Raw genomic sequence first — 48,644 nt, 5'->3', positions numbered from 1 at the left:
CACGCCGCTCTGACCGGCCGCGCCTACCAACCCGAACACCCCTCACCACGAGGGCAGTTCACCGCTCAAACCGGCCAACCCAACCACTATTTCAGGGGCAAGTAGCTATAGGGCGTGATAGTCGCAACGGTGCCGGGAGTTGGGAACCTGTGCGACCTCACCGCTGACCATCTCGATGGGTGGAACACGATTGCGGCAGATCCCGACGTTCATAGGTGGTTAAACCTCCAGCCGCGGACTAATGCTCAACCGGCGAAGTCGCTTGCCGACCTTCCCGCACAGGTTTGTGCTGGCGCTGATGGAGTTACGCGGCGGCTCGACGCTGTCCTGGTTGGCAAGGGTGACGAGGTCCTGGCTGCGGTCGAGCTAAAGGTCTACCCATGTTCCGGCAATCACTATGGTCTCATGGTCGACTACGCCGTCGCCCCCGGCCATCGGGGACATGGGTTGGCCGCTCAACTCACAAGCAAGGTTTCGGAGTGGATTACGACCGAGGTTCCGAGTGCCCACGTCTTCATCGAGGTGTGCTCAAAGAATGCAGCGTCGATCGCTACAGCTCGCATCCTGAGTATGGCTGAAGTCGACGTGGGTGAGCAGGTTGGCTGCAACATCCATAGCGGAGGACTCCATCAGTGCGATCGGCGCGCTATCCGTTACTGCCTTGGTGCCCATTGAGGAGGTGTTGAGCGCCACGTGAGGTGACCACGGGGCGGTGGGTTTGGGACAGCTTGGGTGGGGATGGGGTGGTCCTCAGTGGAGTTGTCGTTGGTGTGGGGGGTGGTTGAGGCTGGCCGGGTCCTGGACGCGCAAGGGCCCCCTCGTCGATCTCTTGGCCGAGCAAAACGAGGGGGCCTTTCACAATCGGTGCGGAGCACCAACGTTGTTGATGGTAGGGAACGATCGTGTTGCCGTCGAGGCGGCCTCCGCAATCCAGGTCGACAACGGCGTCGCAGTCAAACTCTGGCTCACGGACGATGCGGTGTCTGTTCAGCTCCCCCGCAGGCTCACTTGGCGAGAGCTACTGAGCAGCCGAGTCCAGGATGTGGTCCTCGTTGACGCTGAAACACTGGAAATTGACGGCTCGACCTTCCGCATTGATCCGCCAGACGACGCAGAGGACTTCTTTGCTGCGGTCAGATCTCAGGCTACTGAAATTGTTCATGCGCAAGAGGCAGCGGCGACGAGGTCAGCGGCGCTAAACGAGTTGACAGAACCGTTTGGCTCCGCCGGCGACCGGTGGCAGTACGCGGTGGTCAGCACTGGTGCGTTCAACACTTCGGCGCGCCTGACATACATCCTCTCGGCCACTGGCAGGGCAGGGTGGGAGCTGGTGACAGTTTATGACAAGGCATCCAACTGGCTTCCTGGCATCGAGAATGGCTTCATGCTGCTTCGCCGGCGGGTGCCCGCCGGGGTGGAGCCCGCAAGTTGGGCGATTCAGTACAACGGGTAGCGCCCTTTCCTCGCATACTGCAGGTGAAGCAGTCGAGGGCGTGCGCGTGAGATGGGGACTGTTGCAGCGTCTGGTGACATCTCATTGCGACGCTGTGACGTGAAGCGCCATCGGCGTCTTGTTCTTGCCCCTTCGCTGGGTTCATCACCGATCGGATTGCCACCAGCATCAAGGCCCTGCGTCAATCTCGGGGAGCAACGAGGAGCGAAGCCTTCAGCCGCTCAGCCACGTCCTGAAGTTCGAGGACCGCGGCTTCCCTCGACAGCTCAGCCCCATCCGACCCGACTGTCTGCGCTGGCCCCTGGGCCTCCAGAGCGGCAACCCGTCCTTCCAGCGCCTGCAGGTCGGACTGCGTGCGCTCAAGAACGGCGGCAAACGTAGTCAGCGCGTCAGCGACGATGGACGCGTCAAGACCGGTTGCGGGGTCGTCACTTGATGCTTCCAGCGCCTGGGTGATCTTCGCCTGGACCCGGGCCGTTACCTGGGGACGTTGACCCCGCTCAATATCGGAAACGGTTGTATAAGACACGCTCGCTCGCGCGGCCAGTTCCGACTGGCTCCAACCACGCTGCTCACGACGCGCTCGAACCCACGACCCATCGAACTCATCAGTCGCCTGATCGTGCGCGTCCACCGCCCCATTGTCCCACCTTCCTAGGGAACTTGCGGCGATGTCATGCAGGTGTCGTAGTCGTTGTGTACTATCGGATACTATCGTTTACGACCCTTCAGGAGACTCCGATGCCGTTCGCCGCAGACAACTCACGCCACTCACTCCCCGGCTCCCCGCCTGACGTGATCGTTTTGGATACCGGAAAGTTCCTCGGCGATGTTCGCGAAGTGATCCGGGAGGCTCTCGGAGACGGCAGCGATGCAGGGGGACGACGCGCTTCTCTCAGCCCATCCGACGCCGCCTATGAGCTGGGGCTCAGCGAATCAGTGGTGCGCAAGCTGGTCAACAGCGGCGAGCTGGGACACCGTCGCGTGGGGTCACGCATCCTCATCGGCCAGGAGCACATCGCGGCGTTTCTCTACGGGTCCGAACACCGCGGGGCGGCAGCGTCATGACCAACCCGCTGAAGCAGACCAGAAATGTGGCACTCACCCGGTCCGACGGTTCTTCGGCTATCGGCGTGGACGAGGTGACTGCCCGGCATCTCGAGCGGCTCACTCAAACCTCTCAAGGAAACCCGGCGGGGTGGAGCAAAGAAAAGAAGTGAGACCCGGTGCGTAGGAGCGCCCCGGGTCTCGGTGTTCAACGATCTGAAGGGATCAAAGATGAACGTTCTAGACCGTAGCAAACGGCGTCAAGCATGGCGCTCAAGCGCCGCTTGCGCGGACCCCGAGATATCCCCGGATCGGCGGGTGTTCTTCCCCCCGAACGAAACGCTGCCGGGTGCGTGTGAGCCCGCCAAATCCGTCTGTGCTCAGTGCCCGGTGGCGGGTGATTGCCTGTGGTTGGCGCTCGTGGAGCGAGCCGCCGACGGGGTGTTCGGCGGACTGGCATCACCAGAGCGTCGCCACCTACTGGAACGCACTCCCGGGCTGGCGATTGCCCTGCGGGTGATCTACGTGGCCGACCAGTTGCCCGAGTGGATCACCCACCAGGACCTGGCAACGATGTGTATTGGCGCCGGTTCGAAGCAGCTCCGACCGGTGTGGGCCATCCGCCACCCACCTAGTGGCGATCGGGTGCGAGGTGGCAGGTGGATCAAGGACGAGCTGATGGCGTGGGCGCTCAACCTGGTGGTCGGCTGGACCCAGGGCGACGACTGCCCTCCACCGTTAGCCGACCGGGTGCGCCATGAACTCGCACGGTTCCCGCAGATGGCGGTGTGCACATGACCCCGCCCGAGAAGCTTCTCGAAGAGCACGCTTTGTCGACCGGGTGTGAGTCCGGTGCTCCCCCAGCCTGGTAACCGTTGCCCCGGGTGCGGGGACATCGACGGTGCCAGCCACGAGCTGGGATCCGCTCAAGTGTGGGACGGCGGCGTGCGCCTGGTCTGCCAACACGTTCTGTGTGGAATGTGTAAACGCACGGACCCCCAATTCGCTGTAGTGGCAGTGATCGACCGCGTCCCGGTGTGCGAGCACTGCCTGCCGCTACGCCGCGCGGTGCTGGCACGCATGGCACGTGCCCGCCGCTCCGCCGGCATTCCATTGACCGTGGCCGACCGTCGGGCGCTCGCTGAGTACGATCGATGAGCAGCGACCCTCGTTCCGTGCCGCTCCCGGTGGTGTCTGCCGGCTCCAACGAGTCGCCATGATGGTCGAGGCACCATCGAGCGCACCGACGCAGCTAGCCGATGACCTGGCCCGGGCGCTCGTTCGGCGTGGCGTGGATCGCGCTGTGGGGCAGGCATCTGGTCGGCGCCGGGGCGGCTTCCGCGAAGGCGCCCATCAGCGTCCTGCCCGCGGGCCTTCCTATGAACACCGGACCACCCGCATCCCACTACCTGCCGATCGCGACGTGAAGTTCCGGGGTCACGTGCGCGGTGTGGTCGAGATGATGGTCGAGTTGGGCGTCTTGGATTCCACCGACGAGGTTGTGGCCCTGGCGATGCTCTCGCTGGCGAACGAGTTCGGACTCCTGGCTTGGGCGAACCAACGAAAGATCGGCCGTCGCTCCCGCGTGGCTGCCCGGACGGTGCGGAGGGTCCTGCCGAAGCTGCGGGCTTTGGGACTGGTCGATTGGTCTCACGAGTTCCGCAACGGACGCCCGTACCCGAACAGATACGTGTTCCTCTTGCCTGAGCGCTGGACCCGCAGCCGTGTACTTGCCGCCAAGAAGCGGGTCGGAGCTGAACCCGACGGTCGTGTGCAGTACGCAGAGTGGTGCGTGCGGGTCGCCGACGAGGTGATGGACCCAACTCGTGGCCCCCGTCGCCGGCCGCCCGCCTCCAAACAAGGACCAGGCCGGGTAAGCCGCCCAACAGCCTCGAGTCCCAGACCCATCAGCGAAGAGCCCGCTGTCGCAGACGACGAGCACGACCGAGCTGCCCGAATGTGGGCCGACAAAGCCTCGACCGGTGAATGGGCGGCAGTGCTGCCCATTGAAGACTCACACTGGCTTAAGACATCCGTGGCGCGCCGTGGCAGCGCTGCGCGAGCTGCTGTCGTAGGTGCTGTTGCGCCGCTGCTCAGGGCCGGCCTTGCAGTTCCTGGCCCATCTCCCTAGAGGCACTGGGGCGGTGACCACGAGTTCCGCGAGCTGACAGACCGGCCCAGCTCATCATCCCTAATTGACCGGCGTTGCCGCACCCTGCAGGGTGCGGCAATTGGCGCGTGCCGGCCGTCGAATCTGTGGACAACCATCGCCTACATCCGCCTTTCGACGGCGAGCATTGGCCGTCGAGGCCAAAGGAGGTCGGCATGGTTTGGCCGTCAATCAAGGGCTCCCTTCGGGAGCCTGATGTAAAGGGCACCGATGCCAGCAACCGAGCAAGGCAGTCCCACCGACATCAGGAAGGTCCCACATTCTCAAACGACCCCCCTCCGCCGACAGGTGCTGAGTCGGCCATAGGCGTCAGACGCTGAACTAATATATTCTCCGTGCCAACCAAGCTCACAGATAACCCATCGCTTCCCTCGCCCCAATGGGAGATGCGTGGCTCACCCACGGTGGCTGCCCGATTCGGCACGCTATTCATGATCCCTGATGATCAAATGGACCCCGAGAAGGTGTTTTGGCTCCTGAGAGACGCATTACTGGCTGATTCACGAGTCCAAAGCGTGACCGAACCGCATGTGGACCCTGGGTCCTGGCGACGGTCAGGTGTATTTCCGTTTCAAGATCCCAATATCAGTACTTTCTTGGATGGGGGAAGCACGCTGACGGGTCTTCGCCTGCCTCTGGCGGTTCCCCTAGTAATCGAAGTCAGCGTCCCCACCATGCACGCTGATACAGGTGAGCCATTAGAAAATGGAATAATTGAAGAATACTTCGTCTTTTGGAACGGTCTAGCGCTTTTAGTCGGATGGTATCATCTTTCGGATTCTCTTGGCTTCAGGGAAGGACAGGTTGTTTTTGACATCCTGACAAATGCGGCCAGCTCCTTGGGAGTTTACACTCTTAACCAAGGTTGCTCTCCAGATTGCGAACTTCTTTTCGGTCACAAACTTTCCCTATTGAGGGCCACTCCTGGTTCACCCATGACAGTCACGACGTCCGGCTCGCTATCGGCGGCTCTGGTGTACCTGAACTGCGCGGAAGATATCTCGTCACTAATGGGTGCTTTCGCCACCGAGATGCTTCTGCCCGTCGAATTGTTTTCGGAACTTAAGAACATTGGCTTCAGGTTCTCTTGGATTGAGGATGAGGCGCAGAAGGTCATCGAGAGTACCCTGAGGCTCGAACGCTCATACGCTGGACCGTTACTAGCCAGAAACTGTTTGAATCCAGCGTTTTGGCTAAGACGCTATCGATCCCGAGTCGAAGGCCTACGCAATATAAACCGCCTTTGGACACTCTTCGCTGTACTGCAACGTATAAAACGAGACTGGCTGGCCAAAAGGCGGGCCTTCGAGTTGAATGTGGACCCAGGTCTGGCTGCAGCCATATTCAGCATTGGCTACGAAGTGGATACCGCTCTTATGGAGGCGTTCGACAGCGCTCCCCTTCTCGCGAATATCGAACAGATCTCGATGCGGATCGAGTCCCGAACGCTCGCCATCGTAACTGGCTTGGGGGTCGTTGCGGCTGGCGTGTTAGGAGCCGTTGTAACAGCGATTTTACAGACCTAGAGAATGCGATTCGTCCGTGTTCACGACGGCCGACCTCCTGGGTGATGGCAGCACACCACCTCCGATGCGCCACCGCACAGACAAACCTCTGGTAGGAGAGAAGGTGCGTAGCCTTCCGGTGAGTCGGCGCCCTGCCGGGTGCGGTTCTGTATCACTGCACCCGGCAACTACATGGTGTGGGCTCTCGGATTGGGGTTGCGGTTGCTCCTTGTGCTGGCACGGCCGCCGCCTATTCGGACTTCGACACGATGTGTGTGCCGAACGGGTCACCGCTTTGCCGTCCGGTTCGAACAGGCTGAACGGGGTCGGCCAGGGCGGCGGGAGCGGGAGCGGGAGCGGGAGCGGGAGCGGGAGCGGGAGCGGGAGCGGGAGCGGGAGCGGGAGCGGGAGCGGGAGCGGGAGCGGGAGCGGGAGCGGGAGCGGGAGCGGGAGCACAGCGGAGCGAGCACCCGACCGGCTGCCCGGCCCGAGTCGATCGACCTGCTTGACCTGGTGGGCATGCTCGGGGTCCGCTTCCTGACGGACCAAGGCGGGTCCGTCTCCTACCGGGCACCCGGTCACCACATCACGGTCCGGCTCGGCCTCCACCAAGCGCAGAAGCTCCAGGTGGGCACACCTGGCCGAGAGCCGCCCGCTCCGCCCCCGTGGCTGCGTCTTGGCCCTACTAGAGCAGCGCATCCGGTGACGGTCGGAGGGAATTGAGAAGGGAGTCAGATTAACGACGAGCGGCCGACCCAGCGTCGCTCTGAGGATCACTTCACACAGGTGAGAAGCAATTCGCCACACCCTGTCATTGCCCCTGCTCTGCCATGATCGCTTGGGTTGTAGCTGAACGGTGAGGCAGCCCATCGCTCTGATCCGGACAAGCCTGCTTCACTTCAGAGTCGCCGCGTGCCGCCTCAGAGTCGAGCGGTGGGGCGTCGACGCTCACGCCTGCTCGGCGATCAGCCGGGCAAGGTGGCTACGGATCAGGTTGGCCACGGTGGTCCCCCGCTGGGCGGCGACGATCTTGGTGGCGATCCAGACCTCTTCGCTGACGTCGACGCCGATCCGTTTGGTCTTGACCGTGCCGGGCGCCAGGTCCGGGCCCGCGGGCGCTGACGGCGGCGCTGCAGGTGCACGGTCGCCGGTCGTTGCGTCGGCGCCAGCCGATGTAGTGCTGATGCCGAGGTCTGCGAGCAGATCGTTGTCGAGCGGATTGCGACGGGTAGTCATCGTGGTGCTCCTTGGCTGGTGAGCTGAGCGGCGAGTCGTGAGGCGATCTGGTCGTAGTCGTGCACGAGACCTGCGGCCGGCCCGGTGCGGATCCTGGTTAGCGGGAGTCCCGCTGATGCGGTGTCCTGGAGGACGGTCCTGCGCGGAACGGCGCCGAGGATCTGACGATCGAACACTTGCTGGAGCTGGTCAGCGTGATGTGCGTGTTCGCGGGTGTTCGCCTGCGCGTTGATGACGACTCCACGGAGCACGCATCCGGGCTGGTAGGCGGTCTGGACGGTGTCGATCAGCTGGATGATCGTCTTGAGCGGTTCAAGAGCGAGATAGTCGGGTGTGGTCGGGACGATCACTCCGCTGGCGGCTGCCGCCAGGGCAGTGGTGGTGAGCATTCCGAGGGAACCCGGGGCGTCGATGAGGACGTAGTCCCACCGCGCGGTTGCCTCTTCGAGCATCAGCCGGAGCTGCTGCTCGGTCCCTGGATCCGATGACCGCTCGATGCGAGCATGACGTTGGCCCGCTGGAAGCACGTCGAGCCCCCACTCATCAGACCGGACGACCTGTGCCTCGATGTCGTGGTCGTCAATTGCCGCTGCGTAGCCGACGTCGCCGGCGCCGGGTGTGAGCCCGACCAGCCGGGTGAGTGACGCCTGGGGGTCGAGGTCGATCAGCAACACCTTGGGTGCGCCCGGTCCGGCGGCGAGGGCGTGACCGAGGTGTGCGGTGGTCGTGGTCTTACCGACTCCCCCTTTGTGGTGGACAACAGCGAGCGTGTGCATGGTCTGGTTTCCCTTCGAGGTGGTGGTCACCGTCAACGTGGCACGCATTTGTGGGAATGGTCCGTTGCGGGTTCGTGAGCATGTGGAACCGAACGGATGTACATCGGCATCGATGGGTGACCGTGGTGGATCGGGCTCGGCGCGCAGCACGCGCTGCTGCCGGCTCTCGACGACCTGGAGCTACATAGGGATTCGACACCTGAACAAACGAGGATTTGTACATAGTGGGCGGTGAACAGACGAACAAAAGTGAATCTTGACAGTTGCACAAGTGGCAATTTGAGGGGTTGAGGGACTTCGACGGTGGTGGCGTCCGACCCCCACCCCAATCCCACTAATGACTTGTATTCCTTGTGGCCATGAGGTCATTGGGTGCCCGAGCAGTTCTGACGGTTGCGGTGTTGGCGGTGCTGACGTCGTGCGCGTGTCAGGTTGCTCCTCGGAACGTGCGGGTGTCGCCCGGCAAGGTGCTCGTTGTCGGTGATTCGCTCGTGGTGGAGGCGAGATCCGCCATCGAAAAGAGGGTTCCCGGCGCCCGGGTAGTAGCTCGAACCGGCGCTGCGCCCTGCTCGCTACTCGCCGACGCGGTCGCAGCGGCGGGGTCTGCCGATGTGGTGGTGCTGGCCTTCAGCGGCAACGACTCGTTCTTGGCGCCGTGCATGTCGGGTTCTGATCACCGGATAGGCGGCGCCTACCGGGACAGCTACGAGGCGTACGCAGCTCGCATCGGTACGCCGAAGCTTCGGATGGCGCTCACCCCTGTGTGGGACAACGAACGAGCATCGAACAGCGTGTCGGCGCGCGACACCGCCGAGGCGTGGGCGACCACCAGGGGTGTCCCGGTCGTTGATGCTGCCACCGGGCTGGGTGGTGACCGGTTCATCTCGGGTGGCCTGCGCCGGGAGGGTGAGCCCGGATCGGGTTCTGGGGCGTTCGTGTCGTTGCGTGCGCCGGATCGGGTCCACCTGTGCGTGGCGCCGGGCTATCGGCGTGGCTTTGACGGCCCTGCATGCCCATCAGGCAGTTCGGCGGGAGTGACTCGTTTCGCTGCCGGGATCGCGCGGGCGGCTCGCTCGTGATCGACAACTACATCAACCAGGAGGTTGGTATGAAAGTTCAGGCCAAGAGGGGGAGTGCCGCTGCTGCGGTTGTTGCGCTCCTTCTGACAACTTTGGGGACGCTGGTGTTCCCCGGCACGGCGGGTGCGGCGGTCGTGCGAGCGGGTGGTGTCACCGGTGTCCAGGTCAATGGCACCGGTGGCGGCGACGGGCTGTCGTACGTCGGCCTGTACGAGCTGACCGACCCGGTGACCGGCAAACGTCAGGCGACCTGCATCGAGTGGGATGGTCGCGCACCTGACGATCAGCCTGGCGCCTATTTGGATGGCGGGCTGACCGACGATCCGATCCTGTCAGCGCTGGCGTTCACGGTCGACAATCTGAGTGGTCCGTTCAAGGACGATGAGGTTGCCCAGGCCGCCTTGGCGGTAGTCGGCAAATACCGGTCTTCGCAGCTCGGTTTGCCTGGTGCCACGACCTACCCGGTCGGACTGCCCGACCCCACGAGCGGTGCCGACTTCCGACTGTCGGACGGCAGCGGTGGGGTGCGGACCTTCAACGGCAACCAGGCCAGCTCGGCGGGTGCGGTGGCTGCTACGGCGATGTTCGCCTGGACGGTGATGGAGAACACCGGCCGCGACTGGGCTTGGACCCTCGACTCGGCCACCCCTCATCCGGGCGTTGACGGCGGGGTCATCGACACCGAGTGGACCCTGCGCAATGCCGCCGGGAACCCGGTTGGCAACAGCCAACCCATTCTCGCTCCACCTGGGTTGCAGTCGAACGTGACCGTCGACGGCTTCTACGACGACGCATTCGACCAGAAGCTGACCGACTACGGCTTCCCAGCTCCGCTCACCAGCAGCGACGGCAAGGCGTACCTGCGGGTAAACGTCGTCGACGGCACCAAGCCGGTGAGCTACGGCGTTTCGATCGTCGGCCCATCCAGCGCTCGAGTGTTGCGTCCGGTGGATGAACGGCAACAGACCATGATCGTGGCTGGCACCCCGAAGGTTGCACAGGCTGATGGTCGCCAAGAGGCCCCGCTTGGAACCGTGCGGATCGGCAAGCTCGACGGCGTCACGGGCGACCCGGTTGCTGGGGCAACGCTTCGGCTGACCGGTCCAGGTGGTTACGACGAGACGTTCACCTCGCCGACGTCGCTGATCGAGATTCCCGACGTTCGGGTCGGGAACTACCGACTGACCGAGACCGCACCGCCTCCGGGCTACATCACCGAAACCCCGGAACCGACCGTGACCGGGTTGCTCGACCGTGACGCCGAACTGACGCTGACGGTCGACAACTACCGGGAGATCGACGGGCAGACCACAGCGTCGGAATCGGTGGTCACCTCCCAGGGCGACACCCAGGTGTTCGACGAGATCACCGTCACCGGTGTGGACGACGACCAGGAGGTTGAGGCGGTATGCCCGCAATGTGGCCCGACGCCGTTTTGAGCCACGGTGGCGACCCCTGCGAAAGGGCTGAAACCCCTGATATTGCAAGGATGTGAGTGGAGCCCGAGAGGAGAATCGAACTCCTGACCTGCTCATTACGAGTGAGCTGCTCTGCCGTCTGAGCTACCCGGGCGAAGACCACACCCTACCAGCGATGCCGATGCCTCCGGCCATCTACTTTCGGCAAGCTGCTCGCTGTCTGCCCCGGCGATTGAACGCGCTGAGCAGCAACCGGAATGCCTCACCAAGTCCGAGCACTGCGGGGCCTCGAAGTTGCACGCCCGGCCGTGGACTCTCAAAGCCCACGAACCGTGGAGACCCGCTTGGCATCGTGATGGCGGCCCGCGGCTTCGTCGTTCAGCCAAGCGTCGGGGGCTTTGGCGCGGTGGTGACCGGTGAGGCCACAACGGGGGCCTCGGTGGTTGCATTGCCACCATCCAACTCCGAGCCACAGAGCGAGATGAAGCGGGCGCCCTGAGCCTTGTAGCGGGCGATGATCTGCGGCAGCGCCGCGACCGTGGCATCGCGGTTGCCGCCGGCGTCGTGCATGAGGATGAGCTGACGGTGTCCTGGCATCGTGGCACGGGCCAAAATTCGAGCCGAGTCACGAACCTTCCAGTCTTCGGTGTCAACATCCCAACCGACCAACCCCAGCGACTGCTCCTTGGCCACGCCCAGCGTCTCGTCGTTAAAGCTGCCGTACGGCGCGCGCATGCACTGAACGGTTCCCTTGCCGACCACCTCGTTGATCGCACTGGTGGAGTCGCGAATCTCACGTTCGACCTCGTAAGGCGTCAGCGTGGCCAGATCCTTGTGATCCATGGTGTGCGATCCAATCGGAAACCCCGCCGCGGCCACCGCCCTGGCGTCCTCGGGTCGCTCCCGCACCTGGCTGCCCAACATGAAGAAGGTGGCGGTCACCTGCTCGCGTTGCAAAATATCCAGGATCGCAGCGGTCTGAGGGCCGGGTCCGTCGTCGAAGGTCAGCACCACCACCGGGGCCAGTTCCTTGGACAGTGCCGGAAGCGACGAAACGTCGTGTACCTCGGAGCCGGGAACCGGGGCCAGCTCATCCCATGCGCCCCGCTGAGGTAGGGCCGGGATGGTGGTTGCCGCTGCCGCTGCGGCAGCCTGGTCGGCCGCTGCCTTCTGCTTCAGAGCAGTTGAAACCGGGGTGACAACGAACGACTGGGGCCACGTCGCCGCAGATGAGGACCTGGGCGTCTGCAGCGTTGCGGCGCCGGCCTGCCCGGTTGAATCCGATCGTTCTGCCTGCCGCTCGATGCCCCGCCACCCACCAAAGACCAGTGCCGCCACGGCCACCAATGCCACCCCCACCTTCGCGACAGGAAACGAAGCTGACCCCTGACTCAGTGACTGACCGTCAGAGTGATTCGGTGATCGGTTCATCATGAAACAATTCTGCTGTCTGGGGTGGGCGATGCATGCACCGCCGACACCTTTCTGAGCCGTTGACCACAACGACACTAGCCCTGGCTAAAGAGAAATCCGTCTACCCCAGCCCGTTGCCGGTCAAGAGCATGAGGCACGGAAGGCCCGAGGAATCAACCTGTAGCACCCTCGCCCAGGGCCATCACGAGCGCCAAGAGGGCCAGATCCTCACGAGCATTGTGCACCAGCGCCAACTCCAAGGCTGCCAAGGAATCGCCGACGCGTTCGTAGTTGGCGATCGTGCTTGCCGTCGGTGTGCTCACCGCCGCTCGTGCCTCGTCGGCGAGTGCCGCCATACCGGCCCGGAGCGCGTCGTTACGCAGACGCCTGGCCTCTCGCTTGTGGCGGTCTTCCAGACGCTTGCGTCGCCCTGCCTGACCCCGCTGCCCTTCGTCCTCGGCTGCATCGAAGGCTTCAAGTTGTTGCGCATGGCCGGCAGCGAGCGCCTCGCCCGCTGCGTCAAGGTCGGCAATCAGCTCGGTCGACAGCCCGCTGGCGACGGCCGCTGTTCCGTCGACCCGATTGAGAAGTTGTGCCCAACGTTGCCAACGCGTGGATGCGGCATCGTCTGACAGCAGGGCCCGAACCCGCTCCAGGTCTCCGCCGGCCGCCCTGGCGGCAGCCGCCACCGCCTCGGGGGCGTAGCCCTCTGCCACCACCGTCCGCATCAGGTCGTCGGTTGGGATGGGCCGAAAATCAACCCGCAGACACCTTGATGCAATGGTCACCAACTCGGGGGTGACCTCCTCGGCCAAGACCACGAACGTGGTGCTCGAAGGCGGTTCCTCGATGGTCTTCAACAACGCAGGCGCCGCGCTGCGAACCAGGTGAAAGTCCACCAGAACCAGCACTTGATGTGTACCCTCCGGCGGTGCCAACTCGGCGCGTCGGGCAATGGACCGTGCCTCCTCGACGCTGATGGCGGCACCCGTGCGCTCCACCACTGCGATGGCAGGATGGTTCTCGGCTGCTGCAAGGCTGCGATGTCGTTTGACCCCATCCGGATCACGGCCCGCCAGCAACTCGCCGGCGAAAAGATCTGCGGCGCGTCGAGTCCCCCACCCGGTGTGTCCGACAAAGAGGTACGCGGGTACCGGGCGCTCGAGCGCTGCAGTCAGCTGGGCCACCGCCGGTGCCTGCCCCACCAGTTCATCGAAGGGAGCCGGCTTGCCGGCCACCGCAGGATCAACCACGGGCTCGGCTTGCGTCATTGAGCAACCCCAACCGATCCCGAACAGCCGTCACGATTGCCTGAGTTACTTCATCCACCGAACGACTCCCATCGACGACCACCCATCGTTGCGCATCGGCATCGGCCTGAGCCAGGAACCCCGTGCGAACACGGCGATGAAACTCTGGTCCGGCCGCCTCGATGCGGTCCTGCTGGCCTCCCACCCGATCGAGGGTGACCTCGACCGGCACGTCCACCACAATCACCAGGTCGGCCTCCAAACCGGCTGCGGCAAACTGCGAAATGCCCAATACCGCCATGGGATCGAGCCCCCGGCCGTACCCCTGGTAGGCCACCGACGATCCGATGAAACGATCGCTCACCACGTGTCGGCCCGCCGCCAACGCAGGCTCCACCACTTCCTCGATGTGTTGGGCCCTGTCGGCCGCCATCATCAACGCCTCCGCCCGAAGGCCCGGACGGGTGAGTTGATCGTCGTCCAACAACAGTCGGCGCAACTCCGCGCCCAACGGCGTATCACCCGGCTCACGCGTGGGCAGTGCGTCCAGCCGGGTGGCGAGGCGTGCCACCTGAGTGGACTTGCCGGCGCCGTCAGGGCCCTCCAACACCACGAAGGAGCCGCGAGGAGACGTCACCCAACCACCTCGGATCGTCGGCCTCGGGCAGCACGACGGCCGCGGAGTCCCGGTGCCGACGGAGGCGGTTGCGCCTCGGAGAGTTCGACCGTCGCCTCGGCGAAGTCGGTCAGGTGGATCTCAGCAGAGTACTCGGGCCGGACCTCGGAGGAACGGAGCTGGGCCCGAACATCGGCCACTCCCTCACGGAGGTGGAACCCCATCGACCGGGATGCCAACGTTGCGGCGCCCAGAATCACCAAACCACCGGTCCACAACGCCACCCGCACGCCCGGGACCGCCAGCGAGATCGAACCCAACTGCATCTGGGGGATGCCGGCCGCGTCGGGCTCGAACAACGACGACATCAGCCGCTCGAACAGCGCCGCCAGCAACGGGCCGAGCAGCAGTGACAACAGCACGCACAGACGCACCAAGGTGAGCAGCGTGGAGAAGATCCGGCCGCGCACTTCGTCCGTGGTGTACGTCTGCAACAGGGTGAAACCCAGGATGTAGACCGTTCCACCACAGATGCCCAGCAGCAACACACATGCGGCGGCAGGCCAGAACGACGACATGGAGGCGGCAAGGATCAGCGCGAACCCGCTGACAAACGAGGCCAACAGAAACGACGCCCGCTTCGGCAGCAGCTTCTGGACAAACGACAGTGCGCCAACACCCAGGGCAACACCCAAACCCAACGCTGTGATGAACAACGAGAAGGTGTCGCCCGAACCGATCACCTTTTCGGCAAACACCGGCCCAAGGGGAACCAGCATTGCCGCGCCGAACAGCCCGGTGGCCAGCCCCACGTTGACCCCCAGAACCACGGGGTTACCAATGATAAAACGCCAGCCCTCACGCATGTCGGAGAACGTTTGTCCGATGCCCGCCGCCCGCTCGTCGCCCACCACACTGCCGCCAAGCGCATGCTTGGGAATACGCACCAATTTCCAGATGATCAGCGCCCCGATCACGAACGATGCAGCGTTGAAGTAGAACGCCAGCGCCTGCGACTGGCTCAACGAACTCTGAAACTGGAGCGGCCCCAACCACGAAATGTTGGCCAATGAACCGTTGGCTGCGGTCAACAGGAAGATCAGACCACCGGCGACCGGCATCGTGCAGTAGGCGGCAACCAGGCTGAGCGAGTTGGCGTCGGTCAGCTTCTTGCGGGGCACCAGGCTGGGGACAACCGCCTCCTTGGCGGGCGACCACAACATGGTGAACACCTCCAACAGAAGCGAAGCGACAACCAGTCCGGGAACGGTGCGCACAAAGGGGAGGGCCATGAACACCGCCGCCCTGGCCAGGTCGGAGACGATCATCACCTTCTTGCGGTCGAAGCGATCCACCATCACCCCGGCCAGCGGGGCCAGGAACAGGCCAGGCGCCACCCGGGCGGTCAGCACGAGTGCGGTTGCGGCCTCGGGCTGCGAGGAAATCTGGGTGGCCAGCGCGGTGATGGCGAACAGCCCCACCCAATCGCCCAGCGCAGAGATCAGCTGCACCACCCACAGGTAGAAGAAGTCGCTGGTGCCAAAGATCCGTTGACGCCACCCAAGCCCCTCGGTGGAGGGGTCCAACTCATCGTCGACGAAGTCGCTTGAAGCGACCACCCCGTCCGGGGCGTCAACGGAGGTTCCGGCGATCGGCGGGTCGTCGATTGGCGACGCCAGGGCCTCGTCGGACCCCATCGGCTGTGAGCTGGTTCTCATCACGGTGTCGAGGGACGCCTCACCGGGTCGGCCGGGAGCGCAGCGCACATCGTAGGGCGGACAAGCTCCTGATTCGGCGATGCTGCGGCTACTCGGGCGCCTTCTTCTTGGCCGGAGCCTTCTTCTTGGCCGGAGCCTTCTTCTTTGCCGGCGCCTTCTTCTTTGCCGGCGCCTTCTTCTTCGCCGGAGCCTTCTTCTTGGCCGGCGCCTTCTTCTTCGCCGGCGCCTTCTTCTTCGCCGGAGCCTTCTTCTTCGCCGGACCCTTGGCCCGCCGGTCGGCGAGCAGCTCTTGCGCCCGCTCCATGGTCAGATCGTCGGGCGTGTCGCCCTTACGCAGGCTGGCGTTGGTCTCGCCGTCGGTCACGTACGGGCCGAAGCGGCCGTCCTTGACGAGGATCGATCGCTCCGCATTGTCGGGGTCGGGGCCCAGGTCCTTCAGCGGTGGCTTCGCACTTTGCCCCTTGCGACGCTTGGGCTCAGCCAACTTGGCGAGTGCCTGCTCGAGGGTCATGGTGAACAGCTGATCCTCCGAGTCGAGGCTGCGGCTGTCTTTGCCCTTCTTGATGTAAGGCCCATAGCGACCGTTGAGTGCCTCGATCTCCTCACCGTCGGCCGGATCGACGCCGATCACGCGAGGCAGCGTCAACAACTGCACCGCCTCGTCCAAGCCGACGGTGGCCACGTCCATGGTGGCGAACAGCGAGGCGGAACGAGGCTTGTCATCGGGCTGCTCGGGATCGGCCATCGACACGTACGGCCCATACCGGCCCGCTTTCACCTGCACCGGCCAACCGGTGTCCGGGTGGGTGCCCAACTCCCGGTCGCCCGACGGCGCATCCAGCAGTTCCGTGGCCTTCTCCAACGTCAGCTCATCGGGCGCCAGGTCTTCGGGCACCCCCGCCCGGTCATCGCCGCGTTGCAGATACGGGCCGTAGCGTCCAACCCGGGCCACCACCTCGCGTCCCTCGTCGTCGGTACCCAGCGGGATCGAGTTGACCTGCCGTGCGTCGATGTCCCCCAGGTTTTCCGAGACCATGCGGGCCAGCCCGGCATCATCCTCGTTGGCTCCGAAGTAGAAGCGGCTCAGCCATGGAATCGCCTCCTCCGACCCGCCGGCAATACCGTCGAGGTCGTCCTCCATGCGTGCGGTAAACGCGTAGTCGACCAGCTCCGGGAAGTGCCCCTCGAGCAAACCGATCACGGCGAAGGCCGTGAAGCTGGGGATCAAGGCCGATCCCTTCTTCCACACGTACCCCCGGTCGAGGATCGTGGAGATGATCGAGGCGTACGTGGACGGACGGCCCACACCCAGCTCCTCAAGGCGCTTCACCAACGACGCCTCGGTGAAACGTGACGGCGGCTGGGTCTCGTGGCCCTTCGCCTCGGCCTCGTCAACCACCATCGCCTGGCCCTCGCTCACATCGGGCAGCACCGACTCGGCGTCGTCGGCTTCGGCGCCGTCGTCCTCGCCCTCCACGTAGGCCGCGAGGAAGCCCGGGAACAGGATGGTGCGCCCCGAGGCCGACATCGTGACACTCTGTGCGGAGGCGCCGCCCGTAGGGTTGGTCTGAGCCGAGAGGCGCACCTGCACCGACTCGCCCCGTGCGTCATTCATCTGACTGGCCACGGTGCGACGCCAGATCAGTTCGTACAGGCGAAACTCGTCGCTTCGCAGCTGATCGCGCACCTCATCGGGCGCCCGAAAGCTGTCGCCTGCGGGGCGGATGGCCTCGTGCGCCTCTTGCGCGTTCTTGACCTTCTTCTTGTAGGTGCGCGGCTCCTTTGGCAGGTAGGGCGCCCCGTAGCGCTGCGAGATTTCGCTGCGTGCTGCCTTGAGCGCCGACTCCGACAACGTGGTCGAGTCGGTACGCATGTAGGTGATGAAACCGTTTTCGTACAGTCGCTGGGCCACCGACATGGTCTGCGCCGAACTGAAGCGCAGCTTGCGCCCCGCCTCCTGCTGCAGGGTGGAGGTCATGAAGGGCGGGTAGGGACGGCGGGTGTAGGGCTTGGCCTCCACCGAGGTGACCGTGGCCGCTGCGTCGGCCAACGCTGCCGCCAGCGCCGAGGCCTTGGGCTCGTCCAACACCAGCGCACCCTCACGGGTCAGTTGGCCATCGGCATTGAAATCGCGGCTGGTGGCCAGACGCACGCCGTCCAGTTCGATCACCTGGGCGCCGAACCGTGTCGCAGTCGACGCTGCACCATCCCCTGGAGTGGTTGCAACCTGGGCCTTGAGGTCCCAATAGGACGCAACCTGAAAGGCCATGCGGGCCCGCTCGCGTTCCACCACGATGCGGGTGGCCACCGACTGCACCCGACCCGCCGACAACCGAGGCATCACCTTCTTCCACAGAACCGGCGACACCTCGTAGCCGTAGAGGCGGTCGAGGATTCGACGGGCCTCCTGAGCATCGACCATGCGACGATCCAGCTCGCGCGGGTTGTCGATGGCCGCCTGGATGGCATCGGGCGTGATCTCGTGGAACACCATGCGGCGCACCGGAACCTTGGGGCTGAGCACCTCCAGCAGGTGCCACGCAATTGCCTCACCCTCGCGATCCTCATCCGTTGCGAGGAACAACTCGTCCGCCTCGGCCAGCAGCCCCTTCAGATGCTTCACCTGGGACTTCTTGTCGCCGGCCACCACGTACAGCGGCTTGAAGTCGTTGGCGGTGTCCACCCCCAAGCGGGCCCAGGGTTCCCCCTTGTAGACGGCCGGAACCTCGGCCGCGGAGCGCGGGAGGTCGCGGATGTGGCCGATGGAGGATTCCACCACATAGCCCGCACCAAGAAACTTGGAGATGGTGCGGGCCTTGGCGGGTGACTCGACGATGACGAGAGAGGACATTGCCGCCTAGCCAAGACCAGCCGGGCGCCGTGCGTCAAACACACCCGGTTGAGACAACCACTTGCCGGGGCTCTCAGAGGTACCGGATATCCAAACAGATCAGGGCCCGGAAAAGACCCCGCCGCGCTCGCCGGCAGGGGGCACCGCCGGGGAATGATCGTTCTCATAGCGGGTCAATTCGGCGCGACCCACTACATGCCAATGCACCTCATCCGGACCGTCAGCCAACCGCAACGTGCGCTGCGCGGCGTACATACCGGCCAGGGGGGTCCACTGTGAAATCCCCGCAGCTCCATGAACCTGGATGGCCTCGTCGATGATGGCGCAGACCCGCTCGGGCACCATCGCCTTGACCGCGCTGACCCAGATACGAGCCTCGGCGTTCCCCGTGAAGTCCATGGCACGGGCGGCTCGGAGCACCATCAGGCGCATCGACTCGATCTCGATTCGGGCCTTCGCAATGACCTCGGTGTTCTTGCCCAGGCGGGCCAGCGGCCTGCCGAAGGCCTCCCGGTTCAGCCCACGTCGCACCATCAGCTCCAGGGCCTTCTCCGCCGCCCCGATCGACCGCATGCAGTGGTGGATACGCCCGGGTCCAAGCCGAAGCTGGCTGATCTCGAAGCCACGCCCCTCACCCAGCAGCATGTTGGATGCCGGTACCCGCACGTCGGCGAAACGCAGGTGCATGTGGCCGTGGGGCGCATCGTCTTGCCCAAAGACCTGCATCGCCCCCACGATTTCCACGCCGGGGGTGTTCATGGGCACCAGGATCTGACTCTGTTGTTGGTGCGGCGGCCCGTCCGGGCTGGTGCGGACCATCACGATCATGATCTCGCAGCGGGGATCGCCCGCACCCGAGATGTAGAACTTTTCGCCGTTGATCAGCCATTCGTCTCCGTCGAGCACCGCGCTGGTGGCCACGTTGCGTGCGTCGCTGGAGGCCACGTCCGGCTCGGTCATGGCAAACGCCGACCGGATCCGACCGTCCAACAACGGCTTCAGCCACCGCTCCTTCTGCGCGGCGGTCCCAACCCGTTCCAGCACTTCCATGTTGCCGGTGTCGGGTGCGGAGCAGTTGAGGCATTCGGGCGCCAGCGGGCTCTTGCCCAACTCTGCGGCGATGTAGGCGTAGTCCAGGTTGGACAGGCCCTCACCGGTGTCAGCGTCGGGCAGAAAAAAGTTCCAGAGTCCCGCGGCGCGGGCCTTGGCCTTCACCCCGTCCAACAGTTCCAACTGTCCATCGGCAAAACTCCAGCGGTCACTGCGACCCTCCCCCAACGCGTAGAACTCCTCGGTGATCGGGTCCACTTCGTTGGCGATGAACTCGCACACCGCCTCGAACAGCGGCACGGCGGAGGCGGACATCGACAGGTTGAGGGCCTCGTCGGTGGCGACGCCGGAGTGCATTCCTGGTGCGGGCATGATCGGTCCTTTCGACACGCGGTGGGTGTGACGAGCGCGTGGTGGCGAACCTAGGCGACGCCGGCGGCGCCGCGTCCCGAACCGGGTTTGAAAGGCCGCGCCAAAGCTCGCTCTGCGCCGCCCCGCTGCGGCTTGAGGGATTGGCGCGACCGATCAGGAGAGTTCGTCGGGCGGCAACTGCTCGCCCAGTTCGTCGATGACCAGGTGCTCGGTGCGGTTGCGGTCGGGCCGAGCGGCCCGCACCCGGTAGGCGGCACGCCCCACCAGATGACCGGCCACCGGTGCGGTCAAAAACTGCAGGCCCAGCGCCAGCACCAGCTTGGTCACCCCCGACCAGGACGGGATGGCCAGCACCGCACCGGCAACCACCAGCGTCCAACCCAAGGTCGCCGGTTTGGTTGCGGCGTGCATGCGCACGAACAGGTCCTCGGAACGCAGCTGTCCCACCCCGGCGATCAGGGTGAGTATCGCTCCGGCGAGTATCAAAAGTGAAGCAGCTACATCCATGATGGAGAGACCTCTCAGCCCGACGTGGTTTCAATAAACCGGGCGTAAATCACCGTGCCCACGAAGGCCACCAGCGCGACCACCACCGCAACCACCAGATACTTGGTGGAGTCGGTGCGAGCGCTGTTGGCAATGATCGTCAGCGCCACGGTGGTGAGTACGCCGTCGAGCGCAACCACCCGATCGGCCAGGCGCGGGCCGCGCACCAACCGAACCAAAAACGCTGCAGCCGCCAGCGCCAGGACCGCCAACGCAACGTTGTAGATCATCGGCGCACCTCCCCCAGCGGCGGGATCGACCCATGAGCCCATGCGCTCCGGGCGCCGGCCGAACCGAACGCCTCCACCATGCGATGCTCCAGGTCCAACACCTGCTCACGAATGTCGTCGGGCGCCTGCGACTCGATGCAGTGCACATAGATCACCGAGGGCTCACGGGAGACCTCGACGGTCAACGTGCCGGGGGTGAGGGTGATGGCGTTGGCCACCATCGAAGTGATCTGGTCGGAGATGCCGCGGATCGGCGTGGCAACGATGCCCGGCTCCATCTCGTCGGGCCCCGATGGCTTCACGATCAGCCAGGCCACCCGCAGGCTGGACGACACCAATTGACCAAGAAACCACACAAGAAAGACCGCTGCATGAACTGGACGGAACGTCACCATCGCGTCCGCGTCATCACCGCGTGGAAACACCCACAGCACCACCGACGCCACCACCGCCCCACCCAGCAGGTTGGCCAGGGTCGGCACGCCCCACAAGGCGGTCCACATCACCACGAGCCAGGCGAACAACAGCATCGAGCCACCCCGGCCCGGGCGTTTGCCACCACTCCGCCCCATCACCCGAGCACCTCCACCACGTACCGGTCCGGGTGCAACAGTTCGTTGGCCGTCCGGTCGCTGAGGTTGTAGAGCGGGCCGGCCGCCAAGGCGACCGCCAACGACACCGCCACCAGAAACCCGACCGACAGGTACATCACCCGAAGGCCCTTGGGGGGCGCCTCCGGGTCGGCCGCATCCTCGGTGAACTGCGGCTCGCCCCAGAATGCACCTCCCCAGATCTTGGTCATCGAGAAGAGCGTGAGTAGCGACACCAGGATCGAAATCGCCACCACGACATACTGGCCGACACTCAGCCCCGCCTCCACCAGCGCAAACTTGGCGACGAAGCCAGAGAACGGTGGCAGGCCTGCCAGGCTGAGGGCAGGCAGCAGAAACAGCACTCCCAACACCGGGTACACGCGGGCCACCCCACCGATGGCGGCCAGACGCCCCGAACCGGCCCGAACCTCCGCCAGCCCGGCGACGAGAAACAGCGTGGTCTTCACGATGATGTGGTGAATGATGTACAGAATCGCCCCGGCCAGGCCCGCCACCGTGAACAAACCCAGGCCCATGATCATGTAGCCGATCTGGGACACGATGTGGAAGCTGAGAATGCGGGGGATGTCGTCCTGTGCGATCGCCCCCAGCACGCCGACCACCATGGTGATCGAGGCAACCACCAGGATCAACGTGCCCGGCCGGGAACTCGAATCGAGGAACAGCGTCTGGGTGCGGATGATGGCGTACACCCCCACCTTGGTGAGCAGCCCGGCGAACACCGCGGTGATCGGTGACGGAGCGGTGGGATAGCTGTCGGGAAGCCACGAAAACAACGGGAACAGCGCCGCTTTGATTCCAAAAACCACCAGCAACAGCAGCCCGAACGCCAACCGCACACCATCGGGAAGCTCGGCCATGCGCACCGCAAGCTGTGCCATGTTGACCGTGCCGGTCGCTGCATAAATCAGCGCCAGCGAGGTGAGGAACAGCGCGGATGCCACCAGGCTGATGACCACATAGGTCATGCCCGAACGGATCTGTTCGCGACCACCACCCAGCGTGAGCAACACATAACTGGCGGTCAGCATCATCTCGAATGCCACAAAAAGGTTGAACAGGTCACCGGTGAGAAACGCCGCCATGACCCCCGCCGACAGCACCAGGTACACCGGATGAAAGGCACCGTGGTTGCGCTCGGCGCCCGGCTGGCCAATTGCATAGACCAACACCGAAACCAACATCACCGACGCAACCGCCAACATGATGCCCGCCAGGCGGTCGGCGATCAGCGTGATACCGAACGGCGCCGGCCAGCCACCCATCTGTGCGACCACAGGGCCAAAGCGGTCGGCTTGAATCAGCAACACGACGCTGATCACGGTCGTGGCGGACAGCACCGCCAGGCTGATCAGACGCTGGGTTCGTCGCGACTTGAATGCCGTGATCGACAGTGCGGCGCCGAGCAGCGGCAAGACGACCGGCAGCGGAAGCACGGCGTTCATTGCCCACCTCCCCCGTCGTCGGGCTCGGTCGGCTCGGCGACCCACCGGCTGGAACCCTCCAGAAAGGCGTGGTCGGTGACGACCTCGGGATCGGTGCCCTGCTCGGCGGCTCGACGGGCCACCTCACCCAGTTCGGTATCGGCCACCTCCTCGTCCGACGCCGCTGCGGCCGCCCGATCCTCCCGGGCGATACGCCGGTCCTCGCGGTCGTCCTCCACCAGGTCGTCGCCGGTCAAGACGAAACTTCGCCAGGCCATCGCCAAAAGAAACGCTGTGACGCCGAAGCTGATGACGATGGCGGTGAGCAACATGGCCTGCGGCAGGGGGTCGATGTAGCGGTCGGGGTCGGAGGGTGCCCCGTTGACGAAGGCCGGAAGCCCACCCCGCCCGGAAACCACCAACAGCAGGTTGGCCCCGTGGCTGATCAGCCCGAGGCCGATGATGATGCGGCTCAGACGTCGCTGCAACAACAGCCAGGTGCCCATACCAAACAGCAGTGCGGCCCCCAACGCCAGTGTGAAGCTCACGACGCGCCCGCCCCGGAGTCGGTGGCCGTCGGTGCCGCTGCGGCTGGGTCGTCCTCGGAAACAGCCGCCTCACCAAAGGCGGAGAGCATCATCAACACGAGGCCGACAACCACCCCGAACACCCCGATGTCGAAGGCCAGCACCGAGTTCAACTTGATGTCGCCCAGCAACGGCGGATGCAGCTTGATCTTGCCGCTCTGCAGCAAGTCACCGCCGAACAGCAGCGGTGCCATCGACGTCACCACGGCCAGAAACAGCCCGGCACCGACGAAGTACCGGCCGGGTACGCGACCGACCCGGCGAACCTCGTCGAGACCCCCGGCCGCGTACCGGAGCGCAAATGCGGCACCCGCCACGAGGCCACCGACAAAGCCACCGCCAGGCTGGTTGTGGCCCGCGAAAAGGAGATACAGCGCCAGCACCATCGCCGAGGGAAACACCACCCGAACCAGCGACTCCAACACCATCGAGCGCCTCACGGCGAACCGCCGGCGTCAATCCCAGCGTGGGGTCCGCCAAGGTCGGGGTCGTCCTCAGAGGGATCAGGCTGCGCATCGGTGTCGGAGCCGGTGGGTGACCGCGTCGAAGACTCCCTGTTGCCCTGAGCACCGCCACCGGCCCGAGAGCGCCCACGATTTCGGGGCTCCAGGTAGGCCTTCAGGCCAGGAACCACCCGTGCGTCCTCTGCCGGGGTGCCGATGGTCAAGCCTCGAGCACCGGCACGCCCCAGCGCCACCAGACCAAGCGCCGCCACGGTGAGCACGGTGATCTCGCCCAACGTGTCGAAGCCACGGAAGTCCACCAGGATGACGTTGACCACGTTGGATCCGCCGCCCTCGGAAACCGACCGGGCCAGGAACTCATCAGAGACGGGGCGGGCGGTACGTGCGCCGGACGCCACCAATGCGAACACGAAGACGAACAGGCCAACGGCACCCGAGATTGCCAGCCGCACCATCCGCCCCAACGGCGTGGCCCGCTCGCGAAATTCATTCGGCAAGACTCGGAGCACCAACACGAACAGCACCGCACCCAGCGTCTCGATGCCCAACTGGGTGAGTGCCAGGTCTGGTGCGCCCCTCAGCACATACAGAAGCGACATGCCGTAGCCGACCGCACCCAGGCAAAGCACGGCCGACAGGCGGCGCCGGATCGTGGCGGCCGCCGCGGCCGCCACGATGATGAGCGCGGTCACCGCCACCTCGCCAGGGCTGTCGGCAAACCGCGGGAGGGCCTGGCCCTGGAGCTCCCCGATGAGCCCCACGCCTGGCACGGTCACCACCGTGACGAGCACCACGCCGACGTAGGTGGGCAGTGATCCCGACTGAACCACACCGGTGACCCGGTCTGCGGTCAGGTTCAACAGACGCAACAACCCGAGGTAGGCCGAGTCGCCGAGCGCCAGCGAGGGAACCGCCGCCTGGGCGGCGGCCACCCGGCGCGCCCCCAGCACCATGATGCAACCGAGCCCAACGGTGACGGCACTCAGCAGCAGCGGGGTGGAGAAGCCGTGCCACAGCGCGAGGTGGCCGGTGGCCTCGACCGAGGAGTCCAGGGACGCTGCCGCGCCATACACGAGACGTGACGCCAACGCCGGCACGACCCCCAACACCACTGTGAAGCCCGCAAGCACCCCAGCGGGCGCCCAAAAGGCGAAGGCAGGAGCCTTGGCCGACGTTGATGCCAACGCTGACGCCGATGACGATGCGTTGGCTGCGACGCCCGCTTCGCCCGCAGCCTGCTCGGGTGCCTCGCCCGTCAACTTCACCGGTGCCGAGGACCTGACGCACTCGGGCACCGAACGATCGGTGAAGGCACCAAGCAGGAACCGCCCAGTGTAGGCGAAGGTCAACACCGATCCTGCAACGATGCCGACGAGCACCAACCACTCGCCCGTGCCGGCGTGATGGGAGAACGCCTCGTACGCGGCCTCCTTCGCAATAAACCCAAAAAGAAACGGGATGCCGGCCATCGACAGGCCTGACGCAACCGCCACCCACTTGGGTCCGGCCCATCCTGGACCCCACACGCCCAACGACCGAACATCACGGGTGTGAGCCTGGTGGTCGATGACGCCAACCACCATGAACAGCGGCGCCTTGAACAGTGCGTGGGCGATGATGAGCACCACCCCGGCCAGGGTGGCATCCGGCCGGCCCGCCCCGAAAAGCACCATCAGAAACCCGAGCTGGCTGACGGTGCCAAAAGCCAACAGGCGCTTGAGGTCGGTCTGCTGGAGCGCCCTGGCGCCGCCGGTGATCATGGTGATCAGGGCGATGGTGAGCACCGTCGGCCGCCAGAACCCGACGTCGGCAAACGGCGGGGCAAACCGCGCCACCAGGTACACGCCCGCCTTCACCATCGTTGCCGAGTGCAGGTAGGCGGAGATCGGCGTGGGTGCCACCATGGCGCCGGGGAGCCACGACGAGAACGGGAACTGCGCCGACTTGGTGAAGGCCCCGACCAAGATGCACCCAAGCCCCACGGTGACCGTGGTACCCGACGGCGGCGAGGCCACGATGGCCGACAACTCATACGTTCCGGCCGTCTGCCCCACGAGGATGAGACCCACCAACATCACCAGGCCGCCCGCGCCGGTCGTCAGCAGCGCCTGCAACGCCGAGGACCGAGCGTTGGGATCGCGATCTGCCCACCCGATGAGGAGGTACGACGTGATCGACGTCAGCTCCCAGCACACGTAGAGCCACATCAGGTGGTTGGCGGTCACCAGCCCCAACATCGCTCCGGCAAACAAGGTCAGCAGACCTGCGAGACGACCCAGGTCTGGGGTGTCCCGGTTGAAGTATCGCCCGGCGTAGGCCTGGATCCCCAGGCCGATGCCGGCGACGAGCAACACCATCACCAGCGAAAACGCATCGACCCGCACGTCCAGGCTCAGGTCAAGCCCTCGGACCCACGGGATCGACTCGGTCACCGCTGACCCGTCGAGAATGCCGCCGGCGGACACAAGCGCCCACACCAACGTCACCGCAGGAGGAATCGCCGCCACGGCAAACAGCCGACGGTCACCGGAGCGTCCAACGCAGAGCAGGGCCACGCCAAAGCACAGGTGCAGGAGGAGCAGAATGGTCAGCGGGGGCCTCCATGCATCGACACCCACCGCGAGCCCGGCGGACAACCTGCCAAGAGCCTCGGGATGACCCCGAGCAGGCTTGGGAGTTTAGCCGGGCCCGACGACGCGGCGAACTCGCACAGACGCACTCACGAGCCGTTCCACGTGAAGTAGTGAATCCCCCAGGATCGTGTCAGCGCTTTGAGGTCCACCAACGGGAGGCGATGATTACGGCGGAGGTGAGATCGCGTCGTTGGGAACACCACCGCTGGGGTAGATGACGAAGCGAACCGAGGTGCCCCCGTCCACCGGCTGAAACTCGGCCTCATCGGCGAAGGCACCGATCAAGCCCAACCCGAAGCCGCCCTCGCGTTGTTGCCCCTCCGGAGTGCTCACATCCGGCAGCGACGTGTCGATGACGGGATGAGAGCCGGTGGTGGCCAGAAACCCACCGCCCTGATCGAGAATGGACACCTCGAGACGGTCTGCGCTGAGACAACATCGCAGCCGGAGGTCGTCCGGGGACCTGCGTTCGGCATGGGCCGATACGGCGTTGGCCACCACTTCGGTCAGCACCAGCCGCAGCTTGTCCAGGTCGCCGGGGCCCAACTTGGCCGCCACCCGGGCGACCTGCTCCACCCGCCGGCGCACCATGGCCAGGCTGGCCAACTCGGCGGGAAACTCGAACTCCACCTCCACCGGCTCGGGCGCCGGCAGACCGCCGACATCGTCGAGGTCGGAGTCGCGGCGCGTCGGGCCGGACACACCGTCCACTGCGGACTGTTGAGCCTCATTGCCGGACTTCACACGATCCCTTTCTCTGTCTACCAATCTAGGCCCAATCCGCCCCGACGCCGATCACCCCGGGCCGATTTGCCCACCAGGTCCACCGGGTGCCCGGGACGATGTCACAGGCGGCCCGTATCTTGGAGACCCGATGGCCGTCCGCACTTCGCCCCCGACCGCAGCGGTTTCACCCACAACCGTCAACCCGGGCACCCCGCTCCCCGCGGCGTTGGCCCACCTGAACGGCGACCCCAGGTTGGCCGGTGTGCTGTCGGTGCCCGCACGCCCGGGCCGGCACTCGACCCTGGCGACACCCTTGCCGGACCGACTCTCGGGCCTGATCGACCTCCCGCTGTGGGCGCACCAGGCCGCAGCGATCGACCTGATCCGTGCCGGTCGCCACACCGTGATCGCCACCGGCACCGCCTCGGGCAAGTCCAGGTGCTTTCAGGTCCCGATCGCCGAGGCGGTCTCGGCGCCCGGCAGTGGCGCCACGGCCCTGCTCATCTACCCCACCAAGGCACTTGCCCAGGACCAGCTGCGGTCTCTCGGCGGCTTGGGGATCACCGAGTTGCTCGCCGCCACGGTGGATGGGGATGCCGGACCCGAGGAACGAACCTGGGCCCGCAACTCGGCCCGGGTGGTACTGACCAATCCCGAGATGTTGCACCATGGGCTGCTGGCCCATCACCGTCGATGGGCCCGCCTCTTTCGCAACCTGCGCTACGTGGTCGTGGACGAGTTGCACCTGCTTCGGGGCATGTTCGGGGGTCACAGCGCCAACGTGCTGCGGCGCCTTCGACGGGTGGCCGCGTTGTACGGAGCGGATCCCACCTTCATTTTCACCTCGGCGACGATCGGCCGACCCGGCGAGTTGGCCGAGGCATTGATCGGCGACCCGGTGGACGTCGTGGACGACGACACCTCGCCCACGGGCATGCGCACCGTGGTGGTGTGGAACCCCGGGGCAACAACCGGCGGTGAAACCGGCCTGGCACCGCAATCGTTGACCGAAGCCACAGCCACCCTGGCGGCCGCACTCATCGAGGGAGGCCACCGAACGTTGGCGTTCACCCGCTCACGCAAGGGTGTCGAGCTTGCATGGGCACGCATGCGCCAGTTGCTCGACGCTGCCGTCGGCGACCTGGTGCACCCCTACCGGGCCGGGTACCTCGTCAAGGAACGCCGCGAGATCGAGGCCGAGCTGTTTGCCGGAACCCTGCGGGGCGTCGTGGCCACCTCGGCCCTGGAGTTGGGCATCGACGTAGGCTCGCTGGATGCGGTGGTGTGCGGTGGCTTTCCCGGCACGGTTGCATCGTTTCATCAACAGATCGGCCGAGCCGGCCGTGGCACAAGCCCGTCAATCGCAGTGCTGGTCTGCGGCGAGGATCAGCTGGACCAGTGGATGGCCAGACACCCCGGCGACCTGCTCACCCGGGTGCCCGAACCAGCCGTGATCAACCCCTACAACCCCTACGTCCTCCACCCGCACCTGCTGTGTGCCGCTCACGAGTACCCGCTGAGACACGACGACGACCGCTATTGGCCCGGCGAGTTGGACGAGGCCGTCACCACCTTGGCCCGAAGCGGGGCGCTGAGCGTGAGGCACCGGGGGCGGGGCGCGGGGCGTGAGGTGGTGGCCACGTGGGCCGGCACCCGCTGGCCGTTCTCGCTGATCGGCCTGAGGTCCACCGATGCCGCCGAGGTGGAGATCCGCCACGGCGACGAGTTGGTCGGCACCGTCGGCTCCGGGCGGGCGCCCGAAACGGTGCACGAGGGTGCCATCTACCTGCACCGGGGCCGCGCCTGGAGGGTGAACCGCCTGGACCTCGATGCCCGCGTGGCCGAGGTGGAGCCCGATCGGGGTGACACCTACACGCTGGCCCGCACCGACTCCGACGTGCGCATCTTGGAACTGCCCGACGCTCGGCCACTGGAGTACTCGGGCCGTTCCCGAGACGCATCGGGCATGCCGGGGCGGGTGAGGGTGGCACCCGTGCTGGTGACGAGCAGGGTCACCGGCTACCAGCGACGTGCGGTGGGCAGCCACGAGAACCTCGGCACGACCCGGTTGGAGCTGCCGCCCCAGGAGCTGGAAACCCGAGCTGTGGTATTCACCTTGGATGAACCGGCGATCTGGGGCGGCCCTGCAACCTCAGACGGCGCTGTCCCCACCCGGCTGCTCGACCCGGACGTGCTGCCGGGCGCGCTCCACGCAGCCGAACATGGAGCCATCGGCATGCTGGGATTGTTCGGCCTGTGCGACCGGTGGGACGTGGGCGGGCTGTCCACCGCCTGCCATCCCGACACCGGAGGGCCCACCGTATTGATCCACGACGGCTACCCCGGCGGCGCCGGCATCGCCGAGCTCGCCGAACGGATCGCGGAGCGCCACCTGGCCGCCACCCGCGACGCCATCGACGAGTGCCCGTGCGTCGGCGGTTGTCCCTCCTGCGTGCAGTCCCCAAAGTGCGGCAACCTCAACGAGCCCCTGGACAAGGCGGGGGCACTGGTGGTGCTCGACGGCCTGTTGGGCCGTCGAGCGGACACCACGACGCAAGGTCGCACTCCCGAGTCACACGACATGGCACCACTCCGCCGGTAGGGTCGCATCCAACCACCCACCCCTCAGAAGGGCAGCCATGAGCACGTTCCACGACCTGGAGATGACGTCGATCACCGGCGAGCAGATTTCGTTTTCCACCTACGCCGGCAAATTGGTGCTGGTGGTCAACGTCGCCAGCTATTGAGGCCTCACCGGACAGTACGCAGGTCTGCGTACCCTCGATGAGACCAACGACGACCTGGTGGTGCTGGGGGTGCCCTGCAACCAGTTTGGCGCCCAGGAGCCCGGCACCGAGGAGGAGATCCTGTCCTTCGTGCGGGAAAACTATGGCGAGCCGTTCCAGCTCATGGCCAAGGTGGACGTCAACGGCGACGACGCCAACCCCCTCTACCGGATGCTGCGCGAGGCGTTGCCCAAAGCCGACGGCAACGGCGACATCGCCTGGAACTTCACCAAGTTCCTGGTCGGCGGCGACGGCACGCCACTGAAGCGCTACGAGCCACAGGTTGAACCCGAGGAGATCCAGGCCGACCTGGCCAACTTCCGGTCCTAAGACTCATGCATCGGGTCTGACGACAGCGAGCCACCAGCGCGAGCGGTTCGTCTCAGTCGCCGACCGATTCGATTCGGACAACAAACCGCTCGGTGACCTCAGGGTCACCGAGCATCGGTCCGACCAACGGCAGCCCGGTCACCAGCCGTTGCCGGCAACCCACGGTCACCAGCTCTCCGACGGCGATCCTGCCCTCCAGGTGAGCGACGAAACCGGACCCCTCCGACGCTGCACCCTTTCCGGCATCGGTCGCCGCTGCGTTGGTTGGCGTCACCATCGCAGCGCGCGCTGCGGCACGACAGCGGTGGGTCAGGACGATTCGGTCCCGGCCCACCAACGCCGCCTGAATGACCAACAGGGTCAGAATGACCAGTACCGGCAAGACCGCCGCCAGCTCAACGGTGGACTGCCCGCGGCACCGTCGGGACGGGCCGATCACCCCACCCTTCCCGTGACCCACCGAAACACACGGTCGAACAGTGCCCCAACCACATCGGTCGAGCTCGCCCATGCCAGTACCAGCAGCGCGAGGGTGGCAATGCCCACCACCAGAAGGGCGTACTCCACCGTGCTCTGACCCCGGTCCAAGCGGCGAACGGTCCGGGGAGGTTGGCCGGTCGGCCGGTAACCGGGCACCTCACGTTGGGTCGTGAGTTGGTGAATGATGCTGAGTGGGACGTGCTTGATCGCTGACATGTGATGCTCCTGGTTGGGTTGGGTTGGATGAATCGGGTGGAATTGCGTTGGTAGGGCTGTGGCGGGTTGCGCCCGAGACGTTGCGGTTACGGCACCGCATCGCCCAATTGGCGAAACGAGACGATCGCCAACGGTCCAAAGGTGGCCGCCATCAGTGCCGGAAGGATGCACAGCACCAACGGGCCGAGCAGCCGAACCGGCAACCGTCGCACCAGCGCCTCCGCCCGGCGCCGGGCCAACTCACGTTGCTGATCGGCGCAGCGGGCCAGCAGCGGTGTCGCCGCCGAGCCGGATCGGTCAGCGGCCGCCAGCGCCGCACCGATCGGTTCCAGGGGATGCTCCGATTCGCTCCATTGATCGAGCACTCGGCGGATCGAATCACCCTGGGCCAGACCCCGGCCTGCCATTCGAAGGTCGTCGGACAACGGTCCCGAGACAACCTCCGCAACGCCGAGGATGGCTCCCCGAACGGTCAGACCCGCCGACAACGCCACAACAAACAGATCAGCGATCTCGGGGACGGCAGCCCGCCGTGCCGCTACTTGGGCCAGCCTCACTCGGCGTCGGGCCAGCCGCCCCTTTCCCCACCAGGCGACGACCACCAACGCCAGGACGGGGTGAACCAACAGGGCCACGCCGCCGAGCACCAGCGCAATGCGGGAGCGGCGATCGAGGCCCCCGGCGGGCTCCCGCGATTGCTGCTCACCCTCGATCACCCCGGGGAGGCCGGGGGCGCCCTCAGCCCAACCGAGGTGTCTGGCCGAGTTGGTCGACGAAGCGGCGGCGTTCATGGAGGTCGACGTCCACGCGGCCCAGCCCAACCACCCCACGGCGATCGTGGTGACGGCGCTCACGTGTCACCGCCCACCCCGGAGGCGAGGATGCGACGGCTCCACACGAAACCAACCACCTCCAGCGCGACCGCCACGGCAAGCACCACGACGCCGGCGGGGGTGGCCACCGCCCCGATCAGCCTCGGGTCGACCACCGAACCAAGCACCAGAAACAGCGGCGGCAGCGCCACGAGCACCCAGGCCGACAAACGGGCTTGAGAGGTCTGAGCAGCCAGCTCGGCAGCGACGGCCCTCCGGTCGCGAAGCGTGTTGGCCACCCCGTCCAGCGCATCGGCGGTGCGGCCGCCGTGCCGGGCCGCCAGCCGCAGTGCCGCCACCAGCAGGCGCCGCTCAAGTGGTGCGCCCTCGGCCAGCCCTCGGAGCGCATCGTCCAACGGCACACCCCGCCGCAACTCAAGCGCCAGCACCCGCACGTCTTCACCGAGCGGCTCCGGTGCGTCCGCCTGGCCGAGCGCCTCGGGCAACGATGCCCCGGACCGAACGCGCGCAGCCAAGGCCTCGGCCAGGGCCCCGACCGCCGCCCCCTCCCCCGACCCGGGATGCCGAGGCTTGCGGTCCGACGGGGTCGTGGTCGGGGTGGTGGACGGGATTGTGGGCGACTCCACCGAACGTCGTGCGACCGGGCCAAGCGTCGGGATCAGCCAAGCCGCTGCGGCTGCCGAGCCGGCGATTGCGGAAACGAACAGATCACCCACGACCCACACCTCGTCGACTTTCGCCAGGCAGCGGCACCGGGGCCGAACCCGCCAGCGGCACAAAAGTGGGCGATTCGGCCGTTCCTTCCAGGCTCCACACACCGACAACACCGCGGGACCCGTCGCCTCGACGTTCAACCCCAACCAACACGTCCACGGCAGCATGCAACCGACGGCGAATGCCGGCGATGCCCAAGCCCGGGGCACCGAGCAGGGTGAGCGACTCCAGGCGATCCATCGCCTCGGCGGGGTTTCCTGCGTGCACGGTGGACAGGCCCCCGTCGTGACCGGTTGACAGCGCACTGACCAGATCGGCGGCCTCGCCCCCACGCACCTCCCCGACGATCAGCCGGTCGGGTCGCAGCCGAAGCGCCGCACGAACCAGGTCGCCCAGATCGACCGAACCTGCACCTTCGGCATTGGCACGGCGAGCTTCCAGACGCACCAGATGCCGCCCCGGGGGCATCAGCTCGGCCGTGTCCTCAACCACCACCAGACGCTCGTGCGGGGGCAGTTGTGAGCAAAGCGCGTCCAGCAGCGTGGTTTTTCCGGCTCCGGTGCCCCCAAACACGATCACGTTGTTGCGAGCCTTCAGGATCCCCATCAACGCATCGACCTGGGCGGGACCTGCCAGCGCATCCAGCGGCACCGCTCGCACCTCGAAGCGCCGGTAGGCCAGCACCGGGCCACCGAGGGCCACCGGCGGCACCACCACCGCCACCCGGGTACCGTCGGCCATCGCCGCGTCGGCGACCGGCGAAGCGGGGTCGACGCGCTTGCCAAGCGGCCCCAGCGTGCGTTCCACCAACCGGTACACATCGGCCTCGCTCAAGGTCACCCCTGTGGCCTCAACGCGGCCGGAGCGTTCGATCCACACCGGACCCGGACCGTTGACCAAAACGTCGGTCACCCCGGGAAGAGCCAGGAGGGCCGCCACCGGACCAAGCCCAACCAGCTCCGCCCGAACCTCCTCCGCCACCTGTAGGTGCCGCGACGTCTGCTGGAGCGGGTCGAACTCCGCCAGCACCGCCGCAACCGCCGAAACCGGCCACTCCCCGCTGGGCTCACGGCGTTCCAGCACCGCCCGCACCCGCCTGGCCAGGGAGGCGATCTCCGAACCGGATACCGCTTCGGCAGGCCCTCCCGTGCCGAACGAAGGCCCGGTCCCCTTCGGGGGGCCGACTTGTCGAGCGCGCAGGTCGGGTGCCACCTCAGCCCGCCGACTTCCGCTCGCTGGCGGCCGCGGCGTGAACACCGTCGACGAGCAGGAGGTCTGCCAGCGCCGCCATCGTTCGGTCCAGGCGTCGAGGAAGACGTGACACCAACATTCCGGAATCCACCGACCGCGCCACCGCCGGGTCGAGTTCCACCGTGGCCGACACCGGCGCATCGAGTGTGTCGGCAACATCACCCCGGCTGAGGGCGCGCTGAGGCTCGCGCACCAACACCGCCGAGTCGCAGCGCAGGTTCAAACCACGGAATCGCCGCAGGGCCAGGTAGCAGGCACGGATCACCACCACGTTGTTTGCGGCCGCCAGCACCGCCGCTCGTCGGAGATCGTCGGCCCCGGCCGTTGCGGCCGGTTCGACCATGCCGTCACGAGCGGAGGGAACGCCAACATCGACCAGGACGACGTCGGCCAGGCCATCGACCGCCCGCCACAGCGCGTCGATCCGGCCGGCCGCCCCATGGCCACCAGGGGTCAACCCACCCGAACCGGTGTCGCGCCCCGACACGTCGCCCCCACCGAGTGGCACCACCGTCAACCGCTCCGCCACGTTCAGGGCCGTGCGTTCCAGCGCTCCGCCCGCCGCGTCGCTCGCCAGCCAGTCGAGTACACCGACCGACTGGATTCCCGTCGCCCCCAGGAGCGCCGGCTGGTCGCCGGCCAGGTCCACGATGGCCACGCTGTCCTGTGACCTCCGCACATGGGACAACGCCAACGACGCAACCGTGACGCTGACACCCTGCCCGCCCTTGGGACCCCAGAGTGCGATCACGACAATCCGACGAGTAACGCGTCGCATCCGATGAGAGGTCGGGAACAGTCGGGGTGGAGATCAACGGGTTGCCGCCCAACACACGCTGGACGGGGGCGCTGCGAAGTAAACATGCCCCCAGCATCGGGCCCCGACCTCGATGTGTCATCGGGTCATCAACCCCGGTGACCCCGACCCGGAGCACGGAATCGTCGGTGCATTCACCCTGCGCAGGTACTGCCCGGCGGCCCTCCGATAGCCTCCTGCGCTGTCATGAACGACTCCCACGCAGCCGAGACGCACCCACCATCGACCGCGCCCGCCCGCGACGTGACCGCACGACTGACCGCAGCGTTCGTTGTGGGCTTCGTCGGCCTGTCCACCGAGATCGCCTACACGCGGGTGATCTCGTTCAAGCTGTTCTATTACTACACCTACTTCGTGATCGGGCTGGCGCTGTTGGGCCTGGGCGCCGCCAGCGCCATCGTGTCCCTCTCACCCAGGCTGCGTCGGGCCGACACCGTGTCGTTGGTGGCCCGGTTGGCACCGGTGGCCGGTGTGGTTGGGCTGGTCTCCTATGCGGTGGTGGCCCGCCTGCAATTGGACACGCAGAAGATCTGGGCCTCCGCGGTCGGCATCGCCGGCCCGCAGTTCTTGAAGCTGCTGGTGATGTCGATCGCGCTCACCATGGTGTTTTTCGCCATCGGCCTGGTGTTGGCCAAGCTGATCGTCGCCGAGGCGCACGAAGTTCGGCGACTCTACTTTTGGGACCTCACCGGCGCTGCCTTGGGTTGCCTCACCGCCGTCCCGCTCCAGGCTTGGATCGGCCCTCCGAACATGATCGTGGCATCCAACCTTGCACTGGTGGCCCTCGGCGTGTGGCTGGCCGTCAGGTCGGGGCGCCATCTGGCCTTCGCAGGGGGGATGGGAGCGGTCGCTTTGGCGGCGATGCTGCTTGCCGTCTCCATCCCGATCCGCACCGACGCCACCAAGACGCTGCGCGTCGATCAGGAGGTGCTGGCGGGCGACTGGGGCGCCGTGTTTCGGGTGGACGCCACCCAGACCACCAAGGACCTGATCACTCTGAACCACGACGGGCTGTGGGGATCATCGATCTGGCGCTACGACGGCACCCGCAAAACGACGGCCCGCTTCGACATTGACAGCCGCCAGATCCCGTTCGCAGCGTTGGACGAGCCACCCGAGAACATGCTGATCATCGGCGCCGCGGGTGGCAACGAGATCATGGCCGCCCGTACCTACGGGGCAAAGAACATCGACGCGGTCGAACTGAACCCGGTGACCGCCAGCCTGCTGCGCAACGAGTTCGCGGAATTCACCGGCAACATCACCGAGCAGCCCGGCGTCAACTATGTGCAGGGTGACGGGCGCACCTTCCTGGCCCGCAGCGACAAAAACTACGACCTGATCTGGTTCGTCGCCCCCGACAGCTACGCCGCGTCCAACGCCGCCACCTCGGGGGCGTTCGTGCTCTCCGAGAGCTACCTCTACACCGAGGAGATGTTGACCACCGCCTACAGCCACCTCACCGACCGGGGCATGATCGTGTCGCAGTTCGGCGACTTCCAATTCGAGTCGGCGCCCAACCGCACGGCCCGGTACCTGGCAACGGCCCGCTCGGCGCTCAACGAGGAGATGGGTGGCAAACAGGGCGACTTCGCCAACCACACCGGGCTCACCGTGGAAGGCGTGGAAGCCTCGATCGCCAAGATCTCCACCATCCTGCTGTTTAAGAATCCGCCGGAGCCCGTCGCCATGGAACGGGTCACCAAGGTGGTCGAAGAAACTCCTGACGGCCGGGTGGTGCATCTGCCCGGGGTGGACGGCACCGGGGAGGGCATCACTGCTCAGATCATCTCCGGCGACGACGCCACCGTCACCAGGCTGGTGGCCGACTACCCCTACGACATCTCTGCGATCAACGACAACGGCCCCTTCTTCTGGCACTTCACACCGTTCAGCAACGTCGACGCCATGTTCTCCCGCAACTACAGCGACTCTGAGATCGCAATCGGTGAACGGTTGTTGTTGATGCTGGTGCTGATCGCCACGATCACCGCAGCGCTCTTCCTGTGGCTGCCCTTCGGTTTGGCCCGCCGAAAGTCAACCGTCAAAGTTCGGGGCAAGGCACGCCTGTTTCTGTACTTCGCGTCGATCGGGCTGGGGTTCATCTTCGTCGAGGTGGCGATGATCCAGCGGTTCTCGCTGCTACTGGGCTTCCCCACCCTGTCACTTTCGGTTTCACTGTTCACGCTGTTGCTGGCGACCGCGGTGGGCGCCCGCTACTCGGACAGGTTCGGCGCCAATGTCCGCGTGCGTCTCACCGCCACCACGGTGGCGTTGTGGGCGGTCACCCTGCTGTACCTCGTCATCAGCCGACCGATCACCAACGTGGCCTTGGCGTGGCCCCAAGGCGCCCGCATCGTGTTGGTGTTTGCCATGTTGTTCCCCATTGGTGTGCTGTTGGGCATGTTCCTGCCCACGGGGATCGACCGGGCAAACCTGACCGCCGAATCCCAGGACCCGGACGACGATGGTCGGCTGGTGGCCTGGTGCTGGGCGGTCAACGGGTTCTTCTCGGTGCTCGGCTCGTCCACCGGCACCATCCTGTCGATGAGCTTCGGCTTCAACCGCACGGTGGTCATCGGTCTGCTGCTGTATGTCGTGGCGGCTGTGTTGTTGTCGCAGGGTGGCGGCGAACCGGCGACCGACGAGCAGGCGGATCCTGGCGTGACCGGAGCCGACGACGGCATGGTTGACGCCGCCGCCCCGTCAGCGGGCTGACCCGCAGTTGCAGCTCAACGATCAGTCTCCGCTGCGCCCAAGCGCCACCGCACGCCTGGTTGAGATTGACCATCCGCCAACGCTGCGGGGAAGCTAGTCGGCCATGCGCACACTCCCCGGTCCCGGCGATCCGCTGTCCATCGCCTACCTCACCTACCGGGGTAAGCCACACGTGGGCGGTCAGGGCGTGTACACCCGGCACCTCACCAAGGCGCTCGCCGACCTCGGACACCACGTCGAGGTGCTGTCGGGTCAGCCCTACCCCACCCTGGACGAGCGGGTGCCGCTGATCAAGCTGCCCAGCCTCGACATCTACAACGATCACTTCCCCATGCGCATGCCCGGTTTGTGGGAACTCAAGGACTTCGCCGACTGGGCCGAGGTCACCTCATTTTCGGCGGGTACCTTTCCCGAACCGCTGGCGTTCTCGATCCGCGCCGCCCGCTGGCTGGCCCAGCACGGCGATCGCTTCGACCTGGTGCACGACAACCAAAGCCTCGGTTACGGCCTGCTGGCCATCGAGCGCCAAGGGTTGCCGGTCTTGGGCACGATCCATCACCCCATCACCGTGGACCGCAGGGTGGAGATGGAACACGCCGAGGATTGGAAGGCCCGCTGGGGAAAGCGACGCTGGTATCGCTTTACCCGCATGCAGACCCGCGTGGCCAAGCGCCTGAGCCGCATCATCACCGTGTCGGAGAACTCCGCCACCGACATCCTCGCCGATCACGACGTATCTCCCGATCGGCTTCACATCGTGCCGGTGGGAGTCGATCCCAACCTGTTTCGCCCGCTCACCGGCGTGGAGCGGGTACCGCGTCGCATCATCTCGACCGCCTCGGCCGACGTGCCCATGAAGGGCCAGCGGTTCCTGCTGGAGGCGGTGGCCAAACTTCGGGCCGAGCGCCCCGACGTGACCCTCACCATCATCGGGTCACTCAAGGACGGCAGTCGCACCCACTCCACGCTGGACCGCCTGGGCCTGCGCGACTGTGTCACCTTCGTCAGCGGTGTCAGCGACGAACGCATCGTCGAGTTGTACTCCGAGGCGTCGGTGGCGGTCGTCCCGTCGCTGTACGAGGGCTTCTCGCTTCCTGCAATCGAGGCCATGGCGGCCGCCTGCCCGCTGGTGGCCACCACCGGCGGCGCGCTCCCCGAGGTCACCGGTGTCGACGGCGACACCTGCTACCAGGTGCCGCCCGGCGACGCCGACGCGCTGGTGGCCGGCATCAACCGCGTGTTCGATCATCCGGCAGAGGCAACAGCCGTCGGCGAACGGGGTCGCAATCGAGTCGTGGAAAACTGGAGCTGGAAACGAACCGCCGAGCGCACGGTGACCCACTACCGGGCACTGCTCGCCGACGCTGCCGCCGACACCTCGACCAACCGCACGGCCACCATTGGAAAGCGACATCATGCTGACCGTTGATTTCGATCGGTTGGACGTACGTGCCGGCCACCGCTACCTCGACATCGGTGCCGGTCTCGGCCGTCACAGCTACGAGGCGGCGCGTCGGGGCGCCCATGTGGTGGCATTGGACTACGACCCCGATGCGTTGCCCGAAATGGCCGGGATGCTCGGGGCCATGGCGGAGGTGGGTGAGTCTCCCGAGGGCACCGGCGCCATCGTCATGCGAGGCAACGCGCTGACCCTGCCGTTTCCCGACGCCAGTTTCGATCGCGTCATCGTGTCTGAGGTGCTCGAGCACATCGCCGACGACGCCGGGGTCCTCGCCGAAATCCGTCGGGTGCTGCGCCCCGACGGCAGGATGGCCGCCACGGTTCCCGCCTGGCTGCCCGAGAAGATCTGCTGGTGGTTGTCCGCCGAGTACCACGCGCCGCTGGTGGAGGGCGGCCACCTGCGCATCTATACCGAGCCCATGCTCAACGAGCGCATCGGCGCCGCCGGGCTGCGCCCCGACGGCACGGCCCGCACCCACGCACTGCACAGCCCGTACTGGTGGCTCCGCTGCCTGGCCGGGCCCGCCAACGACACCAACAAGGTCGTTGAGGCGTACCACAAGCTGCTGGTGTGGGACATGGTGAAGGCACCATGGATCACGCGTACGGCCGAATCGTTGTTGGCTCGACCGTTGGGCAAGAGCCTGGTGGCCTACGCCGGGTTGCCCGCCGAGTCCGGACGTGCACGCTGATGGCACCGCCCGGCGGATGGCTTCACGGGGTACCCGGCGTCTTGGACGGTGGCCAACTGACCCTCACCGTGGACCGGTTGGCCGAGTGGCAGTTGAGCGACGGCATGATGCCCTGGTTCCCCGGAGGTCACGCCGACCCGTGGAACCACACCGAGGCCCTGATGGCGCTCATGTTGGGCGGCCGCAGAGCGGAGGCCGAGGCCGGCTTCGCATGGCTGGCGGGCTTACAGCACGCAGACGGGTCGTGGCACCAGTACTACCTGGCGGGCGGAGAGGTCGAGGAGCCCAAGCTCGACGCCAACTGTGTGGCGTACGTGGCCGCCGGCCTTTACCACCACTGGTTGCTCTTCGAGGATCGCTCCTACCTGGAATCCAACTGGGAGATGCTGTGCGGCGCGGTCGATTTCGTGCGCGGCCTGCAGACCGATCGGGGCGAGGTGCTGTGGGCCCGCAGGCCTGACGGTTCCGCATTTGAGTTTGCCCTGCTCACCGGATCGTCGTCGATCGCCCACAGCCTGCGTTGCGCCGTGGCAATCGCCGAGGTGTTGGGCCACGACCGCAAGGACTGGGTCGATTCGGCTGAGGCGTTGGGCCGGGTCATCCGCGACGAACCCGAGGCATTCGCACCCAAGCACCGCTGGGCCATGGACTGGTACTACCCGGTGCTCACCGGGGTGGAAACCGGCGAGCGTGGCCGTCACCGCCTGGCATCCCGTCGGGCGGCGTTCGTGATGGACGAACGGGGCGTACGCTGCGTGTCCGACCGGCCGTGGGTCACCGCGGCCGAAACCTGCGAGTGCGCCATGGCACACCTTGCAGTCGGCGAGCCCGAGGTGGCTGCCGCAATGTTCCGGTGGGCACAGCGTCTGCGCACCGAGGAGGGCCACTATTGGACAGGCATCGTGTACCCACAGGAGGATTACTTTCCCTCCGGCGAACAATCAACGTACTCGTCCGCCGCAGTGGTCCTGGCCGCCGATGCGTTGTCCGAAGCCAGCCCGGCCTCGTGGCTGTTCACCGAGCACGCCCGACTGCCCGCCGGGGCACCGCTGTAGCTCTGGCTCTGTCAGCAGTGGCTCTGTCAGCACTGGCTCTGGGAGCGGCGCTCGCGGCCCCGGTGGCGGGCGCCCAGCAACCCAATACCCCCACCACGCCCCCTCCCCTGGTGGATGAGCGTCCGTTGCCGGACCGTCCCACCACCTCCGGTACGCCCACCTCGGCTGCCACTGCGCCATCGAGCACCGCTGCCGTGCCGGGAGCTACGGGCGGGACGCCAACCACCATCGCCGTCGACCCGATGGAAAAGGGCGGCGGACTCAACAACGCCCTGCCTCGACCCAACTCGGGCCATCAACCCCAGTATCAGGGCGATCGTGGCACCGGAAGCCAGTACGCGGTGTTGGGCGCAATGCTGTTGGCGCTCTTGGTGATCCTGTCGCTGGTGATCCGTCAGAGCCGCCGCTCGACCAGCCGGTGGAGCGCGGCCGCGCCCATGGCCGGCAAGCCGCCCGTGGGTCAACCAACTCAGCACCAACCGGTTCAGGGCCAACCGGCCCAAGGCCGGTCGGACCAAGAAGGGTCAGACCCGGGTCAATAGCCGCAACGAACCGGTGTGGTCCGAGTCGACGAACCTTCCCGAGTCAAGCGCCCGAAGGTAGATCTCATATGGCGGACGACCCCCATCGGCAGGGTCGGGAAACACGTCGTGGATGGCCAACGTGCCACCCGTCGCCACATGCGGGGTCCACAACTCGAAGTCTCGGTGGGCGGGTTCAGCGCCGTGCCCGCCGTCGATGAACAGCAGCGCCAGCGGCGTCGACCACACCGGCGCCACCACCTCGGAGTGCCCGACCAGCGCCACCACCACCCGATCCAGTCCGGCGGCCTGAACGGTACGGCGAAACGTCGGCAACGTGTCCAGCAGCCCCACCTCGGGGTCGACCAGATCGGCATCGTGATGTTCCCATCCGGCCTGGTTCTCCTCCGAGCCACGATGATGATCCAGGGCGAACAGCACCCGGTCGGCGTCTCGGGCGGCGGCGCCCAGGTACAGGGCGGACTTGCCGCAATACGAACCGATCTCCAGCATTGGCGCTGAGGACACCGAGCCAAGAGCGGTCACGGCCGCGGAGTACAGCGCCAGGCCCTCGCCAGGCGGCATGAAACCTCGGGCTGCCTCGGCGGCCGCCCGATCCTCAGGCGTCAACGATCACCCGCCGGCGTCGCAGGCGATGACGGTGCGGGAGCCGAGCCACTGCCGTCGAGGTTGGCCTGCTCGTCGTCGTTTTGTGGTTCGCTGCGTTCGTTCAGGTCGGCAGCATCTTCCTCGTGCAGGTGGGTCACGTTGAACACCAACTTGTCGAGGAACACGAAGCGGGCTGCCCACACGACGCCGTAGCCCAGCAACTGGGCTGCGAAGATGCCGAGCGCCCGGACCCATGCGTCGGTGGTGTCCTCGGGCAGCCAGCCGTCCACCAGGTACAGACACCCGGCAGCAAATGCAGTTCCCAGCACAGCCGAGACCCAGAAGACAACGACCTCGGTGCGAACCTTGTCCCGATTGGCGTGGCGCCAGACGTAGTACTTGTTGGCCAGAAAATTGGGTGGGGTGAGGATGGTGGCTGCGATCAACTGGGCCGGCACCACCGCGATACCCAACCACCAGTGAAAGAGTTGCAACAGGATCTGCCCAAGGGGCACGAACACCAGCGAGACGGCCGAGTAGCGCACCAGCTTGCGGAACTGGTGGTGGTGCCACAGCTTCTTGATGCGGTCCGTCGAGGTCTTGGCGGGAACCTCCGCCCAGATGTCTTCGGCCGTTTCCATGCACACCACACTATCGGCGCCGGTCTGCGAAGCCCGAGCGCACCGATTCCTGCCTCCCGCGCGTTTATCGGTAAGACTTTGCGCTGTGAGCGATCCGGCATCGAGCGCTGAGCCCCGTGAGGTGCCCACAGTCGTGCGCGCGCTGCTGGTGTTCGGCCTTCTCTACCTGTTCCTCGTCGGCATCTCGGTACTGGAGGGCGGCATCTCGTCGCTGGGCGAGGGCATCCAGGAGCAGTTGTTCACCAGCGTCAAGAACCCGATCGCAGCGCTGTGCGTCGGCATCCTCGCAACCGTGGTGGCCCAGTCCTCATCGGTGACCACCTCAACGATCGTCGGCCTGGTCGGCACCGGGTTGTTGCCGGTCGAAGCGGCCGTGCCGATGATCATGGGCGCCAACATCGGCACCACCGTGACCGCCACGCTGGTATCGCTCGGTCACCTCCGGCGCTCCGCCGAGATGCGCGATGCATTCGCCGCCGCCACCGTGCACGACTATTTCAACCTGCTTGCGGTCGCAGTGCTGTTGCCGCTGGAGATGGCCACCCACGTGCTGGCCCGCTCGGCGACGTGGCTTTCCGACCGGCTCGTCGGCACCGGCGGCGGCACCTTCAAGAGCCCGGTCCAGCAGGCGGTCAAGGGCCCGGCCGGATGGGTGCGGTCGGCGCTGGAGTCCACCGGTGCCTCCGGCACGCTGCTTGGGGTCTTGTTGATCATCGCCGGTTTGGTCTTCATCTTCGTGGCGCTGGCGTTTATCACCACCAACATGAAGGCGCTGGTCGCAGACCGGATGGAACAGTCGATCAACGCGTTCCTCGGCCGCAGCGGCGGCGCTGCGGCGATGCTGTTGGGCCTGGTGATCACCATGGCGGTGCAGTCGTCGTCGATCACCACATCGATCATGGTGCCGCTGGCCGCCTCCGGGGTGCTGACATTGCGCAGCGTCTACCCGGTCACCCTCGGGGCCAACGTGGGCACGACGATCACGGGGATCCTCGCGTCCCTGGCCACGTCCCGGCCCGAGGCGCTCACGATCGCCCTGGTGCACACACTCTTCAACATCGGCGGTATCCTGCTGTTCTATCCCGTGCCGGCAATGCGCGAGATCCCGATTCGCCTGGCGACCCGGACCGGCGAGGTGGCCGCCCGCCACCCGACTGTCGTCGTCACGGGCGTAGGTGTCTGCTTTGTCGTGATCCCGCTACTCGGAATCGTCACCCTAAGATGAGGTACCACGCATGGTCATGAGTTTTTTTCGAGGCGACGGCGATGCGGTGACCGACTCGGTCGACCGCCAGATCAACGAGATGCTGGGCGCAGGTCGACACAGCTTTGATTTGGCAATGTCGGCGTTGGTGGCCGGACCCAACATCGACGCAATCGGCGACGACGTGCACGATACCGACCGTCAGGTCAATGAGATCGAGGAAACGGTGCGCCGCGAGTTGGTGGTGCACTCGGCCGTGCACGGCCAGTCCGACATGAGCCTGGTGATGCCCAGCCTGCTGGTGGTCAAGCGCCTGGAGCGGGTGGGAGATCAGTGTAAGAACATCTTCGGCATGGCTGAGGAAGGCATCCGGTTCACCGATGCCCCGGACCGGGCGGTCTTTGACGATGACCGCCGAGTGGTGTCGGCCATGTTCAGCACGACCAGCGAGTTGCTCGCCGAGCGCGACCCCGCCGCCGTCGACGCGTTCAGCACCACCGCCGAGGCGTTGATGGCCGAGCTGGAGGACCGGGTGGTTCAGCTGATGAGCAGCGACGAGCCATCCAGCTACGGTGTGCCCCGAGCCATGTTGGCCCGTTACATCAAGCGCATCGTGGCAAACCTGGAAGGTTCGGCACGCACGGTTACGGTGCCACTCACCGGCACCGAACCCACCGATCTGGACGAATAGGCGCATCCGATGAACTCCCGTCTGATTGGTGCCCTGACGGTGGTGGTTGCGTGCAGTGCCGTGCTGTTCGGATGCACCGACGCCGACACGGACACCGACAAGTCCGGTTCGGTCGAGACAACGGCGCCGTCTTCGATCCCTGACAGCTCGGTCAAGGCCGAGGCGATAACCACCGACCTTGAGGCCCCCACCGTGGTGCTGGGAGCCGCCGACGGCACACTTCTGGTGGCCGAACGGGCAGGCAACGTCCGCCGGATCGACCCCAAAAACCCCGACAGGTCCTCGACGGTCTTGGACATCACCTCCGACGTCGGCGACCTCTCCGGCGAGAAGGGCCTGTTGGGCCTGGCCACGTCGCCAAACGATGACGAGTTGTACGTCAGCTACACCCGGGCCGCCGATGGTGCCAGCGTGATCAAGACCTTCCCGCTCGGAGCAGACGGGGTGGCAACCGCATCAGGGCGCGAGATGCTGGTGGTTCCTCAGCCGTTCTCAAACCACAACGGCGGCAACCTCGCCGTGGACGCCGACGGGCTGCTCTGGCTCGGTCTGGGCGATGGCGGCGCCGGAGGTGATCCCAACGAAAACGGCCAGAATCCGGCCACCCTCCTGGGGTCGATGTTGCGGATCCGCCCCACGCTTGACGGCGACGAGCCCTACCAGATCCCCGACGACAACCCGTTCTCCGACGGCACCACCCCGAACGGATCCAAGGCCGCGCCGGAGGCATGGGCATACGGCCTGCGCAACCCGTGGCGATTCACCTTCGACTCGGCAACAGGCGACCTGTGGATTGCCGACGTCGGCCAGGGCGAGTGGGAGGAGATCAACCACGTGGCCGCCGACGACGGCCTGGGCGAAGGCGCCAACTTCGGGTGGAATCACCGCGAGGGTACCCACCCCTATACCGACGACCCGGACCCGGCCGACGCACCCGGCGATATGGTCGATCCGGTGTTCGACTACAGCCACTCCGACGGGCGCTGCTCGGTCACCGGCGGGGTGGTCGTACGCAACGCTCCCGGACTTCCCAACCTCGACGGCGTCTACCTGTGGGCCGATCTGTGCGAGGGCAGGCTCCACGGCCTTCGCCCCGATGCCGACGGTGAGGTGACCGATCTCGACCTGGGTGCAGAAGTGCCAGGCATTACCAGCTTCGGCACCGCAGCCGATGGCGAGGTGTACGCCGTCTCCGTCGATCAAAACCAGCTCTGGCGCCTCACCCAAGCCGGCTGAGCACCGCCCTACGCATCACCCCTGTGGCGGTAAACATTGGTGTCGCGCTGGACAAACCCGAGACGCTTGTAGAGGCGGTTCGCAACCTCGCGGGTGGGGCGGCTGGTCAGGTCAACCGAGCGGGCGCCCAGCGACTCCGCCACCTCCAACGCAAACCGGTTGAGGGCAGCGCCGACGCCCTTGCCGCGGGCGTCGCCGTCGACCACCACGTCCTCGATCCAGGCACGAACGCCGGTGGGGAGGGGAAACACCACCAGGGTGAGGCTGCCGAGCAGCGCCCCGTCCTCCTCGGCGACCAGGAAGTGGCAGGCCTCGTGGGTGACGACCCCGGCCAATACCTCCTCGGTGAGGGCCGAGGCCGACTTTGACAGCTGCGGCAAAAGCGCCGCCATCGCCTCGGTGAGGCCCGGCTCCATCTCGCTGACTTCACGTACCTCAACCATGGGTTTGCTCCTCGGTGTGACCCGTCACCCTTGTTCGGTCGGCGGGCGGGAGGGGCTCGCCCTCCGGGATCCATACGTCGCTTCGCGGCGGGTCGAAGTACGGGATCGGCGCCTCGGCGTCGATGGCCTGGAAGGCGATATCCACCCAGTTGCCCGCCCCGGCCAGCGGGTCCGGAAGTGAGTCGCGGTCAAACCAGCCCACGTCGAGGCACTCCAGCGGGTGACGAGCCAACGAACCACCCACCGGCCGCAACTTGAAGATCAAGGAATACAACGGCACGGCGGAAAACCCTCGGCGCAGGCCATCGAAGACGGCGACAAACGACTCCACTTCGGCGATGATGCCGGTCTCCTCCCCCACCTCTTTGACGGCCACCTCCGCCGGCGAATAGCCGATGTCGGCCCACCCGGTGGGGTAGAGCCACACGCCCGAGTCCGCCCGCTGAATCAGCAGAATCTCACCGTCGTCGTTGCCCACCACCGCGCCCACGGCAACCTTCGGGGTGACGTAACCCAGCGCCCCATCACCGGCGCCCTTCATCCACTCCTGCACCAACGCCGACGGGTCGAGCGTGCCGCGCCCAGCCGCCACCCGCATGTCGGCCGCCACCGCCAACACCTCTTCGTACCGTTCCTGCTCGTACAGGCTCTCGGTGAACCCCAACCCGCTGCGGGCAATCGCAGCGAGTGCCTCGGACCATCTGATCAGGTCGGACTCGGTGATGCACTCCACGGGTTGGGAGGCTAGTGGCACCCGCTCAGTGGACGGCGGCGTCGACCAGGGCCTGACGCAGCGCATGCCGGCGAGCCGGGTCCACCACCGGGGCACCTTCCGTGTCGGTGATTGAGAAGGTGTCGACGGCATTGGGGCCAAGCGTGGTGAGGGTGGCCTTCACGATGGTGCAGTCCAATTCGGTCAAGGCCGATGCCAACGAGAACGCCAGCCCTGTGCGGTCGGCGGCCGCCACCTCGATCACGGTCACGCCCGTGCCCTCGTCGAAACGAACCGTCGGTTGCACCATCGTGCCGGGCCAGGCGCGGTGGCGTTCGGACTGCAAGCGCTCGGCCAACCGTGCCCGGATCGCCAGACGCGCGTCGAGCGCCGCGCTCAGGTCGTCCACTATCCGCCCCCACCGAGGTGCCTCCCCCGACGGTGTGCGAATACGGAACATCTGCACCGCCCAGCCCCCGGAACACGAAGCCGACGCTGTCAGGATCCGCGCGTTGCGGAGCGCCAGTACACCGGCGACACGGGCAAACAGACCGGGCCGGTCGGGCATACACACCACCAGCCGATCACCTTCACCCCGCAGCACCGGAGCACATGTCTCCAGCAATCCCTTCACTTCGGGGTCGTCCGAAAGGGTGCCCTGCGAGGCGTCCTCGATTGCTTCGATGCCCGCCAACCTGGCGATTGTCCGGTCGGCCAGTGTGCGCACCAGCGATGCCTTCCATGGCCCCCACGCGGTCGATCCGGTCGCCCGCCCATCGGCCTCGGCCAGTGCGGCCAGCATCCGAACCTCGCCGACCGAGCCGACCTGGTCGGTCACCATCGCAATCGTGGCCGGATCGTCCAGATCCCGGCGCGTGGCCACCTCGGGCATCAGCAGGTGGTGGGTCACCATGGCGACCACCCCGTCGGTCTCGCGTTTGGGAAACCCCATGCGTTCCATTGCGCCACGAGCGAGCTGTGCACCCACCTCGCTGTGATCCCCGGGTCGCCCCTTGCCCAGATCGTGAAACAGCGCCCCCAACACCAGCAGGTCGGGCCGGTCGACGCGCCCGCTCAGCCCGGCGGCAATGGCGGCGCACTCCAAGAGGTGTCGGTCGACGGTGAAGCGATGGTACGGGTTTCGTTGCGGGGCGCACCGCACCGCCTCCCACTCGGGCAGGATTCGCGCCCAGAGGCCAACCCGATCGAGCGCCTCCACCACTCGCACCGAAGATGGGCCAGATGCAACCAGGCGACAGAAGAGCCGTCGGGCCTGGGTGCTCCATGGCTCGGGAATCGGCGCCAGGTCAACCAGGCCGACCAGGGTGTCGCGTCGCAGTCGAAGCCCGCGTTCGGCAGCCACCACGCCGAGTCGGAGCACACTGGTGAGATCTGAGCATTGCGCTTGCTCCAACAGCAGCACCCGGTCACCCGACCGCACCACCTCGGCGATCAGGTCGGGATCGTCGCGCAGCACCACATCGTCGGCCGGTACCCGGCGCCGGTGACCGGTGAGTTCCGGCCAGAGGTCATCGATTACCCACGACACCTCCCGGGCGGCGACGGAGACCCCCCGCGCCAGTTCCTCGGGGGTGTTGTACCCCAGCCGCTCGGCAACGGCGACCTGCTCTTGGAGTACCAGGACGTTGCCGGGTCGGCCGGTGACGCGGTGCAGTTCTGCCCGGACCGACCACAGCACCTCACTGCCGGCCTCGATCAGGAGGTCAACCTCGTCGGGCAGTTCCACTCCGAGCGCCTGCATCCACCCGAGTGTGTGCACGTCGCGCAGCCCGCCCCTGCCCTCCTTCAGGTCGGGTTCCAACTCGTGGGCCACATCGCCGACGTTGCGGTGCCGTGCGTCGGTGCGCTCGACCAGCCGCCGCAACCAAAGCCCACCGAGGGTGTCGCGCTGCCAAGCGGCCCGCTCCTCCAATCGCCTGGTGACCGCCTGGTCGCCCGCCAGGTGTCGAAGGCTGAACAGCGACGTGGCCGTGCTGAGATCGTCGCCCGCCAGCGCAATGAACTCGTCGATGTTGCGGACCGAGTGGCCGAGGGG

Annotated in this window: 48 protein-coding genes, 1 tRNA gene and 1 pseudogene (1 of these 50 cut by a window edge); 20 read left to right on the top strand and 30 right to left on the bottom strand. The window is 66.2% G+C overall.

From position 1 onward, the window contains the following. Positions 1-114 precede the first annotated feature (114 nt). Positions 115-501 (top strand): annotated as a pseudogene (locus tag MPARV_RS26160) (GNAT family N-acetyltransferase); the annotation flags it as partial. 27 nt (positions 502-528) lie between these two features. Here the strand turns inward: MPARV_RS26160 and MPARV_RS25680 are convergent. Next, complete coding sequence (locus tag MPARV_RS25680; RefSeq protein WP_238538883.1) at positions 529-693, bottom strand: hypothetical protein; 165 nt, start codon at positions 691-693, stop codon at positions 529-531. A 136-nt stretch (positions 694-829) separates the two neighbouring features. On the opposite strand from MPARV_RS25680, the gene MPARV_RS0115690 reads away from it, so the two are divergent. Then, on the top strand, positions 830-1,453 hold the full coding sequence (locus tag MPARV_RS0115690; protein WP_157789679.1) for a hypothetical protein: 624 nt from the start codon (positions 830-832) through the stop codon (positions 1,451-1,453). Positions 1,454-1,634: 181 nt separating this feature from the next. Here the strand turns inward: MPARV_RS0115690 and MPARV_RS0115685 are convergent, their stop codons facing one another. Continuing rightward, entirely contained in the window at positions 1,635-2,087 is a 453-nt protein-coding gene (locus tag MPARV_RS0115685; RefSeq protein ID WP_020378959.1) for a helix-turn-helix domain-containing protein, read from the bottom strand. Between the two features lie 107 nt (positions 2,088-2,194). Here MPARV_RS0115685 and MPARV_RS0115680 point away from each other — a divergent pair, with 107 nt between their 5' ends. From MPARV_RS0115680 to MPARV_RS24930, 6 genes are all read left to right on the top strand, one after another. Continuing rightward, a complete protein-coding gene (locus MPARV_RS0115680; RefSeq protein WP_020378958.1) occupies positions 2,195-2,521 on the top strand; it encodes a helix-turn-helix domain-containing protein in 327 nt (108 codons plus the stop codon). Further along, positions 2,518-2,673, top strand: coding sequence for a hypothetical protein (locus MPARV_RS24945; RefSeq protein ID WP_157789678.1), 156 nt, complete (start codon positions 2,518-2,520; stop codon positions 2,671-2,673). The genes MPARV_RS0115680 and MPARV_RS24945 overlap by 4 nt, the downstream gene beginning before the upstream one ends. Before the next feature lie 58 nt (positions 2,674-2,731). Next, positions 2,732-3,298, top strand: a complete 567-nt coding sequence (locus MPARV_RS23850; protein ID WP_081582360.1) for a WhiB family transcriptional regulator — start codon at positions 2,732-2,734, stop codon at positions 3,296-3,298. Between the two features lie 180 nt (positions 3,299-3,478). Further along, entirely contained in the window at positions 3,479-3,658 is a 180-nt protein-coding gene (locus MPARV_RS24940; protein ID WP_157789677.1) for a hypothetical protein, read from the top strand. A gap of 1,347 nt (positions 3,659-5,005) precedes the next feature. Next, positions 5,006-6,196, top strand: a complete 1,191-nt coding sequence (locus tag MPARV_RS24935; protein WP_157789676.1) for a hypothetical protein — start codon at positions 5,006-5,008, stop codon at positions 6,194-6,196. A 252-nt stretch (positions 6,197-6,448) separates the two neighbouring features. Further along, positions 6,449-6,898 carry a hypothetical protein gene (locus tag MPARV_RS24930; RefSeq protein WP_020378952.1) on the top strand — a complete coding sequence of 150 codons (450 nt, stop codon included), beginning with the start codon at positions 6,449-6,451 and terminating at the stop codon, positions 6,896-6,898. Between the two features lie 225 nt (positions 6,899-7,123). Here MPARV_RS24930 and MPARV_RS0115650 read toward each other — a convergent pair whose 3' ends face one another. Continuing rightward, the gene (locus MPARV_RS0115650) at positions 7,124-7,411 is read right to left on the bottom strand and encodes a hypothetical protein (protein WP_020378951.1); all 288 of its coding nucleotides are present in this window, start codon (positions 7,409-7,411) and stop codon (positions 7,124-7,126) included. Further along, positions 7,408-8,235, bottom strand: a complete 828-nt coding sequence (locus MPARV_RS0115645; RefSeq protein ID WP_157789675.1) for a ParA family protein — start codon at positions 8,233-8,235, stop codon at positions 7,408-7,410. Before MPARV_RS0115645 ends, MPARV_RS0115650 begins: the two co-directional genes overlap by 4 nt. Positions 8,236-8,546: 311 nt before the next feature. Here MPARV_RS0115645 and MPARV_RS0115640 point away from each other — a divergent pair, with 311 nt between their 5' ends. Then, a complete protein-coding gene (locus MPARV_RS0115640; RefSeq protein WP_157789674.1) occupies positions 8,547-9,266 on the top strand; it encodes a hypothetical protein in 720 nt (239 codons plus the stop codon). Positions 9,267-9,295: 29 nt separating this feature from the next. After that, positions 9,296-10,705, top strand: coding sequence for an MSCRAMM family protein (locus MPARV_RS0115635; RefSeq protein ID WP_157789673.1), 1,410 nt, complete (start codon positions 9,296-9,298; stop codon positions 10,703-10,705). 57 nt (positions 10,706-10,762) lie between these two features. On the opposite strand, the gene MPARV_RS0115630 is transcribed toward MPARV_RS0115635, so the two are convergent. From MPARV_RS0115630 to MPARV_RS0115560, 15 genes are all read right to left on the bottom strand, one after another. Next, a tRNA-Thr gene (locus MPARV_RS0115630) sits at positions 10,763-10,838 on the bottom strand. Positions 10,839-11,062: 224 nt separating this feature from the next. Further along, entirely contained in the window at positions 11,063-12,037 is a 975-nt protein-coding gene (locus tag MPARV_RS22970) for a polysaccharide deacetylase family protein (RefSeq protein WP_238538881.1), read from the bottom strand. A 233-nt stretch (positions 12,038-12,270) separates the two neighbouring features. After that, positions 12,271-13,368, bottom strand: coding sequence for a hypothetical protein (locus tag MPARV_RS0115620; RefSeq protein ID WP_012225030.1), 1,098 nt, complete (start codon positions 13,366-13,368; stop codon positions 12,271-12,273). Further along, positions 13,343-13,984 (bottom strand): dTMP kinase, encoded by a 642-nt coding sequence (tmk, locus tag MPARV_RS0115615; RefSeq protein WP_012225028.1) that lies wholly within the window; start codon positions 13,982-13,984, stop codon positions 13,343-13,345. Before tmk ends, MPARV_RS0115620 begins: the two co-directional genes overlap by 26 nt. Next, entirely contained in the window at positions 13,981-15,660 is a 1,680-nt protein-coding gene (locus tag MPARV_RS0115610; protein ID WP_012225026.1) for an MFS transporter, read from the bottom strand. Before MPARV_RS0115610 ends, tmk begins: the two co-directional genes overlap by 4 nt. A 109-nt stretch (positions 15,661-15,769) precedes the next feature. Continuing rightward, complete coding sequence (topA, locus tag MPARV_RS0115605) at positions 15,770-18,532, bottom strand: type I DNA topoisomerase (RefSeq protein WP_020378945.1); 2,763 nt, start codon at positions 18,530-18,532, stop codon at positions 15,770-15,772. A 99-nt stretch (positions 18,533-18,631) separates the two neighbouring features. Then, entirely contained in the window at positions 18,632-19,954 is a 1,323-nt protein-coding gene (locus MPARV_RS0115600; RefSeq protein ID WP_238538880.1) for an acyl-CoA dehydrogenase family protein, read from the bottom strand. A gap of 153 nt (positions 19,955-20,107) precedes the next feature. Next, positions 20,108-20,461, bottom strand: coding sequence for a monovalent cation/H(+) antiporter subunit G (gene mnhG / locus MPARV_RS0115595; protein ID WP_012225023.1), 354 nt, complete (start codon positions 20,459-20,461; stop codon positions 20,108-20,110). A 14-nt stretch (positions 20,462-20,475) separates the two neighbouring features. Beyond that, a complete protein-coding gene (locus MPARV_RS0115590) occupies positions 20,476-20,730 on the bottom strand; it encodes an MrpF/PhaF family protein (RefSeq protein ID WP_012225022.1) in 255 nt (84 codons plus the stop codon). Then, positions 20,727-21,260, bottom strand: coding sequence for a Na+/H+ antiporter subunit E (locus tag MPARV_RS0115585; protein WP_157789672.1), 534 nt, complete (start codon positions 21,258-21,260; stop codon positions 20,727-20,729). Before MPARV_RS0115585 ends, MPARV_RS0115590 begins: the two co-directional genes overlap by 4 nt. A 41-nt stretch (positions 21,261-21,301) precedes the next feature. Next, positions 21,302-22,789 (bottom strand): Na+/H+ antiporter subunit D, encoded by a 1,488-nt coding sequence (locus MPARV_RS0115580; RefSeq protein ID WP_012225015.1) that lies wholly within the window; start codon positions 22,787-22,789, stop codon positions 21,302-21,304. Then, positions 22,786-23,316 (bottom strand): sodium:proton antiporter, encoded by a 531-nt coding sequence (locus tag MPARV_RS0115575; RefSeq protein WP_012225013.1) that lies wholly within the window; start codon positions 23,314-23,316, stop codon positions 22,786-22,788. The genes MPARV_RS0115580 and MPARV_RS0115575 overlap by 4 nt, the downstream gene beginning before the upstream one ends. After that, entirely contained in the window at positions 23,313-23,795 is a 483-nt protein-coding gene (locus MPARV_RS0115570; RefSeq protein WP_155852368.1) for an MnhB domain-containing protein, read from the bottom strand. The genes MPARV_RS0115575 and MPARV_RS0115570 overlap by 4 nt, the downstream gene beginning before the upstream one ends. Continuing rightward, the gene (mbhE, locus tag MPARV_RS0115565) at positions 23,792-26,455 is read right to left on the bottom strand and encodes a hydrogen gas-evolving membrane-bound hydrogenase subunit E (RefSeq protein ID WP_157789671.1); all 2,664 of its coding nucleotides are present in this window, start codon (positions 26,453-26,455) and stop codon (positions 23,792-23,794) included. Before mbhE ends, MPARV_RS0115570 begins: the two co-directional genes overlap by 4 nt. A 162-nt stretch (positions 26,456-26,617) precedes the next feature. Next, complete coding sequence (locus MPARV_RS0115560; protein WP_012225011.1) at positions 26,618-27,196, bottom strand: ATP-binding protein; 579 nt, start codon at positions 27,194-27,196, stop codon at positions 26,618-26,620. 130 nt (positions 27,197-27,326) lie between these two features. Between MPARV_RS0115560 and MPARV_RS0115555 the strand changes: the two genes are divergently transcribed. Continuing rightward, on the top strand, positions 27,327-29,780 hold the full coding sequence (locus MPARV_RS0115555; protein WP_020378938.1) for a DEAD/DEAH box helicase: 2,454 nt from the start codon (positions 27,327-27,329) through the stop codon (positions 29,778-29,780). Between the two features lie 37 nt (positions 29,781-29,817). After that, positions 29,818-30,294: a glutathione peroxidase gene (locus tag MPARV_RS21565; protein WP_081582346.1), complete on the top strand. Its 477-nt coding sequence runs from the start codon at positions 29,818-29,820 to the stop codon at positions 30,292-30,294. Between the two features lie 52 nt (positions 30,295-30,346). Here MPARV_RS21565 and MPARV_RS22965 read toward each other — a convergent pair whose 3' ends face one another. The 6 genes from MPARV_RS22965 to MPARV_RS24925 all read right to left on the bottom strand — a co-directional run bounded on the left by MPARV_RS22965 (position 30,347) and on the right by MPARV_RS24925 (position 34,539). Further along, a complete protein-coding gene (locus MPARV_RS22965; RefSeq protein WP_081661187.1) occupies positions 30,347-30,754 on the bottom strand; it encodes a TadE family protein in 408 nt (135 codons plus the stop codon). Further along, positions 30,730-30,990 carry a DUF4244 domain-containing protein gene (locus MPARV_RS0115540; RefSeq protein ID WP_020378935.1) on the bottom strand — a complete coding sequence of 87 codons (261 nt, stop codon included), beginning with the start codon at positions 30,988-30,990 and terminating at the stop codon, positions 30,730-30,732. The genes MPARV_RS22965 and MPARV_RS0115540 overlap by 25 nt, the downstream gene beginning before the upstream one ends. An 86-nt stretch (positions 30,991-31,076) precedes the next feature. Then, the gene (locus MPARV_RS22960) at positions 31,077-31,844 is read right to left on the bottom strand and encodes a type II secretion system F family protein (protein WP_020378934.1); all 768 of its coding nucleotides are present in this window, start codon (positions 31,842-31,844) and stop codon (positions 31,077-31,079) included. Further along, a complete protein-coding gene (locus tag MPARV_RS21555) occupies positions 31,841-32,539 on the bottom strand; it encodes a type II secretion system F family protein (protein WP_157789670.1) in 699 nt (232 codons plus the stop codon). The genes MPARV_RS22960 and MPARV_RS21555 overlap by 4 nt, the downstream gene beginning before the upstream one ends. Further along, a complete protein-coding gene (locus MPARV_RS21550; RefSeq protein ID WP_157789669.1) occupies positions 32,532-33,620 on the bottom strand; it encodes a TadA family conjugal transfer-associated ATPase in 1,089 nt (362 codons plus the stop codon). Before MPARV_RS21550 ends, MPARV_RS21555 begins: the two co-directional genes overlap by 8 nt. Before the next feature lie 130 nt (positions 33,621-33,750). Then, a complete protein-coding gene (locus MPARV_RS24925; protein ID WP_012224999.1) occupies positions 33,751-34,539 on the bottom strand; it encodes a CpaE/TadZ family protein in 789 nt (262 codons plus the stop codon). 252 nt (positions 34,540-34,791) lie between these two features. Here MPARV_RS24925 and MPARV_RS0115515 point away from each other — a divergent pair, with 252 nt between their 5' ends. The 5 genes from MPARV_RS0115515 to MPARV_RS0115495 all read left to right on the top strand — a co-directional run bounded on the left by MPARV_RS0115515 (position 34,792) and on the right by MPARV_RS0115495 (position 41,073). Beyond that, positions 34,792-37,323 carry a spermidine synthase family protein gene (locus tag MPARV_RS0115515; RefSeq protein ID WP_031278829.1) on the top strand — a complete coding sequence of 844 codons (2,532 nt, stop codon included), beginning with the start codon at positions 34,792-34,794 and terminating at the stop codon, positions 37,321-37,323. 103 nt (positions 37,324-37,426) lie between these two features. Then, positions 37,427-38,752 carry a glycosyltransferase family 4 protein gene (locus tag MPARV_RS0115510; RefSeq protein ID WP_020378930.1) on the top strand — a complete coding sequence of 442 codons (1,326 nt, stop codon included), beginning with the start codon at positions 37,427-37,429 and terminating at the stop codon, positions 38,750-38,752. Continuing rightward, positions 38,739-39,476, top strand: a complete 738-nt coding sequence (locus tag MPARV_RS0115505) for a class I SAM-dependent methyltransferase (protein WP_020378929.1) — start codon at positions 38,739-38,741, stop codon at positions 39,474-39,476. The genes MPARV_RS0115510 and MPARV_RS0115505 overlap by 14 nt, the downstream gene beginning before the upstream one ends. Continuing rightward, complete coding sequence (locus MPARV_RS0115500) at positions 39,476-40,531, top strand: prenyltransferase/squalene oxidase repeat-containing protein (protein WP_012224993.1); 1,056 nt, start codon at positions 39,476-39,478, stop codon at positions 40,529-40,531. Before MPARV_RS0115505 ends, MPARV_RS0115500 begins: the two co-directional genes overlap by 1 nt. Before the next feature lie 17 nt (positions 40,532-40,548). Continuing rightward, a complete protein-coding gene (locus MPARV_RS0115495; RefSeq protein ID WP_031278825.1) occupies positions 40,549-41,073 on the top strand; it encodes a hypothetical protein in 525 nt (174 codons plus the stop codon). Here the strand turns inward: MPARV_RS0115495 and MPARV_RS0115490 are convergent. Together MPARV_RS0115490 and MPARV_RS0115485 are read right to left on the bottom strand one after the other, a co-directional pair. After that, positions 41,056-41,682, bottom strand: coding sequence for a class I SAM-dependent methyltransferase (locus MPARV_RS0115490; protein WP_012224985.1), 627 nt, complete (start codon positions 41,680-41,682; stop codon positions 41,056-41,058). The genes MPARV_RS0115495 and MPARV_RS0115490 overlap by 18 nt on opposite strands. Continuing rightward, entirely contained in the window at positions 41,679-42,302 is a 624-nt protein-coding gene (locus MPARV_RS0115485) for a GtrA family protein (RefSeq protein ID WP_012224983.1), read from the bottom strand. Before MPARV_RS0115485 ends, MPARV_RS0115490 begins: the two co-directional genes overlap by 4 nt. An 85-nt stretch (positions 42,303-42,387) precedes the next feature. On the opposite strand from MPARV_RS0115485, the gene MPARV_RS0115480 reads away from it, so the two are divergent. From MPARV_RS0115480 to MPARV_RS0115470, 3 genes are read left to right on the top strand one after another with little or no spacing between them, the layout of a single operon-like run. Next, positions 42,388-43,527, top strand: a complete 1,140-nt coding sequence (locus MPARV_RS0115480; protein ID WP_235045315.1) for a Na/Pi symporter — start codon at positions 42,388-42,390, stop codon at positions 43,525-43,527. A gap of 16 nt (positions 43,528-43,543) precedes the next feature. Beyond that, positions 43,544-44,197 (top strand): PhoU domain-containing protein, encoded by a 654-nt coding sequence (locus MPARV_RS0115475; RefSeq protein WP_157789668.1) that lies wholly within the window; start codon positions 43,544-43,546, stop codon positions 44,195-44,197. 9 nt (positions 44,198-44,206) lie between these two features. Then, the gene (locus tag MPARV_RS0115470) at positions 44,207-45,433 is read left to right on the top strand and encodes a PQQ-dependent sugar dehydrogenase (RefSeq protein WP_020378926.1); all 1,227 of its coding nucleotides are present in this window, start codon (positions 44,207-44,209) and stop codon (positions 45,431-45,433) included. 8 nt (positions 45,434-45,441) lie between these two features. Here the strand turns inward: MPARV_RS0115470 and MPARV_RS0115465 are convergent, their stop codons facing one another. The 3 genes in view from MPARV_RS0115465 to MPARV_RS0115455 are tightly spaced (at most 25 nt apart) and all read right to left on the bottom strand, a layout consistent with a single transcriptional unit that may run on beyond the window. Then, on the bottom strand, positions 45,442-45,876 hold the full coding sequence (locus tag MPARV_RS0115465) for a GNAT family N-acetyltransferase (RefSeq protein WP_012224976.1): 435 nt from the start codon (positions 45,874-45,876) through the stop codon (positions 45,442-45,444). Next, the gene (locus MPARV_RS0115460) at positions 45,869-46,609 is read right to left on the bottom strand and encodes an NUDIX hydrolase N-terminal domain-containing protein (protein ID WP_020378925.1); all 741 of its coding nucleotides are present in this window, start codon (positions 46,607-46,609) and stop codon (positions 45,869-45,871) included. The genes MPARV_RS0115465 and MPARV_RS0115460 overlap by 8 nt, the downstream gene beginning before the upstream one ends. A 25-nt stretch (positions 46,610-46,634) precedes the next feature. Further along, positions 46,635-48,644: the 3' portion of a [protein-PII] uridylyltransferase gene (locus tag MPARV_RS0115455; protein WP_157789667.1), read on the bottom strand. 366 nt of this gene lie beyond the right edge of the window; the window shows 2,010 of its 2,376 coding nt (coding positions 367-2,376); its start codon lies beyond the right edge, outside the window — the gene reads right to left on this strand; its stop codon occupies positions 46,635-46,637.

It is taken from the genome of Candidatus Microthrix parvicella Bio17-1, assembly GCF_000299415.1.
GTDB lineage: Bacteria > Actinomycetota > Acidimicrobiia > Acidimicrobiales > Microtrichaceae > Microthrix > Microthrix parvicella.
The sequence above is the reverse complement of the archived record's forward strand: the minus strand, read 5'-3'. Positions and strand labels throughout refer to the sequence as shown.

What these genes read in the sequence shown, in the direction of transcription:
- MPARV_RS0115650 (WP_020378951.1), bottom strand. Translation starts at nt 7,411, where the DNA reads ATGACTACCCGTCGCAATCCGCTCGACAACGATCTGCTCGCAGACCTC.
- MPARV_RS0115610 (WP_012225026.1), bottom strand. Translation starts at nt 15,660, where the DNA reads ATGGGGTCCGACGAGGCCCTGGCGTCGCCAATCGACGACCCGCCGATC.
- MPARV_RS0115465 (WP_012224976.1), bottom strand. Translation starts at nt 45,876, where the DNA reads ATGGTTGAGGTACGTGAAGTCAGCGAGATGGAGCCGGGCCTCACCGAG.
- topA (WP_020378945.1), bottom strand. Translation starts at nt 18,532, where the DNA reads ATGTCCTCTCTCGTCATCGTCGAGTCACCCGCCAAGGCCCGCACCATC.
- MPARV_RS0115580 (WP_012225015.1), bottom strand. Translation starts at nt 22,789, where the DNA reads ATGAACGCCGTGCTTCCGCTGCCGGTCGTCTTGCCGCTGCTCGGCGCC.
- MPARV_RS24945 (WP_157789678.1), top strand. Translation starts at nt 2,518, where the DNA reads ATGACCAACCCGCTGAAGCAGACCAGAAATGTGGCACTCACCCGGTCC.
- MPARV_RS0115600 (WP_238538880.1), bottom strand. Translation starts at nt 19,954, where the DNA reads ATGCCCGCACCAGGAATGCACTCCGGCGTCGCCACCGACGAGGCCCTC.
- MPARV_RS24940 (WP_157789677.1), top strand. Translation starts at nt 3,479, where the DNA reads ATGTGTAAACGCACGGACCCCCAATTCGCTGTAGTGGCAGTGATCGAC.
- MPARV_RS0115680 (WP_020378958.1), top strand. Translation starts at nt 2,195, where the DNA reads ATGCCGTTCGCCGCAGACAACTCACGCCACTCACTCCCCGGCTCCCCG.
- MPARV_RS0115620 (WP_012225030.1), bottom strand. Translation starts at nt 13,368, where the DNA reads ATGACGCAAGCCGAGCCCGTGGTTGATCCTGCGGTGGCCGGCAAGCCG.
- MPARV_RS0115485 (WP_012224983.1), bottom strand. Translation starts at nt 42,302, where the DNA reads ATGGAAACGGCCGAAGACATCTGGGCGGAGGTTCCCGCCAAGACCTCG.
- MPARV_RS0115635 (WP_157789673.1), top strand. Translation starts at nt 9,296, where the DNA reads ATGAAAGTTCAGGCCAAGAGGGGGAGTGCCGCTGCTGCGGTTGTTGCG.
- MPARV_RS0115555 (WP_020378938.1), top strand. Translation starts at nt 27,327, where the DNA reads ATGGCCGTCCGCACTTCGCCCCCGACCGCAGCGGTTTCACCCACAACC.
- MPARV_RS0115640 (WP_157789674.1), top strand. Translation starts at nt 8,547, where the DNA reads ATGAGGTCATTGGGTGCCCGAGCAGTTCTGACGGTTGCGGTGTTGGCG.
- MPARV_RS0115500 (WP_012224993.1), top strand. Translation starts at nt 39,476, where the DNA reads ATGGCACCGCCCGGCGGATGGCTTCACGGGGTACCCGGCGTCTTGGAC.
- MPARV_RS0115645 (WP_157789675.1), bottom strand. Translation starts at nt 8,235, where the DNA reads ATGCGTGCCACGTTGACGGTGACCACCACCTCGAAGGGAAACCAGACC.
- MPARV_RS0115585 (WP_157789672.1), bottom strand. Translation starts at nt 21,260, where the DNA reads ATGCTGTTGTTCGCCTGGCTCGTGGTGATGTGGACCGCCTTGTGGGGC.
- mnhG (WP_012225023.1), bottom strand. Translation starts at nt 20,461, where the DNA reads ATGGATGTAGCTGCTTCACTTTTGATACTCGCCGGAGCGATACTCACC.
- MPARV_RS0115590 (WP_012225022.1), bottom strand. Translation starts at nt 20,730, where the DNA reads ATGATCTACAACGTTGCGTTGGCGGTCCTGGCGCTGGCGGCTGCAGCG.
- MPARV_RS0115505 (WP_020378929.1), top strand. Translation starts at nt 38,739, where the DNA reads ATGCTGACCGTTGATTTCGATCGGTTGGACGTACGTGCCGGCCACCGC.
- MPARV_RS0115475 (WP_157789668.1), top strand. Translation starts at nt 43,544, where the DNA reads ATGAGTTTTTTTCGAGGCGACGGCGATGCGGTGACCGACTCGGTCGAC.
- MPARV_RS0115540 (WP_020378935.1), bottom strand. Translation starts at nt 30,990, where the DNA reads ATGTCAGCGATCAAGCACGTCCCACTCAGCATCATTCACCAACTCACG.
- MPARV_RS23850 (WP_081582360.1), top strand. Translation starts at nt 2,732, where the DNA reads ATGAACGTTCTAGACCGTAGCAAACGGCGTCAAGCATGGCGCTCAAGC.
- MPARV_RS0115470 (WP_020378926.1), top strand. Translation starts at nt 44,207, where the DNA reads ATGAACTCCCGTCTGATTGGTGCCCTGACGGTGGTGGTTGCGTGCAGT.
- MPARV_RS0115515 (WP_031278829.1), top strand. Translation starts at nt 34,792, where the DNA reads ATGAACGACTCCCACGCAGCCGAGACGCACCCACCATCGACCGCGCCC.
- MPARV_RS0115510 (WP_020378930.1), top strand. Translation starts at nt 37,427, where the DNA reads ATGCGCACACTCCCCGGTCCCGGCGATCCGCTGTCCATCGCCTACCTC.